The sequence below is a fragment of the Roseibium sp. AWQ4_290 genome, from assembly GCF_056160985.1.
Genome location: NZ_JBSWYG010000018.1, coordinates 1 through 56,334 on the forward strand (window position 1 = coordinate 1; position 56,334 = coordinate 56,334).

51 protein-coding genes (1 of these 51 only partly in view) are annotated in these 56,334 nt (G+C 61.2%); 26 read left to right on the forward strand and 25 right to left on the reverse strand.

The annotated features are described in order from the left end of the window. Positions 1-263 precede the first annotated feature (263 nt). The 7 genes from ACXAH0_RS17810 to ACXAH0_RS17840 form a co-directional block, all read right to left on the reverse strand. Positions 264-1,019 (reverse strand): SDR family oxidoreductase, encoded by a 756-nt coding sequence (locus ACXAH0_RS17810; RefSeq protein WP_475193613.1) that lies wholly within the window; start codon positions 1,017-1,019, stop codon positions 264-266. 40 nt (positions 1,020-1,059) lie between these two features. Further along, positions 1,060-1,944 carry a dihydropteroate synthase gene (locus tag ACXAH0_RS17815; protein WP_475193617.1) on the reverse strand — a complete coding sequence of 295 codons (885 nt, stop codon included), beginning with the start codon at positions 1,942-1,944 and terminating at the stop codon, positions 1,060-1,062. 144 nt (positions 1,945-2,088) lie between these two features. Beyond that, on the reverse strand, positions 2,089-2,487 hold the full coding sequence (locus ACXAH0_RS17820) for a dihydroneopterin aldolase (protein ID WP_475181583.1): 399 nt from the start codon (positions 2,485-2,487) through the stop codon (positions 2,089-2,091). 159 nt (positions 2,488-2,646) lie between these two features. Next, positions 2,647-3,825, reverse strand: a complete 1,179-nt coding sequence (gene uxuA / locus ACXAH0_RS17825; RefSeq protein WP_475181577.1) for a mannonate dehydratase — start codon at positions 3,823-3,825, stop codon at positions 2,647-2,649. A gap of 16 nt (positions 3,826-3,841) precedes the next feature. Next, positions 3,842-4,582, reverse strand: a complete 741-nt coding sequence (locus ACXAH0_RS17830) for an FCD domain-containing protein (protein ID WP_475181573.1) — start codon at positions 4,580-4,582, stop codon at positions 3,842-3,844. After that, positions 4,579-6,396, reverse strand: a complete 1,818-nt coding sequence (locus ACXAH0_RS17835) for a glycoside hydrolase family 2 protein (protein ID WP_475193622.1) — start codon at positions 6,394-6,396, stop codon at positions 4,579-4,581. The genes ACXAH0_RS17830 and ACXAH0_RS17835 overlap by 4 nt, the downstream gene beginning before the upstream one ends. 32 nt (positions 6,397-6,428) lie before the next feature. Then, positions 6,429-7,406 (reverse strand): TRAP transporter substrate-binding protein, encoded by a 978-nt coding sequence (locus tag ACXAH0_RS17840; protein WP_475193628.1) that lies wholly within the window; start codon positions 7,404-7,406, stop codon positions 6,429-6,431. A gap of 345 nt (positions 7,407-7,751) precedes the next feature. Between ACXAH0_RS17840 and ACXAH0_RS17845 the strand changes: the two genes are divergently transcribed. The 14 genes from ACXAH0_RS17845 (at position 7,752) to ACXAH0_RS17910 (ending at position 24,545) form a co-directional block, all read left to right on the forward strand. Continuing rightward, on the forward strand, positions 7,752-8,270 hold the full coding sequence (locus ACXAH0_RS17845; RefSeq protein WP_475181608.1) for a TRAP transporter small permease: 519 nt from the start codon (positions 7,752-7,754) through the stop codon (positions 8,268-8,270). Between the two features lie 24 nt (positions 8,271-8,294). After that, entirely contained in the window at positions 8,295-9,602 is a 1,308-nt protein-coding gene (locus tag ACXAH0_RS17850; RefSeq protein WP_475181556.1) for a TRAP transporter large permease, read from the forward strand. Between the two features lie 3 nt (positions 9,603-9,605). Then, positions 9,606-11,993, forward strand: a complete 2,388-nt coding sequence (locus ACXAH0_RS17855) for a glycoside hydrolase family 31 protein (protein WP_475193634.1) — start codon at positions 9,606-9,608, stop codon at positions 11,991-11,993. Between the two features lie 4 nt (positions 11,994-11,997). Continuing rightward, complete coding sequence (locus tag ACXAH0_RS17860; RefSeq protein ID WP_475193639.1) at positions 11,998-13,443, forward strand: mannitol dehydrogenase family protein; 1,446 nt, start codon at positions 11,998-12,000, stop codon at positions 13,441-13,443. Positions 13,444-13,457: 14 nt separating this feature from the next. Continuing rightward, complete coding sequence (gene uxaC, locus ACXAH0_RS17865; protein WP_475193643.1) at positions 13,458-14,864, forward strand: glucuronate isomerase; 1,407 nt, start codon at positions 13,458-13,460, stop codon at positions 14,862-14,864. Between the two features lie 181 nt (positions 14,865-15,045). Further along, on the forward strand, positions 15,046-16,287 hold the full coding sequence (locus tag ACXAH0_RS17870) for an MHYT domain-containing protein (RefSeq protein WP_475193650.1): 1,242 nt from the start codon (positions 15,046-15,048) through the stop codon (positions 16,285-16,287). 399 nt (positions 16,288-16,686) lie between these two features. After that, entirely contained in the window at positions 16,687-17,553 is an 867-nt protein-coding gene (locus ACXAH0_RS17875; protein WP_475193657.1) for an FAD binding domain-containing protein, read from the forward strand. Positions 17,554-17,572: 19 nt separating this feature from the next. Further along, a complete protein-coding gene (locus tag ACXAH0_RS17880; protein ID WP_475193660.1) occupies positions 17,573-18,082 on the forward strand; it encodes a (2Fe-2S)-binding protein in 510 nt (169 codons plus the stop codon). Then, positions 18,079-20,499 carry an aerobic carbon-monoxide dehydrogenase large subunit gene (locus ACXAH0_RS17885; RefSeq protein WP_475181524.1) on the forward strand — a complete coding sequence of 807 codons (2,421 nt, stop codon included), beginning with the start codon at positions 18,079-18,081 and terminating at the stop codon, positions 20,497-20,499. The genes ACXAH0_RS17880 and ACXAH0_RS17885 overlap by 4 nt, the downstream gene beginning before the upstream one ends. A gap of 195 nt (positions 20,500-20,694) precedes the next feature. Continuing rightward, a complete protein-coding gene (locus tag ACXAH0_RS17890) occupies positions 20,695-21,576 on the forward strand; it encodes an AAA family ATPase (protein WP_475193667.1) in 882 nt (293 codons plus the stop codon). A gap of 1 nt (position 21,577) precedes the next feature. Beyond that, positions 21,578-22,777: a vWA domain-containing protein gene (locus ACXAH0_RS17895; protein WP_475181515.1), complete on the forward strand. Its 1,200-nt coding sequence runs from the start codon at positions 21,578-21,580 to the stop codon at positions 22,775-22,777. Positions 22,778-22,796: 19 nt separating this feature from the next. Continuing rightward, entirely contained in the window at positions 22,797-23,681 is an 885-nt protein-coding gene (locus tag ACXAH0_RS17900) for an XdhC family protein (RefSeq protein WP_475193672.1), read from the forward strand. A gap of 27 nt (positions 23,682-23,708) precedes the next feature. After that, entirely contained in the window at positions 23,709-24,293 is a 585-nt protein-coding gene (locus ACXAH0_RS17905; RefSeq protein WP_475193677.1) for an SRPBCC family protein, read from the forward strand. Positions 24,294-24,350: 57 nt separating this feature from the next. Next, on the forward strand, positions 24,351-24,545 hold the full coding sequence (locus ACXAH0_RS17910; protein WP_475181501.1) for a hypothetical protein: 195 nt from the start codon (positions 24,351-24,353) through the stop codon (positions 24,543-24,545). Between the two features lie 90 nt (positions 24,546-24,635). Here the strand turns inward: ACXAH0_RS17910 and ACXAH0_RS17915 are convergent, their stop codons facing one another. From ACXAH0_RS17915 to ACXAH0_RS17935, 5 genes are all read right to left on the reverse strand, one after another. After that, the gene (locus ACXAH0_RS17915) at positions 24,636-25,286 is read right to left on the reverse strand and encodes a peroxiredoxin (RefSeq protein WP_475181496.1); all 651 of its coding nucleotides are present in this window, start codon (positions 25,284-25,286) and stop codon (positions 24,636-24,638) included. Positions 25,287-25,584: 298 nt separating this feature from the next. Further along, positions 25,585-26,610 carry a trans-3-hydroxy-L-proline dehydratase gene (locus ACXAH0_RS17920; RefSeq protein WP_475193683.1) on the reverse strand — a complete coding sequence of 342 codons (1,026 nt, stop codon included), beginning with the start codon at positions 26,608-26,610 and terminating at the stop codon, positions 25,585-25,587. 32 nt (positions 26,611-26,642) lie between these two features. Continuing rightward, entirely contained in the window at positions 26,643-27,893 is a 1,251-nt protein-coding gene (locus tag ACXAH0_RS17925) for an NAD(P)/FAD-dependent oxidoreductase (protein WP_475193689.1), read from the reverse strand. Further along, entirely contained in the window at positions 27,890-28,822 is a 933-nt protein-coding gene (locus ACXAH0_RS17930) for a 4-hydroxyproline epimerase (protein ID WP_475193693.1), read from the reverse strand. The genes ACXAH0_RS17925 and ACXAH0_RS17930 overlap by 4 nt, the downstream gene beginning before the upstream one ends. 6 nt (positions 28,823-28,828) lie before the next feature. Then, positions 28,829-29,770, reverse strand: coding sequence for a dihydrodipicolinate synthase family protein (locus ACXAH0_RS17935; RefSeq protein WP_475193698.1), 942 nt, complete (start codon positions 29,768-29,770; stop codon positions 28,829-28,831). 217 nt (positions 29,771-29,987) lie between these two features. Here ACXAH0_RS17935 and ACXAH0_RS17940 point away from each other — a divergent pair, with 217 nt between their 5' ends. Together ACXAH0_RS17940 and ACXAH0_RS17945 are read left to right on the forward strand one after the other, a co-directional pair. Next, complete coding sequence (locus ACXAH0_RS17940; protein ID WP_475181474.1) at positions 29,988-30,647, forward strand: GntR family transcriptional regulator; 660 nt, start codon at positions 29,988-29,990, stop codon at positions 30,645-30,647. A 24-nt stretch (positions 30,648-30,671) separates the two neighbouring features. After that, positions 30,672-31,520 (forward strand): beta-keto acid cleavage family enzyme, encoded by an 849-nt coding sequence (locus ACXAH0_RS17945; RefSeq protein ID WP_475193703.1) that lies wholly within the window; start codon positions 30,672-30,674, stop codon positions 31,518-31,520. On the opposite strand, the gene ACXAH0_RS17950 is transcribed toward ACXAH0_RS17945, so the two are convergent. Both ACXAH0_RS17950 and ACXAH0_RS17955 read right to left on the reverse strand, forming a co-directional pair. Then, on the reverse strand, positions 31,481-32,119 hold the full coding sequence (locus tag ACXAH0_RS17950) for a glutathione S-transferase family protein (protein ID WP_475193709.1): 639 nt from the start codon (positions 32,117-32,119) through the stop codon (positions 31,481-31,483). The two genes, ACXAH0_RS17945 and ACXAH0_RS17950, sit on opposite strands and share 40 nt — an antisense overlap. An 82-nt stretch (positions 32,120-32,201) precedes the next feature. Next, a complete protein-coding gene (locus ACXAH0_RS17955; protein ID WP_475193713.1) occupies positions 32,202-32,819 on the reverse strand; it encodes a glutathione S-transferase family protein in 618 nt (205 codons plus the stop codon). 293 nt (positions 32,820-33,112) lie between these two features. Here ACXAH0_RS17955 and ACXAH0_RS17960 point away from each other — a divergent pair, with 293 nt between their 5' ends. From ACXAH0_RS17960 to ACXAH0_RS17985, 6 genes are read left to right on the forward strand one after another with little or no spacing between them, the layout of a single operon-like run. Beyond that, on the forward strand, positions 33,113-34,177 hold the full coding sequence (locus tag ACXAH0_RS17960; RefSeq protein WP_475181458.1) for a LacI family DNA-binding transcriptional regulator: 1,065 nt from the start codon (positions 33,113-33,115) through the stop codon (positions 34,175-34,177). A 38-nt stretch (positions 34,178-34,215) separates the two neighbouring features. Continuing rightward, entirely contained in the window at positions 34,216-35,211 is a 996-nt protein-coding gene (locus tag ACXAH0_RS17965; protein WP_475193718.1) for an ABC transporter substrate-binding protein, read from the forward strand. A 58-nt stretch (positions 35,212-35,269) separates the two neighbouring features. Next, entirely contained in the window at positions 35,270-36,073 is an 804-nt protein-coding gene (locus ACXAH0_RS17970) for an ABC transporter permease (protein WP_475193722.1), read from the forward strand. A 2-nt stretch (positions 36,074-36,075) separates the two neighbouring features. Continuing rightward, a complete protein-coding gene (locus tag ACXAH0_RS17975) occupies positions 36,076-36,867 on the forward strand; it encodes an ABC transporter permease (RefSeq protein WP_475193726.1) in 792 nt (263 codons plus the stop codon). Continuing rightward, the gene (locus ACXAH0_RS17980) at positions 36,864-37,904 is read left to right on the forward strand and encodes an ABC transporter ATP-binding protein (protein ID WP_475193731.1); all 1,041 of its coding nucleotides are present in this window, start codon (positions 36,864-36,866) and stop codon (positions 37,902-37,904) included. The genes ACXAH0_RS17975 and ACXAH0_RS17980 overlap by 4 nt, the downstream gene beginning before the upstream one ends. Further along, a complete protein-coding gene (locus tag ACXAH0_RS17985) occupies positions 37,901-38,713 on the forward strand; it encodes a phosphodiesterase (RefSeq protein ID WP_475193735.1) in 813 nt (270 codons plus the stop codon). Before ACXAH0_RS17980 ends, ACXAH0_RS17985 begins: the two co-directional genes overlap by 4 nt. Positions 38,714-38,732: 19 nt before the next feature. On the opposite strand, the gene ACXAH0_RS17990 is transcribed toward ACXAH0_RS17985, so the two are convergent. The 7 genes from ACXAH0_RS17990 to ACXAH0_RS18020 all read right to left on the reverse strand — a co-directional run bounded on the left by ACXAH0_RS17990 (position 38,733) and on the right by ACXAH0_RS18020 (position 47,282). Next, on the reverse strand, positions 38,733-39,473 hold the full coding sequence (locus tag ACXAH0_RS17990) for an SDR family oxidoreductase (protein ID WP_475181434.1): 741 nt from the start codon (positions 39,471-39,473) through the stop codon (positions 38,733-38,735). Positions 39,474-39,531: 58 nt separating this feature from the next. Next, a complete protein-coding gene (locus ACXAH0_RS17995; protein WP_475193739.1) occupies positions 39,532-40,986 on the reverse strand; it encodes an aldehyde dehydrogenase family protein in 1,455 nt (484 codons plus the stop codon). A 10-nt stretch (positions 40,987-40,996) separates the two neighbouring features. Then, positions 40,997-42,601, reverse strand: coding sequence for an ABC transporter ATP-binding protein (locus ACXAH0_RS18000; RefSeq protein WP_475193743.1), 1,605 nt, complete (start codon positions 42,599-42,601; stop codon positions 40,997-40,999). Further along, positions 42,598-43,428 (reverse strand): ABC transporter permease, encoded by an 831-nt coding sequence (locus tag ACXAH0_RS18005; RefSeq protein WP_475181422.1) that lies wholly within the window; start codon positions 43,426-43,428, stop codon positions 42,598-42,600. Before ACXAH0_RS18005 ends, ACXAH0_RS18000 begins: the two co-directional genes overlap by 4 nt. Beyond that, positions 43,425-44,372, reverse strand: coding sequence for an ABC transporter permease (locus tag ACXAH0_RS18010; RefSeq protein ID WP_475193746.1), 948 nt, complete (start codon positions 44,370-44,372; stop codon positions 43,425-43,427). The genes ACXAH0_RS18005 and ACXAH0_RS18010 overlap by 4 nt, the downstream gene beginning before the upstream one ends. Positions 44,373-44,469: 97 nt before the next feature. Next, a complete protein-coding gene (locus ACXAH0_RS18015; protein WP_475193750.1) occupies positions 44,470-45,966 on the reverse strand; it encodes an ABC transporter substrate-binding protein in 1,497 nt (498 codons plus the stop codon). Positions 45,967-45,998: 32 nt separating this feature from the next. Further along, positions 45,999-47,282, reverse strand: coding sequence for an acetylornithine deacetylase/succinyl-diaminopimelate desuccinylase family protein (locus ACXAH0_RS18020; protein WP_475181410.1), 1,284 nt, complete (start codon positions 47,280-47,282; stop codon positions 45,999-46,001). 85 nt (positions 47,283-47,367) lie between these two features. Here ACXAH0_RS18020 and ACXAH0_RS18025 point away from each other — a divergent pair, with 85 nt between their 5' ends. The 4 genes from ACXAH0_RS18025 to ACXAH0_RS18040 all read left to right on the forward strand — a co-directional run bounded on the left by ACXAH0_RS18025 (position 47,368) and on the right by ACXAH0_RS18040 (position 52,860). Further along, positions 47,368-47,922: a PAS domain-containing protein gene (locus ACXAH0_RS18025; protein ID WP_475181406.1), complete on the forward strand. Its 555-nt coding sequence runs from the start codon at positions 47,368-47,370 to the stop codon at positions 47,920-47,922. 166 nt (positions 47,923-48,088) lie between these two features. Further along, positions 48,089-50,023, forward strand: coding sequence for a PrkA family serine protein kinase (locus ACXAH0_RS18030; RefSeq protein WP_475181403.1), 1,935 nt, complete (start codon positions 48,089-48,091; stop codon positions 50,021-50,023). 22 nt (positions 50,024-50,045) lie between these two features. Continuing rightward, on the forward strand, positions 50,046-51,368 hold the full coding sequence (locus ACXAH0_RS18035) for a YeaH/YhbH family protein (protein WP_475181400.1): 1,323 nt from the start codon (positions 50,046-50,048) through the stop codon (positions 51,366-51,368). Next, complete coding sequence (locus ACXAH0_RS18040; RefSeq protein ID WP_475181395.1) at positions 51,361-52,860, forward strand: SpoVR family protein; 1,500 nt, start codon at positions 51,361-51,363, stop codon at positions 52,858-52,860. The genes ACXAH0_RS18035 and ACXAH0_RS18040 overlap by 8 nt, the downstream gene beginning before the upstream one ends. Before the next feature lie 77 nt (positions 52,861-52,937). Here ACXAH0_RS18040 and ACXAH0_RS18045 read toward each other — a convergent pair whose 3' ends face one another. The 4 genes in view from ACXAH0_RS18045 to ACXAH0_RS18060 are tightly spaced (each overlapping or abutting the next) and all read right to left on the reverse strand, a layout consistent with a single transcriptional unit that may run on beyond the window. After that, entirely contained in the window at positions 52,938-54,194 is a 1,257-nt protein-coding gene (locus tag ACXAH0_RS18045) for an ABC transporter substrate-binding protein (RefSeq protein WP_475193755.1), read from the reverse strand. Beyond that, positions 54,191-55,168, reverse strand: coding sequence for a branched-chain amino acid ABC transporter permease (locus ACXAH0_RS18050; RefSeq protein ID WP_475193760.1), 978 nt, complete (start codon positions 55,166-55,168; stop codon positions 54,191-54,193). Before ACXAH0_RS18050 ends, ACXAH0_RS18045 begins: the two co-directional genes overlap by 4 nt. Continuing rightward, positions 55,165-56,079: a branched-chain amino acid ABC transporter permease gene (locus ACXAH0_RS18055; RefSeq protein ID WP_475193765.1), complete on the reverse strand. Its 915-nt coding sequence runs from the start codon at positions 56,077-56,079 to the stop codon at positions 55,165-55,167. The genes ACXAH0_RS18050 and ACXAH0_RS18055 overlap by 4 nt, the downstream gene beginning before the upstream one ends. Beyond that, positions 56,076-56,334: the end of an ABC transporter ATP-binding protein gene (locus ACXAH0_RS18060; protein ID WP_475193771.1), read on the reverse strand. 470 nt of this gene lie beyond the right edge of the window; 259 of the gene's 729 nt are visible here — the last part of the coding sequence; the start codon falls outside the window, past its right edge; it ends in the stop codon at positions 56,076-56,078. The genes ACXAH0_RS18055 and ACXAH0_RS18060 overlap by 4 nt, the downstream gene beginning before the upstream one ends.

Consider the following 56,334-nt stretch of genomic DNA (forward strand, 5'->3'; position numbering starts at 1 on the left):
CCGGCCCTCATGAGCCAATTTTCCGGAAGTAAGGTCGCAAAACCCTGTCGCCAGCGACGTTGCCGCCGTCGATGAGCGCGGTTATACGCACACCAAGCATGACCGTCAACACGTGTTTTCGATTTTTTTGCGAAAAATTCGAGATAGTGGAAGACGGTGGATATTAACCTCTTTTTAGGATCTGAGGCCGCCCGCCACCGCCCCTGGCAACACTCCAGGGCGGTCCGGGACTGGCACCTGTGTCCGCCGCAAAAGACACGGTGTCAGCCAAGGGCTGCGTTGCCAAAGCCCATCAGACGCTGGCCCCCATCCACCACGAGCGTGTGGCCGGTCACTTGCGGTGCTTCAGTCAGATAGAGAACCGCCTCGACGATGTCCTGCGGCCCGAGCCCCACCCCGAGCGGCGTCACTCTCTGGCGGCTGTCGAAATTCTCCTGCGTCTGGTCACTGGGCAGCACCAGTCCCGGCGCCACCGCATTCACCCGGATCTTCCTGGGCCCAAGATCATAGGCCGCCAGGCGGGTTGCCCCCTCCAGGGCAAACTTGCCGCAGAAATAGCTGAAGCGCTCCGGAGACGCGGACCGCATCTGGGTGTCCAGCAGATTGACGATGGCCCCGCCCTCCGGAGCCGGGTCCTGATTGGCAAAGGCCTGCATCAGGAAAACCGGGGCGGCTGCGTTGACATTCATCAGGAACTGCCAACTCTCCAATGTGAGATCCTGGAGACTGTCCGTGTTGAACGCCGATGCGGAATTGATCAGGACAGAGACCGGCCCGCCCAAAGCCTCCGCCGCCTCGCTCACAAGCTCTCCGGCAAGCTCAGGCCGGCTCAGGTCCTTTTGAAGCAGAACCGCCCGCCCGCCTGCAGCCGTGATCTCCGCCTGAAGCTGCTGTGCGCCCCGTGATGAGGTGTTGTAATGGAGGGCGAGCGCATAGCCTTTGCTGGCGAGCCCCCGCGCAATGGCCAGCCCCAGACGTTTTCCGGCCCCGGTTACCAGGGCAATCCTGTCCTCTGTCATCTTGTCCCTCCTCTTCAGGGCAACCTGTCTCCCGCGCGGTTCAGGCAAAATCCTGCAGGTTCAAGACCGGCTGGACCCGTGGCACTTCATGACTGCGCACCAGATTGGCCTTGGACAGAACCGCCAAAGTGGCCGCACTGGTCTGGGCCACCCGCACCTCGTCGCGAAAGAGATAAACAGCGCCGGTGAGCTGAACGGTGACCGGCCAGCCCAGTTCCCTCAGCCGGAAGGATTGCAGGATACTGTCGGTCTGGTAACGGATGCGGTCTGGCCCGTCGGGCAAATGCAAGGCAAAGCCAAAGCCCGGATCCACCCAGAGCCGCTCAATTCCGGCGCCGGTGGCCAGCGCAATCCGCTCCTTGAAGAAGGCCAACTGGTGATCGAAAATGTCTTCTGCCGGGGGCAGGTAATCTTCTGAGCGGGCATTGTCGCCCGGCGTATAACACAGCACCACACCGGCCTGATGCCGGGCCACCGCTTCATAGAAGCCAGGGTCATCAACCCGGCCGGTCAGGTTGACCACTCCGGCGCCCGCCTCCATCAGGGCAACGGCGACTTCCGGATGATAGGTCTCCACAGAGACCAGAATCTTGTCCTCTGCCAGCGCCGCCACCACCGGACGCATCCGGTCAATCTGCCTTTCAATGGAGACGATATCGGCGGTCTCGCCGGTGGATTCTGCGCCGATATCGACCATGGCCGCCCCTTCCAGGGTCATCCGGCGGCCCCGGTAGAGCGCGGCTTCAAAGGTGTGGCAGACCGTTTCCCGATAGGTGCTGTCCGGCGACAGGTTCAACACCCCCATCTGATAGGTCCGGTCCTCGAAGCGTTTTCCGAATTTGGGAAACCCGAAGCTGCGGACGGGCGCGTTGAGCGCGTCCTGATACTTGAGCCAGAGGGGCAGGATGCGGTCGGCTGAAATCATGAAAAACTCTTAAAATTGGAAAGCAGGTGACAAAACCGGCGGGTTGTCCAAGACATAGGACCGGAAGGCCCGGGAGCAAGTGTCTCTTTTCAGAAGGCCCGGTGACCAAAGGACGGCCGCGTGCCGGGCAGAGCTGCGTACGCCTCAGGCGCGCTTCCGCCTGATCCGGATGCCCACCCCTGACGCCTCCTGAAAAATCTCCGGTTTGGTCACCTTCACGCTCACCGCATCGGCAAGCGGATGGGTCAGGACAAATTCGGCCACCGCCTCGGCCCAGTCCTCCACCAGATCCACATGGCCGCCTTCGGCTGCCTTGGCCTGCACAAAGGCTACCGTATCGGCATAGGAGACATATTGACCGGTGTCGCGCACGATCTGCCGGTAGCCGCTCACCGTCTCAATCTCCACATCGAAGCGGACCGCCTGGGTGCGGCCCTTCTCGCTGTCCAGAACCCCGATTTCAGCGGGCAGCTCCAAGCCTTCAATCAGGATGATATCCCGGCTGTCTTCTTCCAGACGGGGGCGGGTGGGCGTGTCGGTCATGTTTTGCATCCTGTCGGCAGGCAAAAAGGCTTACCGAAACAGGCTTGTCGCCTTGCCCGCCTGCCGTCAAGCCAAGGAGGGGCCAATTGCCGTCCTCAGGCCCCTCTTTACAGAGCTTTACGGTCCGGCCGTCCTCTGAAAGACTTTAAGGCCGTCAGACTAGACGGCAGGCCGCCGGACTGACAGGGCGTCGACCGCCCGGATCACGCCGCGCAGCTCGGCAAGGCCACGCAACCGGCCAATGGCCGGATAGCCCGGCGTCGAGGTGCCGCCGAAATCGCTCAAAATCCGGTGGCCGTGATCCGGGCGCATGGGCACGACCCTGCCCGTGCGCCGTTCCAGCTGCCTGAGAGCCTGGATGATCCCCACCATATCCAGATCCCCTTCCAGATGCGCATCTTCATAAAAACTGCGGGGATCCGCTTCCCGGCGGGTGGCCCTTAGATGGGCAAAATAGATCCGGTCTCCGAGCGCTGCAGCCATGGCCGCAAGGTCATTGTCCGGATGCGCCCCAAGCGAGCCGGTGCAGAAGGTGACCCCGTTTGCCGGGGAGCTGTTCAGGGCCAGAATGTGCTGATAGTCGGCCAATGTGCTGGCAATGCGCGGCAGCCCGAACAGGGACCGGGGCGGGTCGTCCGGGTGAAGGGCTAGAACGGCGCCCGCCGCCTCGATGTCCGGCAGCACCAGATCCAGAAAATTCTTCAGGTTCTGAAACAGGCCGTCCCGGCTGATGGTCCGGTAGACGTCCAGCCGGGCCCGGAAACTTTCCAGCGTATAACTTTCTTCCGATCCCGGCAGGCCCGCAATGATGGTTGCCGTCAGCCGTGCGCTCTGCTCGTCCGTCATGGTGCTGAAGCGGGCTTCGGCGGCGGCCTTGTCCGCGTCCGAATAATCCTCACCGGCGCCGTCCCGCTTCAAAATGAAGAGATCGAAAGCTGCGTAGGCACTGAACTCAAAGCGGAGCGCGGTGGCGCCATCCGGGAGTTCAAAATCCAGATCCGTGCGGGTCCAGTCGAGCACAGGCATGAAATTGTAGCAAATCGTTTTGATGCCCTGCCGGGCAAGCGCCTTTGCGGTTTCGGCCCAGTTCCGGGCCAGCTGCTCCCAGCCCGGCGCACCGGTCTTGATGTCCTCGTGGACCGGAATACTCTCCACGACCTCCCACGTCAGCCCGGCCGCCTCGATCATCCGGCGGCGCGCGGCAATCTCCTCTTCCGGCCAGAAGGTTCCGTTCGGGATCTCGTGCAGGGCGGTGACGATGCCTGTTGCGCCGCTCTGACGCACATCCTTCAGGGAAACCGGATCATTTGGGCCGAACCAGCGCCAGCTCTCAATCATTTCATCTGTTCTTTCGTCAAGGGGCCGAAGCGGAAGGCGTATAGAGATAGCCGTCAAACTCCGGATCACCGACATCGGACAGGTCCAGAAGCGTCAGACGGACATTTTCCAGATGCTGCCACATGGCCAGGCGGGCCTGCTCGGCATTGCGGTGGCGCAGGGCTTCCAGAATCACCGCGTGATCATCCAGCCATTTGGTCCGGTAACTGAGATCGAAAATCCGGTCATGAAGCCGGGCCCACATGGAACTGGTCTCGCGCTTGCGCCACAGATCCTCCACCTGGTCGACCAGAACACTGTTCTGTGTGGCTTCAGCGATCTTGAGATGGAACTGCCGGTCGGCGAGGTAGTCCTCCTTGCCGGTCTCAATCGCCCGGCGCTCCATTTCCAGCGTCTCGCGCAGCTGCACAATGTCGTTCTTGGTGATCGTGGCTGCGGCAAAGCCGGCAATGCTGCTTTCCAGAAGCTGGCGCGCCTGAAGCAGTTCAAACGGACCGAAATCCGTCTTTTGAACCTTCAGCGAGATCTTTTCGCCATCGGCCACATAGCTGCCGGAGCCCTTGCGCACATCGAGATAGCCCTCAATTTCCAGCATGATGAAGGCTTCGCGCACAAGCGAGCGGCTGATCCCCAGTTCTTCGGAGATCTGCCGTTCGGTCGGAAATTTGTCCCCGGGCTTATAGCTTTCATCGGCGATCCGGCGGGCCAGAAGCCCCGCAATTTCCTGATAGCGGCGTTTGGAGGTGTCGCCGCTCATGAGGCTTTCCTTACCGTCGCCGTCCCGCCCGCGATGTCGTGGTAATAGTCCGCCAGAATATGGAACGCCTTTTTGCGCGTTGTCTTGTCCGCTGCGATCAGCCCTTTGTGATTATAGCCGTTCTGAAACATGTTCTGCCGCCGCTCCACGCGGAAATCATACAGAATCCACGGGGACATGCCCTTGATATAGTCCAGCTTGCGCAGCGCTGCGATCTGCCAGCGGTAGACATCGGCCATATAGTCCTCGCTGAACAGACCCGTTTTCGGCCCCTTTGGACCGATGACCCCGTCCGCCCCGGTCTCGGAAATCACGACCGGCCGGTCCGGGTTCGAATTCTCGCCAATGGCCACCAGATCCTCGAAATTCTCTTCATACCAGCCGTAATATTCGTTCAGGCCAATCACGTCGATATGGGCGGCAAGACGATCCTCGATCCGGTTCTGGGTGTGGTTGACGAGGCAGGCGGCCGATGTCAGCCGGGTCGGGTCGAGACGTTTTGCCGTTTCAGCAAGCCCTTGCATGAAGGCCAGGCGGGCATCCGTGTCCGGGTTCTCATTGCCCACCGACCAGATAATGACGCTGGCCCGGTTGCGGTCCCGCTTGATCAGTTCGCTGAGCTGATTTTCCGCATCCCGGTACGTCGCCGGGTTGGCAAAATCAATGGCCCAATAGACCGGAATTTCTTCCCAAAGCAGAAAGCCCAGTTCGTCGGCAATCTCAGCTGCGCGCTCGTGATGCGGATAATGGGCAAGGCGCAGATAATTGCAGCCAAGGTCCCTGGCATCGGCAAAGCGGCGGCGCAGATCGTCTTCACAGGTGACTTTGCCTGCCGCAGCATCATCCTCATGGACGGAAATGCCGCGCAAGAACAGCGGCTTGCCGTTCAGAACAATGTCCGTTCCCCGGCGCTCGATCTGGCGGAAGCCGACCCGGTCGCTGACCCTATCCGCGCCGTAATGCAGCTCGATGTCATAAAGCACCGGCGTTTCCGGGCTCCACAGATCCGGCGCGGCGGGCAGGGTAACCGACCCCTTGCCGTCTGTGACCGGGACGGCGATGTCCACCCCGAGGCCCGGGATTTTCAGGCGGGCCTCGCCCGCCTGCGGGCCGCAGACTTCGATTTCGGCGCGAATATGTGAGTAGGTGCCATCGGGCACCAGATGCACGAAGACATCCTTGATCAGGCTGTGCGGGGTCTCGAAAAACGAAACCTCCCGGTAGATCCCGCCATAATTGAACCAGTCCGTATTGCGCATGGGCACCCTGTCGAGGGTGCGGGTGTTGTTGACGCAGGCCATGATCCAGTTGCAGCCCGGGCGCAGTTTCCCGGTCAGCTCCACGCAAAACGGCGTCGACGCGCCGTAATGATTTCCGAGGAACTCCCCGTTCAGAAAAATCTTGCAGTCGTAACTTGCCGCGCCGAAGCGCAGGAACTGGCGTTTCTGCGGGTCGGGTGTGCCCATGCCGAGCGGGCGCGTATACCAGGCACTGCCCTCAAAGAAATACCATTTTTCCTTGAGCATGGCCCAGTTGGAGGGCACCGGAACGGTTTCGCCCATATAAGGATCATAATCCCAAGGCTCCGTCCGGTTTTCAGGGGCCTCCGGCAGCATGGAGAACCATTTCTGCCGGAGGCCAGTGTCAAGTAGATCAACGCAGAAGGTCCAGTCTCCGTCGAGGCTTTCCAGTGCCCGGCCGCCTGTGAAAATCAGACACTCATGGTTCAACGACTGGGTGTTGAAGGGACGGTCATAGTCTTCATCATGCAATGCCTGCAGGGCATTGTCGGCGAGATGCGAGCGTTCGAGCATTCTGGAGCCTCCGGACGGGACCTGCGTTGACTTTAAGGAGCGATCGCCTTGATCCGCCCGATCAGGTCAGCCACCACCGGTGACTTCTTGGCCGCTTCTTCATGCATCGGCAGAACGGCTTCGATGAACGGGCCCTTTTCCACTTCGATGAATTTCACACCAAGTTCGTTCTTGGCCGTTTCCACGGCGGCCGCGCTCATGGCATCCCACTGCTCGCGATGGAAATCCATGGATTCCTTGGCAGCTTTCTGCAAGGCGGCCTTGTGCTCGTCCGACAGATCGTTCCAGCTTTTGGTCGAGATCATCACGACTGACGGGATCATTGTGTGGCCGTCATCTGAATAGACCTTGGCCACTTCCCCGTGGCGGGCAGAGGTCAGCGCCATCGGATTGTTTTCCGCCCCATCGACAACGCCCTGCTGCAGCGCGCTGTAAAGCTCGCCCCAGGCGATCGGGGTCGGGTTGCCACCCAGCAACTCCACCATGCGGATGGCGGACGGGCTCGGCTGAACGCGGATTTTCATGCCCTCAAGATCGGCCGGGGAGCGGATTTCCTTATTGGCGTAAAAAGACCGTGCGCCTTCAATGTAAAAGGCCAGGCCGATAAAGCCCTTGTCCTCGGATGCTTTCAGGATGTCCGCGCCGATTTCGCCACTCAGCACATCGTAATAGTGATCCGCATTGACGAAGATATACGGCAGGTTCAACGCCCCGTAGGATTCCTCAAACGCTTCCAGCTCCGAGGCATTGGAGCGCGCCATGTCCAACGACCCGTTCTGCATCAACTCCATGGATTCCCGCTGGGTGCCCAGCTGGGCGTTGGCGTAGATGCGGATCTTCAGATCGCCATTTGTGGCTTCCTCCACGCGCTCGGCCATGTATTCCATGGATTTGTGCAGCGGATGATCTTCCGGGTTGTTGTGGTTGAGACGCAGGGTCTTGGCCTGGGCCGCAGCCCCCATGGCAACAACGCCTGCAGCCATAACGGCCGCGAGCTTCACGAATTTCATCTTGTATCCTCCCTAGAGCAGTGTGCGTTCTTTTGAGCGCTCACAGATGCTCGGCTACGTTCAAGGTGGTCAACGTTTCCACACACAGCCGGTGCGGCTGCCCATGGGGTGACCGGGTGCATCCTGGCCAGAAAGGCCGCCCAAAAGGCTGGCTGCCGGGTGCGGATCTCGCAGCACTCCTCGCCGCGGATTTGGAATTGTTCGTCCAATTTCCAAAATCAGTCAACCTTTTTTGGCAAATTGGTTGACCAATTTGATTTCATGGCGCATTTCTATCGCAGCCGCGACCTGCGAGCGTCAGCGCCGCCCGGCGTTGCCTACCGGTTTGGGAGGAAAACCGTGACCATGATCACCCGGGGGGTGGACCTTGTGCTCCGCCTCGTCATCACCCTTGCATTTGCTGTTCTGGTGGCCTGCGTCATCTGGCAGGTCGTCTCGCGCTATGTGCTGGAAAGCCCGAGCACCGTGACCGACGAAATGGCCCGGTTCCTGTTCATCTGGGTTGCCCTGCTGGGCGGGGCCTATACGCTCGGCCAGCGCCGCCATCTGGCCATTGATCTTCTGCCGCAGATCACGCGCGGCGCTCTCCGCAAGGCCATCAACGGCGCCATCATTGCCGCCATCGGCACATTCGCGGCTCTGGTCATGCTCTATGGCGGCCTTGATCTGGTGAACCGGACGCTGGAGACCGGCCAGGTCTCTCCGGCGCTACGCCTGCCCATGGGCCTTGTCTATATCGCGATCCCGTTCTCCGGGATCTGCATTCTCTATTACTGCCTGACTTTTCTGGGCGACCTCTTGCGGGACGGCCGTGGACCGAATGATCAGGATGGCGTGCCACGTCCCGGTGGCCCGCTGGATTAACCGGTCCGCATTTGGGAGATCTTCATGGATATTCAGTCAGTCCTGGTGCTGTTCGGGACCTTTGCCCTGCTCATGATCCTGGGCGTGCCGATTGCCTTTTCCATTGGCCTGTCGGCCTTTGCCACATTTCTCTTGTTCATGTCCTTCGACCAGTCGGTCTATATTGTTGCGCAGCAAGTGGCCTCCGGACTGGACAGCTTCACGCTCCTGGCCATTCCCTTCTTCATTCTGGCCGGCAACATCATGAACCGGGGCGGCATTGCCATGCGGCTGATCGAGTTTGCCAAGGTGCTTGGCGGACGCCTGCCCGGGGCGCTCGCCCATTGCAACGTCATCGCCAACATGATGTTCGGTTCGATCTCCGGCTCTGCGGTCGCGTCCGCAGCCGCTGTCGGCGGCGTGATGGCACCCCTGCAGAAAAAGGAGGGTTATGACCCGTCCTACAGCGCGGCCGTCAACATCGCGTCCTGCCCGACCGGGCTGCTGATCCCGCCAAGCTCCACCTTTATCGTCTATTCCCTGATCACCAACGGCACCTCCGTTGCAGCCCTGTTTGTGGCCGGCTATGTGCCGGGCATTCTCATGGGGCTCAGCCTGATGGTGGTGGCAGGTTTCATCGCCAAGCGGCGCGGATATCCTGTCGCCGAGCGGCCGAGCGGACCGGAGATCGTCAGGAAAGCGGCCGATGCCATGCTGCCTCTCGGGCTGATTGTCATCGTGATGGGCGGGATCATTGGCGGCATCTTCACCGCGACAGAAGCCTCCGCTGTTGCCGTGGTCTACACGCTGTTTCTGGCGGTGATCTGGTACCGGGAAATCGGCTGGCGGGATCTGCCCGGGATCGTTCTGGAAAGCGCGGTCACAACCTCCATCGTGCTGTTGATGATTGGCTGTTCCATTGCCATGTCAAAGGCCATGGCCTTTGCCGATATTCCCTATGCGATTTCGGATGCGCTTCTGGATTTGTCCGAAAATCCGATTGTGCTCTTGCTGATCATCAACATCGCGCTTCTGATCGTGGGCACCTTTATGGACATGACCCCTGCGCTGCTGATCTTCACCCCGATCTTCCTGCCCGTGGTGGAAGATCTGGGCATGGACCCGGTGCATTTTGGTGTGGTCATGACGTTCAATCTGTGCATTGGCATCTGCACGCCGCCCGTGGGCTCGGCGCTGTTTGTTGGCTGTTCGGTCGGCGGGGTGAAAATCGGCGACGTCATCAGACCAATGTTCGGCTTTTACGGAGTTCTTGTCGCCCTTCTGCTGGTGGTCACGTATTTTCCGTCGATCAGCCTGTTCCTGCCGCGTCTGCTGCTTGGTTACCAAGGATAAGAGATGAAGGCCCTTCACAACTGGACGCTTCAGGATAGAACGGCCACCGGCCTCAGCCTGCTAGTCGAGACACGGCACCGGTTTTCCATTGATGTGCTGGAGACAGACCTCATCCGCATCAGTCTGCAGAAGGATGGTGGCCGCAGGATGGACCGGACCTGGGCGATCGCGCCGGACGGCGATGTGCCGTTTGAAGGCCGTCTCCGGGAGGACACCAGCGGGTTTTCCTGTCCCGGCTTCCGCCTTGAAGAGCGGGCGGAGGGCCTTACCCTTGAGACGGGCAAACTGCGCCTGACAGTCCAAAAGCCGCTCGCCCTTATATGGGAAGCCCGGGAAAGCCCGGATCATGACTGGCAGGAAATCGCCCGCGACCGGGCCCAGAACGCCTATATGATCGGCCGCCGGGACCATCGCAATCAACACTATTTGAGCCGGACCAGCGGCGGGCACATCTATGGCCTTGGCGAAAAAGCCGGTCCGCTGGAGCGTTCCGGCCGCCGCTTTGAAATGCGCAATCTGGATGCGCTCGGCTATGACGCTCAAAGCACCGATCCGCTCTACAAGCACATTCCTTTCACGCTCACCGACCTGGGCCCGTTCGGCGCCTATGGCCTGTTTTATGACACGCTGGCCCCGTGCTGGTTTGACCTTGGCAACGAGAAGGACAATTACCACCAGCCCTTCCGCGCCTTCCGGGCAAGTGATGGGGATCTGGACTATTATTTCAGCTGGTGCCCAACGGCTCTTTCCGTTGTCAAACGGCACCACTGGCTGACCGGCGGCACCGCGTTCATGCCCCGCTGGGGGTTTGGCTATTCCGGGTCCACAATGGCCTATACGGATTCCGACAATGCCCAGGAGCGGCTGCAGGGGTTTCTGGCCCGGCTCAAACAGGAAGACATGCCCTGCGACAGCTTTCAGCTTTCGTCCGGCTACACCGCGATTGATGGCAAACGCTATGTCTTTCACTGGAACACCCAGCGGTTTCCGGATGTAGAGGCCTTTACTCAAGCCTACGCAGATGCGGGCATTCATCTGGTAGCCAACATCAAACCTGTCCTGCTTCAGGACCATCCGCTTTATGATGACGTTGCCCAAAAGGGCCTGTTCATCCGCGACAGCGAAACCGGCGCTCCCGAACACTCCCCCTTTTGGGACGGCACCGGTTCCCATCTCGATTTCACCAATCCGGCAACCATTTCCTGGTGGCAGGCCAATCTGAAAGACAAGCTGTTCGACAAGGGCATCCACTGCACCTGGAACGACAACAATGAATATGAAGTCTGGGATGATGAGGCGGTCTGCGACGGGTTCGGTGCACCGCTGCCGGTCAATCTGATCCGGCCGCTGCACAGCCAGCTGATGACACGGGCGTCTTTTGAGGCCCAGAGGAAAGCGCAGCCCGGCAAGCGGCCCTATCTGATTTCCCGCTGTGCAGCGCCCGGCACCCAGCGCTATGCCCAGACCTGGACCGGCGATAATTTCACCAGCTGGGAGACGCTGCGCTGGAACATTCCCATGGGGCTCGGCCTCAGCCTGTCGGGTTTTTACAATATTGGTCATGATGTCGGCGGCTTTGCCGGTCCCCGGCCGGAGCCGGAACTGTTCCTGCGCTGGGTGCAAAACGGGATTTTCCATCCCCGCTTCACGATCCATTCCTGGAACGACGACGGCACGGCCAATGAACCCTGGATGTATCCGGAAATCACGTCTCATGTGCGCGCAGCATTAAAGCTGCGCGCCCGGCTGATCCCGTATCTTTATACCCAGCTCTACCGGGCCGTGACCGAAGGTGAACCGATCCTGCGGCCCCTGTTTCTGGACCATCCGGACGATCCGGCTTGCCGGGAGACTGAATTCGACTTCCTGCTCGGCCGGGACCTGCTGGTGGCTACAGTGGTTGAAAAAGGTGCCACATCGCGCCGGGTCACGCTGCCTGCGACTGCGGAGGGCTGGTGGGCCTTTGACGGCAGCCTGTGGTCCGCAGGCGGAACCACGCTGGATGTTCCGGTTGGCCCTGAGACGATCCCGCTTTTTGTGCGCGGCGGCACCGTTCTGCCTTTTGGCGGCGCCAGCGCCCGCTCCGATGCGGCCTCGGACACTGAACGAACCTGGCGCCTTTATCCGCAGCCGGAAGGGACCGCGCCCCGCCGGTCACTCGGCTATGACGATGACGGCACTTCAACCACGGCCCTGGACGGCAGTCATTGCCTGACCCGGTTTGACCTTGCCCGCACAGATGGCCGGGTATCCCTGTCCTGGCAGCGGTCCGGCACCTGGTCCCCGGCCTATTCCAACATCGCGCTTTGGTGCGCCAGCCCTGACCCGCTTGAGGTCAATGGTGCCGAGCACACTTCAGGTGATACATTTTCCCTCTCTCAACACCCGTGATCCCATGACCCAACCGTCTTCGACCCTCCAAACCGTTTCTTACGACCGGACTGGCCTGCGCCCCCGGCTGCTGCATATCGGCTTCGGTGCCTTCGCCAAGGCCCATTTGCTGGTCTATCATGACGAGATGCTCCGCAAGACCGGAACCGACTGGGGGGTGATCGTCAGCCGGCTGAATTCCGGCGCGGAGGAATTGACACAGCTGGACGCCGCAGACGGGCTGTTCACGGTTGGCGAGATGGCCGGTGATACCCTTTCGGTGCGCAGCATCGGCGCTGTCATCGCAACCCGGCATCCCAAACGTGATGGGGCGGCAGCCCTGCTGGCGGACATTGCCGGGCCGGATCTGAAGCTGATCACACTCACCATTACCGAAAAGGGCTATTGCCTCTCCGGAGGCCAGCTTGACCGGACCAACCCGGCCATTGCCGCCGATCTGGCCTCTGACGGCCCTCCCACAACCGCTATCGGGTTCCTGACGCTCGGGCTGGAACAGCGCATGGCAGCCGGCCTTGGCGGCCTGACTATCCTGTCCTGTGACAACCTGCCCGCCAATGGCACATTGTGCCGTCAGGCCGTTCTGGATTTTGCCCGGGACCGGGATCCGGCGCTGGAAACCTGGATCGCCACCGAATGCCGCTTTCCCTGTTCCATGGTCGACCGGATCACCCCCGCCATGACGGACGCCTCCCGCGCCAAACTGGAAAGCGCGCTTGGGCGGCTCGATCCGGCCGGGATTCTGTGCGAACCCTTCCGCCAATGGGTGATTGAAGACAGTTTTGCCGGTGTGCGCCCGGCCTGGGATCTGGCAGGAGCCCAGTTCGTCGCGGATGTGGCACCGTTTGAGGAGATGAAACTTCGGCTCCTGAATGGCACCCACTCTTTCCTGGCCTATCTCGGCGCACTGGCGGGCAAGGAAACCATCGCTGACTGCATGGCCGATCCGGTGTTTCTGGCCGCCGCACGGAGCTTGATGCTGGCCGAACAGGCCCCGACGCTCGACGTGCCGGAAGGGGTGGATGTCACCGCCTATGCGGATGCCCTGATCAGCCGGTTTTCCAATTCCGCCCTGCGCCACAAGACCACACAGATCGCCTCCGATGGCAGCCAGAAACTGCCGCAAAGGCTGCTCGCCCCGATCCGGCAGAACATGGCCGCCGGGCGCAGCTGGGATTTGTCCTCCTGTGCAGTGGCCGGCTGGATGCTCTATTGCAGAGCCAGGTCGGAGACCGGCGCGCCTCTGCCGGTGAATGACCCGTTGGCGGAGCGAATCGCCGGACTTGCACAGGAGGCGGACGGGTCCGCCTATGTGGAACGGATGCTGGCCCTTCAAGACGTCTTCGGCGCCGATCTGCCCGGATCCAGCGCTTTTGTCAGCGGGGTCCAGTCCGCTTTTGAGCGCCTGTCCTCCGGCGGGGTCTCGCAAACCCTTTCTGATGCGCTTTTCTGACAGGATCTCCCGACATGCCACAGCCCTTTCTCGGACCGGATTTTCTGCTCGACACTCCGGCTGGCCGCCGCCTCTATCACGAAGTTGCCGCGCCTTTGCCGATCATCGATTTTCACAACCATCTGGATCCGGCCGCTATTGCCGAAAACCGGACCTGGTCTTCGCTGGGAGAAATCTGGCTGGAGGGAGATCACTACAAATGGCGCGCCATGCGCTGGAACGGTATTGACGAAGACCGGGTTTCAGGCAGCGCAAGCTACCGGGAAAAGTTCAATGCCTTTGCCGAGACCATCCCCCATTGCGCCGGCAATCCGCTCTATCACTGGACCCATCTTGAGCTGAAGCGCTATTTCGGCTGGCACGGGGTGTTCGGCCCGGAAACGGCTGATGAGGTCTGGTCCACCGCTCAGGAGCAGCTCTCCGCCCCCAGCCACAGCGCCCGAGGCTTGCTCAAGCAGATGAATGTCCACTATGTCGGCACGACCGATGATCCGTGCGACCGTCTGGCGTTTCATGCCAGGGCGCAGGCGGACCCGGATATTCCCTTTCAGGTGGCCCCAAGCTTCCGTCCGGACAAGACCTTCACCCCCTCGGCTGAGGGCTTCTCCGCCTATTGCGGAGCGCTGGAAAGCGCCTCGGGAGTGAAGATTACGCGGTTTGACGATCTCATTGCCGCACTTTTGAACCGGCTTGACCACTTTGCCGCCCATGGCTGCCGGGCATCGGACCATGGCCTCAACGAGCTGGCCCCTTTCGCCCTGCGCAGAGCCCCGGACCTCGATGCGATCCTGCGAAAGGGGCTAGACGGCGGCACGGTCTCCCGGCAGGACGAAGCGGATTTCAAGGCGGCGGTCTTGATCGAACTGGGCGTGGCCTACGCCAGGCGCAAGATCGTGATGCAGCTGCATATCGGCGCTTTCCGCAATCAACGGCACGCCTTGTTCGACCGGCTTGGCCCGGATGCGGGCGGCGATTCCATTTCCGATGAGGCCATCGGCCGGCCGCTGAACGCGCTTCTGGACCAGATCGACCGGCGCAGCGGTCTTCCGCGCACCATCATCTACTGCCTGAACCCCGCCCTGAATGAGGTGCTGGTGACAACGGCGGGCAATTTTCAGGACGGTTCGGAGCCGGGCAAGATCCAGTCCGGTCCGGCCTGGTGGTTCAACGACCAGCTGGACGGGATGGAACGGCATCTCACCCAGGTGGCGCAGATGGGGCTGCTCTCCCGCTTCATTGGCATGCTGACCGATTCCAGATCTTTCCTCTCCTTTCCAAGGCATGACTATTACCGGCGCCTTGTCTGCCGGATCACCGGCCGCTGGATCGAGGAGGGCAGTCTGCCGGATGCCCCGGATCTGACTGACGGCTTGATCCGGCGCATTTGCCACGGCAATGCCCGGGACTGGTTCCTGGGATAACGGCGGGCGGGCCGGTTCTGGATTCGACGCTGGCGGCGGCGCCAAAGAGAACAACGCGGCCGCTTTGGATCTTGCCCCCCTTCAAAGGACCTGATTGCTGCCCTTCCGGCTTTATCCTATCATTACACCTTGACTGCCTCTGCCTGCCCCGGCGGAGGCCGTGAGGGAGGAGTGGTTTGGCATGACAGCAACGCACGAGCCTTGGCTCGTTGCGCTTTCCCTGGTGATGGCCTTTCAGGGAAGCTTTGTTGGTTTGAGCCTGGCGCTTCAGGTCCGCCATGCGGTTGACCCGAGGCGCCGTCTGCTATTGACCGGAGCGGCCCTGACCCTCGCTCTGGCGATCTGGTCGATGCATTTTGTCGGCATACTTGCGATCAAGTTCCCCCTAGGCGTGGGCTTTCTCATCCTACCGACCCTGCTCTCGTTTCTGATCTGTGTTCTGGTTGTTGGCATGGCCGTGTTCACCGCCAGCAACCGCCGCCTCACGCCTTTGCGTCTCGGGCTGTCCGCTTTCGTGATGGGGGCCGGTATCTGCACCATGCACTATCTGGGCATGTACTCCCTGCACATCTCCTTGCATATGACCCATAATCCAGCCTATGTGCTGGCCAGCTTCCTGATCGCATTCAATGCGGCCGGACTGTCGCTGTGGCTTCTGTTCGGCCTTGGCAAGCGCCCACCGCTCGTGGTCTCTGCCGCCGTAATGGCGCTTGCCATCTCCGCAATGCACTATACCGCCATGGCCGGTTTGCGCTATGAGCTGGCGCCCGCAGCGGGAACAGTGTCGGCGCCTTCGCTCGGTCCGGGCACCCTGGCCATCCTCGTGTCCTGCGTTGCCTTTCTTGTCTCGGGCCTGTTTCTGCTGACGCTGGTGCCGCCGGACAAAGAAAACGCCAAGGCTGGCCGGACAACGCCAGACCTCGCTCAGGCGCCTCCGGCAAGCGCAGAAGATCCTCAGTCCGGCGCCAGCCAGGAAGCCGCCCCCAAAAGCGCTGCCGGACTTCAGGCGGCAGGCGCCAAAGCCCGACCCACCTCGCCGATCCTCCGGCGCACCCTGCCGATTGAGCGGGACGGGCACAAAGCCCAGATCGGCATGGCCGAGATTGCCGCAATCCACGCGGATGCCCATTACACGAAACTCTATGACGGCGAACGGGAGTTCTTTTGCCCGCTGTCCATCAGCGAAGCCGAACAGCAACTCGACCCGAAACTGTTCAAACGGGTTCACCGGAGCCATATCGTCAACCTATCCCGGGTGGCCAGTTTCAAACGGTCGGGAGATGGCGGTTTGCTGGTTCTGGAAGGGGCAGACGGGCAGACCGTTCCCGTCAGCCGGTCCAGATGGAGCCGGATCCGGGACCGCTTGACCGCGCTTGCAGATGCGGCAGAGCCCCCCTCCAGCCATCCCGCCGCAGCGCAATAATGCCGCCATGTCTTCCGCTTTAAGGGCGTAGATTGGCCAATAGGCGTCTGCGTCATCAAATACGGCCCAATGGTAACCTGCAGAAGCCGGCCTTCACCGCCAGCACACTTTCTTTATAGAATTGAAGGACATCCGGACAAACAGGCAAACGCATCTCATGAATTGCGTAAGGGTTGCTGACGCAGTTCGTGCAGCCCGCAACGCCACCCGTTTATTCAGCCCCGCATCCGGTGCGCGATCCCTTGCAGGTGCGCCGCAACATTCATCACCCTCTATGCATGCGACGATCTGTCATGCATGGCAGCGTTGCATCGTTGGCCGGTCTCCCTGTTTGCCGGACGCGCCCAGGGAGCCCCGCCGAAAGCCGGGCCGTTCCGGCGTGAGAGGGAGGAGACAAACGTGATCCCCGGTGAATTCACTTACCACCGTCCATCATCTGTGGCCGAGGCCGTTGCCATTCTGGCCAATCATGGTGACGAAGCCCGCCCGCTGTCGGGTGGGCACAGCCTGATCCCCATGATGAAACTGCGCATGGCCGCACCCGAACATCTTGTTGATCTCGGAGGCATTGAAGACCTCAAGGGCATTGAAGACACGGGCGGGACGATCACCATCGGATGCATGACCACACAGCATGAGCTGATCGGTTCGGAACTGCTTGGCGAAAAGCTGCCGATTATCCGGGAAACCTCCCTCCTGATCGCAGATCCTCAAATTCGCTATCTCGGCACGCTGGGCGGCAATGTGGCAAATGGCGATCCGGGCAACGATATGCCTGCGCTGATGCAGTGCCTGAATGCGTCTTATGTGCTGACCGGTCCGGGCGGTGCCCGGGAGGTTCCCGCACGGGAGTTCTATGAAGCCGCGTATTTCACCGCCCTAGAGCCGGAAGAAATCCTGACAGCGGTCAAGATCCCGGTTCCCCCGGCGGGCCACGGCTATGCCTATGAAAAACTGAAGCGCAAAGTTGGCGACTATGCCACCGCCGCTGCCGCGGTTGTGCTGACCATGACCGGCGGAACTGTTTCAAGCTGCGCCATTGCCCTCACCAATGTGGCCGACACACCCCTCTATGCCGAAGACGCCAGCACCATCCTGACCGGGTCGACCCTGGATGAAACGGTGGTTTCACAAGCAGTCGCAGCGGCCGAAGCCATCACAGACCCGGCGTCCGACGGGCGCGGCCCGGCGGAATACCGGACGAAAATGGCTGGAATCATGATGCGTCGCGCCCTGGCCAGGGCCGCAGACCGCGCCAACGGCTGACCACGGGAGCAGAATGAACATGAGTGATATCGAACAGATCCCGGTCACGATGACCGTCAACGGCAAGAAGGTGCAGCGTTTTGCCGAACCGCGCACACTTCTGATCCACTTCCTGCGCGAAGAACTGGACATCACAGGGCCGCATATCGGCTGTGAAACCTCCCATTGCGGCGCCTGCACCGTTGAGATGAACGGCATGTCAGTAAAGTCCTGCACCGTGTTTGCGGTCCAGGCCAATGGCGCGGAGCTGACCACAATTGAGGGCATTGCCAATCCGGACGGAACCCTGTCGGCCCTTCAGGAAGGTTTCCGGCAGATGCACGGCCTGCAATGCGGCTTTTGCACGCCGGGCATGATCACCCGCGCGCATACGCTTTTGAAGGAAAATCCAAACCCGACAGAAGATGAAATCCGCATGGGCATTGCCGGCAATCTGTGCCGCTGCACCGGGTACCAGAACATCGTCAAGGCGATCCAATATGCCGCCGCCAAGCTGAACGGCACCGACATTCAGGAGGCTGCAGAATGAACGACATGACCCCGACACGGGAACAACGTGAAGCCGCCCTGGAAGGCATGGGCTGCAAGCGCAAGCGCGTGGAAGATGTCCGCTTCACCCAGGGCAAGGGCCAATATGTGGACGATTTGAAATTGCCGGACATGGTGTTTGGCGACTTTGTCCGCTCCCCTTATGCCCACGCGAAGATTACCCGGATCGACGCGACAGAAGCCTTGAAACTGCCCGGCGTGATCGCCGTCCTGACCGCCGAGGACCTGAAAGGTGTCAACCTAGCCTGGATGCCGACACTGGCCGGGGACGTGCAGATGGTGCTGGCCGATGGCAAGGTGCTCTATCAGAATCAGGAAGTTGCCTTTGTGGTGGCAGAGAACCGCTACATTGCCGACGATGCCATCCAGCTGGTGGATGTGGATTATGAGGAACTGCCCGTTCTGACCGACCCCTTCCAGTCCATGGCAGCAGATGCACCGGTGCTCCGGCCGGATCTTGAGGGCAAGACGGAAGGCGCCCACGGGCCGCGCAAGCATCACAACCACATCTTCAACTGGGAGGTTGGTGACAAGGACGAGACGGCACAGGCTTTTTCGGAGGCCGACGTCACCATCAAGGAGATGATTTCCTATCACCGGACCCATCCCTCGCCCCTGGAAACCTGCCAGTGCGTTGCGTCCATGGACAAGGTGAAGGGCGAGCTGACGGTCTGGGGCACGTTCCAGGCCCCCCATGTCGTCCGCACCGTCGCCTCGCTGCTCTCCACCATTCCCGAACACAAAATCCATGTGGTCGCGCCGGATATCGGAGGTGGCTTCGGCAACAAGGTGGGTGTCTATCCGGGCTATATCTGTGCCATTGTGGCCTCCATCGTGACCGGGGTTCCGGTGAAATGGGTGGAGGACCGGATGGAGAACCTGTCCACGACGTCCTTTGCCCGCGACTATCATATGACCACGGAAATCGCGGCAAAATCCGATGGCACGGTGACCGGCCTGAAAGTGCATGTGCTGGCCGATCACGGCGGGTTTGACGCCTGCGCCGACCCGTCGAAATGGCCAGCCGGTTTCTTCAATATCGTGACCGGATCCTACGACTTTCCAGCGGCCCATTTGTCTGTCGACGGTGTTTATACAAACAAGGCTCCGGGCGGAGTTGCCTACCGCTGCTCGTTCCGGGTGACGGAAGCGGCCTACTGCATCGAGCGGGCGATGGACATTCTGGCGCAGAAGCTGGACATGGACCCGGCGGACTTGCGCATAAAGAACTTCATCAGGCCGGAGCAGTTTCCCTATCAATCCGCCCTCGGCTGGGAATATGACAGCGGCGACTATCACACCGCCATGCAGAAGGCGATGGACACGATCGGTTACCGGGAGCTGCGCGCCGAACAGAAAGCCAAACAGGACGCTTTCAAACGGGGCGAAACCCGGGACATTATGGGCATCGGCATCAGTTTTTTCACCGAGATTGTCGGCGCCGGACCTTCCAAGAATTGCGATATTCTGGGCGTTGCCATGTTTGACAGCGCGGAGATCCGCGTTCATCCAACCGGGTCCGTGATCTCGCGCATGGGCACCAAGTCCCAGGGCCAGGGGCACGAAACCACCTGGGCGCAAATCATTGCCACGGAGATCGGCATTCCAGCCGCCGATATCATGGTGGAGGAAGGCAATACCGATACGGCACCTTATGGGCTGGGCACCTATGGCTCCCGCTCCACCCCGGTGGCCGGAGCCGCCATTGCCCTTGCAGCCCGCAAGATCCGCAACAAGGCCCAGATGATCGCCGCTCATATGCTGGAAGTGTCGGAATATGATCTGGAATGGGATGTGGACGGCTTTCAGGTGAAGGGCAATCCCCAGGCGCGCAAGTCCATGAAGGAGATCGCCTGGGCCGCCTATCACGCGCCCCCGCCCAATATGGAGCCGGGCCTGGAAGCGGTCAGCTACTATGACCCGCCCAATATGACCTATCCTTTCGGGGCCTATTTCTGCGTGATGGATATCGACGTGGACACAGGGGTCGCCAAGACACGGCGTTTCTACGCTCTGGACGACTGCGGCACTCGGATCAATCCGATGATCATCGAGGGACAGGTGCATGGGGGTCTGACGGAAGCCTTCGCCATCGCCATGGGGCAGGAGATCCGCTATGACGAGACCGGCAATGTGCTCGGGGCCTCCTTCATGGACTTCTTTCTCCCCACAGCGGTTGAAACGCCCCATTGGGAAACCGGCCACACCGTGACACCCAGCCCTCATCACCCGATCGGTGCCAAGGGTGTCGGTGAAAGCCCGAATGTGGGCGGCGTGCCAGCCTTTTCCAACGCGGTCAATGATGCCTTTCAGTTCCTTGGGGCCACCCATATCCAGATGCCCCATGACGCCTGGCGCATCTGGCAGGCAGCCAAAGATCTGGGCGCCCACACCTGAGATCTCAGGCCCTATGTACTGGCGGCGGCCTCGGGCTGCCGCTGACCCGTCCAGCGCGCTTCTATGGCGCGCCATGGAAGCCATGTCGGCCCCTCGCCGATTGCACAGCCTTGAGGGACCGGCATGGTCCACGCGAGAGAAAATGGGACAGTGCAGTCAAATCGCAACCCGCTGACGAAGACGAAAACGAACCGGATGACCAGAACCAGGGAACAATTGGCAGAAGCCCTTGCAGAGACCGGCTATGTCGCAGATGACGGTCTGGCAACCGCCCTGCTTTTGACCGCGATGCTGAACCGGCCTCTGCTGCTGGAAGGAGAGGCCGGTGTCGGCAAGACCGAGGTTGCCAAAGCGCTTGCACGGCTGGAAAACGCGCCGCTGATCCGTCTGCAATGTTACGAAGGCCTCGACCGCTCCGATGCGATCTATGAATGGAACTACCAGCGCCAGCTGCTCGCCATCAAGGCGCGGGAGGGTTCGGGCGAAGAGGCTGATAAGGTCGAAGAAGCCGTCTTTTCCGAAAAATATCTGCTGGAGCGCCCCCTGCTGGCCGCCATCCGGCAGGAAACGCCCCCTGTCCTTCTGATCGATGAAGTGGACCGGGCCGATGAGGAATTTGAAGCATTCCTTCTGGAAATTCTTTCCGACTATCAGGTGTCCATTCCCGAACTGGGCACGGTCAAGGCAATCAGTATCCCCCGTGTGGTGCTGACGTCGAACGGCACGCGGGAATTGTCCGACGCTCTGCGCCGCCGCTGCCTCTATCACTATGTGGATTATCCTTCCGCCGACCGGGAGGCCCGCATCCTGCTATCACGGGTCGAGGGGCTGGACGCCAGTCTTGCTCTGCAGATCGCTGAGCTGATGGGCAACTTGCGCAAGGAAGACCTCACGAAAGTACCCGGCGTTGCCGAAACCATCGACTGGGCAGCCGCGCTGCTTGGCCTTGGGGCCAGGTCCCTGGCGGACAGCCGGGAGCTGGTGTTCGAGACACTGACCTGCGTGCTCAAGACCCGGGAAGACCGGGCCCGGGTCACTCAGGAGGTCACGGACCGGCTGTTGGGCAGGGTCGCCTGATATGGCCGCCGCTGTTGCCTTCGAAACGGACAAGGATGTTGGCAGTGTCCTGCGCCTGCGCTTGGCCGGGTTTGTTGCATCGCTCCGGGAAAACGGCTTTCGGGTCGGCATGCGGGAAACGGAAGACGCGCTTCTTCTCCTGCGCTCCCCGCTGGCCTGCAAGCCCGAAACTCTGAAACGGGCCTTGCGCTGTCTTTTCTGCGGCCGCCGCTCCGACTGGACCCGGTTTGACGCCCTATTTGATGTCTATTGGTTCGCGAAGGGGCTGAAATCCGCTGTCAAAGTCACCGGCACCAGCCCGAAAAAGGGCCTGAAGACCCTCCGCGATCTCATGGAGACCCAGGGGGCACGGCAGGACACCATTGCCGGGGATGTGGAGCGCCAGCCGGGGGAAGAGGAAGATACGGGCGATGCCCCGTCCGGGCGGCGGGAAGGAGCCAGCTTGGCGGAACATCTCAGCCAGATGGATTTCCGAAAGCTGCATGATCCTGAAGCCGTCGCAAAGGCGCATGCGCTCGCCGAACGGTTGGCACAGTCCATGCGTATCCGCCTCACACGCCGTGACCGGCAGACACGCAAGGGCCCCCGGCTTGATTTGCGCCGGACCATCCGCCAGTCGGTGGCGCATGGCGGCACCCCGATTGACCTTGTCCGCAAAGGGCCCCGTCAGCGGCAGTTGAAACTTGTTATCCTTCTGGATGCCTCCGGCTCCATGAACAATTATACGGCTGTCTTCACCCGTTTCATCCATGGCCTGCTGGACAATTTCCGTCAGGCCGAAGCGTTTTTGTTCCACACCCGGCTGGTTCACGTTTCGTCTGCCCTTTCGGAACGGGATGCGGCCCGGGCCCTCGACCGGATGGGCCTGATGGCTCAGGGCATTGGCGGCGGGACAAGGATCGGGGAAGCCCTAACCGACTTCAACCGATGGCATGCCGCGCGGGTGATCCATTCTCGAACCTGTGTTCTCATCCTGTCGGACGGCTATGACACCGGCGCACCGGACGCCCTCGGTGTGGAAATGGCCCGGCTCCGGCGGCGCTGCAAACGCATTGTCTGGCTCAATCCCTTGCTTGGCTGGCAGGGCTACGAGCCCACTGCTGGGGGAATGGCAGCGGCGCTGCCCCATATTGATCTGTTTGCGCCCGCCCACAATCTCGACAGCCTTGCCGCGCTCGAACCGTATCTGGCCAGGTTGTGACGCCATGGGAGAGGATCCGATGAAGCACATATCCGTTGAGGGGGCTCCTTCGGACGCCCCTCCAGCCCTGACCGGCGATCTTCAGCCGCTCATGGCGAGATTGCAGCAAGACAGCCTTCCCTATGCCCTTGCCACTGTGGTGCGCACGATTTCAGTGACAGCCGCCAAGGCGGGAGCCAAAGCCGTGATTGCGGACGATGGAACGATAGCCGGAGGCTGGATAGGCGGCGGCTGCGCGCGCTCCGCCGTAGTCAAGGCGGCCCGGGCCGCCCTTGAAGATGGTGAAGCCCGCCTCATTTCCATTCAGCCTGAAGATCTTCTGGCGGAAAAAGGCCTCACGGCTGGAGACGAGCGCGATGGGGTGCAATTTGCCAGAAACATGTGCCCCAGCCAGGGCACAATGGACATCTTCATCGAACCCGTTCTGCCCCGGCCCAGCCTGATGATTTGCGGCGCAAGCCCGGTGGCCGTTGCCCTGTCACGGCAGGCACCCGCCCTTGGTTTCGACGTGACTGTCCATGCGCCTGCGGAGGATCTTGAGGCCTTTGCCCCGCCCCTGCGGCGCAATGAGGGCTACACACTGCGGCCGGGCAATGGAGAAACCTTCATTCTTGTGTCGACGCAGGGGCGCGGAGATCAGGCCGCGCTTGAAGCTGCGCTGGCGGTATCGGCCCGGCATGTCGGTTTTGTCGGCAGCCGCCGCAAGATCGCGGCCTTGAAGGACAAACTGCGCGGCAAGGGCCTCGCTCAGACGACTCTGGACCGTATCAAGGGACCGGCAGGGCTCGACCTCGGCGCCATCACACCGGAGGAGATCGCCCTGTCCATTCTGGCTGAACTTACCCAGATCCGGCGCCAGAACCAGCGACAGCCCCACCCGCAAACCGCACACTCAAACAATTGACCGCTCATCCCATCTGGAGACAAACACATGCAAATGAATGACAGCCAGCGCATCAACGCCCCCCGGGAAACGGTCTGGGCCGCGTTGAACGATCCGGAGGTCTTGAAGGCCTCAATTCCGGGCTGCGAGGAACTGACCAAACAGTCTGATACGGAGATGGAAGCGAAGGTCAAACTGAAAGTTGGGCCGGTCAAAGCCACGTTCGGCGGCAAGGTCACCTTAAACGATCTGGATCCGCCAAACGGCTATACGATTGAAGGGGAAGGCTCAGGAGGGGTTGCCGGATTTGCCAAAGGCGGCGCCAAGGTCCGGCTAGAGGAAGACGGGCCGGAAGCAACCATTCTGCACTACGAGGTGGATGCGAAAGTCGGTGGCAAACTTGCCCAGCTCGGCGCCCGCCTGATCGATTCCACATCCAAACGACTCGCGGGCGAGTTCTTTGCTGCCTTTGCCGAACAGATTGCCCCCACCGATATGCCCGAGGAGCAATCTAACGCGGAAAAAGAGGGGGCAGGCTCTGAGAAGAAAGGCTGGCTCGGCGGTCTCTTTGGCGGCCGGAAGGCCGAAGAGGAACTTGAAGCAGACAACCGGAACGAAAAACAGGTTTCTTGATCTTTTTCCCGCCCGGAGGGACACTGTCCGGGCGCTTCTTTCCAGAGGGAGGATAGAATGCTGACAGTCCGGATTTCGGATGGAGCCACCGCACTCCTTCGTGAGATTCACGAAGACCCGTCCTTGCTGATCGCCCTTGCAGCGGGCTGCGCCCTGACTGCATTTCTGGTGACCGCCCATGCCTGTTGCATTGGCCTTACGGCCCCCGATCACTTGTCGGCGCTGCTGCAGATCTGTTCAGGGGCGCGCTGACCCCAGCGGCTTGGGCGGGGCTTGCATCACGTTCCGGCAGCCGCAGACGCGGCCGCCGGTCGTACAGTCACAGGTTCTGGGACCGGAGACTTACTCTGGCGCTTTCACCTTGCGCAGATAGGGCAGAACCGCGTCGAATTCGCCAAATTTAGCCTTGGCGTCTTCATCGCTGACGCTCGGCGGTACGATCACGTCCTGACCCACAACCCAGTTGGCCGGAGTTGCCACGCCCTTGGCGGAGGTCTGCAACGCATCAAGCGCACGCAAGACTTCCTCGAAATTCCGGCCGACGGTCATCGGGTAAGTCATGGACAGCTTCAGCTGCTTGTCCGGTCCAATAATGAAGACGGAGCGCACCGTTGCGCTGTCCGCCGGGGTCCGCCCGTCCGGCAGATAGGCTTCTGCGGGCAGCATGTCGAACGCCTTGGAAACCTCAAGGCTCTCATCGGCAATAATCGGGAAGGCCGCCGTGGCTCCGCCGACCTTCTCGATATCGCCTTTCCATTTACGGTGGTCTTCAGCACTATCGACCGACACGCCAATCACCTTCGTGCCGCGTTTGGCCCATTCATCGGCCAGCTGGGCAACCGACCCGAATTCGGTGGTGCAGACCGGCGTAAAATCTTTCGGATGGCTGAACAGGATCGCCCAGCTCTCGCCGATCCAGTCGTGGAAGGTGATCTGGCCCTGATCCGTTTCGGCAGTGAAATTGGGGACCGTATCGTTGATGCGAAGGGACATGAAACTCATTCCTTTTGATGAACAGGCGGAGACGGACAGCCAAGTCCCTCTCGTTTCAGCCTAGCCACCCTGATCTGAAGTTCGTTTCATTTTCCAGCGAGTTCAGAACGAACTTCAGATTCATGGGGGGTGACTAGCAAGTCTATGTTTCAAGTGTGGTTTTCGGAATTGAAATACGCTTCGGCGCGCGCTGCACAAATGAGGCCCATTTCAATTCCACCACACTAGAGGTAAGCTTTCTTTATAAGCGCCACAATGAAATTTTCTGCTTAGGACCCGAGATATCTCAGGGACGTTTCTAAGCACCCCAAGTGTCGCTCAACCGGTAGCCTGCAGGCCAGGGATCGTCCGGGTCCAGCATGTGCTGATGGGTGCCGGTGATCCAGCCCCGTCCGCTGACCTGGGGCACGATGGCCGGCTGGCCGCCCACCCTGGTTTCGCCCAGAAGTGTCCCGATAAAGGTGGAGCCGATGATGGAGGTGGCTTCGAAGGTCTGCCCGGCGCGCATCTGGCCCCGCGCGGCCAGGAGCGCCATGCGGGCGCAGACCGCCGTGCCGCAGGGCGAGCGGTCAACCTTGCCCGGCTGAATGGCAATGGCAGAGCGGCCGGCAAAGCCCGTTGCCGTTTCCTCAAGTGGTCCGCAAAAGGCGCAGAATGAAATGTGGCCCCAGTCCGGATTGTCCGGATGGGAAAAGCCAAGCTGTTCATTGGCCGCCCGGGTGATCTGTGCCCCCAGCCGGGCTATGTCGGCCGCTTCGCTTTCCTCAAGCTCAAAGGACAGGGCCTTGGCGTCGACCATAACGAAACTGTCGCCGCCAAAGGCGGTGTCCACCCGCAAGGTTCCAAGCCCCTCGACTTCCAGACTGGCATCCAGCCTACTCGCAAAGCTGGCGACATTCTGCACATGGATGCGCTTCGCCTTGCCATTGCAGCAGTCGGCCCTGACCCGCACCAGGCCGCCGGGCGCTTCCAGCAACAGCTCGGTCACCGGCTCTTGCATAGGCAAAATGCCGCTGTCCAGAAGAACCGTCGACACGCAAATGGAGTTGGAGCCGGACATGGGCGGCGTGTCTTCCGGTTCCATGATGATGAAGGCCGCATCCGCGTCCGGGTGTTTGGGCGGCACCAGCAGATTGACATGGCGGAAGACACCACCGCGCGGCTCGTTCAGCACAAAATTGCGTAAGGTCCCGTCCTCGGCAATGAAGCGGCGCTGCTCCCAAAGGGTGTCGCCGGGTGGAGGCGCGACTCCGCCGACAATGACATCGCCAACTTCGCCTTCCGCATGGCAGGAAATCACGTGAAGGGTCTTTGTGCTGCGCATCGTCTTTCCTTTCCCTAAAGGCCCCGCCCGCCTTAAAACCTGTCCGCTGCGAACGCACCTATTGGGATCTCCGGAGGTGTTCCGCCAACCAAAGAAGCGACCAGCCGGGCCGTGCCCGCTGACTGGGTCAGGCCCAGATGGCCATGGCCAAATGCATATACAACTCTTGGCTCGTTCGGAGACCTGGAGATCACCGGCAGGCTGTCGGGCAGCGACGGGCGGAAGCCCATCCATTGCTCTCCGTCTTGTGTTTTCAAGCCGGGCAGGAAGGTCTTGGCCTTGCGCACCAGGATTTCCGCCCGTTTGAAATTGGGCGGCAGATTCAGCCCGCCCAGCTCAACCGCCCCGCCAACCTTGACGCCCTGGTTAAGGCGGCTGACAACAAAGCCGTGCCTGGAGAAAGTGAGGTGGGTCTTCAAATCGAAACCCGCTTCGGCAAAAGACGTGTTGTAGCCCCGCTCGGTCTCCAGCGGAATCCGGTCGCCGAGAGTTGCGGCCAGACGGTGGGACCATGCCCCTGCGCAAAGCACCACCTGCTTTGCCAGATGGCTTTCCGAGGAGGTCTGCACAAGAACGGCGCTCTCCTGCGGCCGTAGCGCGCTCACCTCTGCCGGCTCGATCCGCCCACCCCGGGCCAGAAAAATCCCGCGCAGATGGGTGAGCCAGCGGGCCGGGTCGCTGGTATTCATCCATTCCGGCGTGAAACCCGCATGGGTGAAGCGCCGGTCCAGACCGGGCTGGATCTCAGCAATCGCTTCCGGAGTTTCCAGCAGCTCAAAGGCAATGCCGTGGTCCCTGCGCAGATCCCAGCTTGCCAGACTGGCCCGATAGTCCCGCACGCCCTCATAGAGCTGCAACTGGCCCTCCCGGTGGATCAGCGGGCTGGCATCGGTCTCCCGGATCAGGGTTTCCAGCGCGTCTTTGGACAGGGTCATCAGCGCCACCTGGGCGCTGACCGCCTGATGATAGCGGTCCGGACGGCTGGCCCGCCAGAAGCGCAGCAGCCAGGGGGTGATTTTTAACGCATAGGCCGGTGGCACGGACAAGGGTCCGAGCGGATCGAGCAGCCATTTTGGCGCCTTTGCCATGATGCCCGGGGTTGCCAGAGGCTCAACTTCGGGAAAGGCAAAGGCACCCGCATTGCGCTCTGACGCCTTCACTGCGCCATCGGCCCTGTCGATCACCAGAACTTTCCGGCCCTGGCTTTGAAGCGCCAAAGCCGCGGTTATTCCGGTAATTCCAGCCCCAATGAGGATGATATCCTCCGCTGGCTGGCCGCTCACAGTCGGAGACCTTGCCGGTACGGGTCGGACGGATTGAAGATCAGCCGTGTTTCCCCGGTGACAAAAGCCTGACCGGTGATTGCGGGGATCACGCCTGCGTCCACCCCCGGCTCGTAACTGGCCCGGTAGAGGCTGCCGACAATGCTTTCCTGCACCCAGTCCTGACCGGGCTCAAGCAGTCCGTCGGCCGCAAGACAGGCCAGCTTCGCCGAACATCCGGTGCCGCAGGGCGAGCGGTCATAGGCACCGCCAGGGCACAGGACAAAATTCCGGCTATGAGCTTCTGCACTTTGTGGCGGGCCGAAAAGCTCAATGTGATCAATCCAGGCCCCGTCTGCTCCGGTGATCCCGCTCTCTTCCAGCGCGTTGCGGATCTTCAGCGCCAGATCGGTGAGCGGCCTGATATTGGCCGGATCCAGCCCCACCGGGCTGTCCTTGACCAGAAAGAACCAGTTGCCACCCCAGGCGACATCGCCGGTCACCAGCCCATGGCCGGGCACCTCCACGGTGACATCCTTGTTCAGCCTGTAGCTTTCCACATTGCGCACGGTCACCGTATTGGCGTCATGGAGCACGATCTCCACGACACCGACCGGGGTTTCCAGCTTGTGGCGCCCGGGTCTGATGCGTCCCTGATAGGCAAGCGTCACGCCAAGGCCAATGGACGCATGGCCACACATGCCGAGATTCTGCAACGTGTTGAAAAAGATCACCCCGGCCACACAGTCCGTCCGCTCCGGCGGCACCAGCAGTGCTCCGACCATAGCCTCATGCCCGCGCGGCTCCATCACGATCGATGCGCAAACATCCAGATAATCTGCTTCCAGCCGGGCTGCGCGCTCTGCAAGCGGTCCCCTGCCGAGATCCGGGCCACCATCCACCACCACGCGGGTCGGCTCTCCGGCCGTATGGCTGTCAATCACGCGCATTGAGCGTCATCCCTGCTTCGTGGACCAGTCCGCATACCAGCTCTTGAACAAGCGGAATTGCGCTTCGGCATAGGTGCGCTGCGCATCGGTCAGACGGTCGGACTCGTTGAAGTGCAAACGATAGGCGTCTTCGCCGTTCAGCACCATCAAATGTTTGTAGAACAGCACAAGGTCCGGGCCTTCATCAAAGCTGGAAAGAACCGCCAGCGCCTCTTCCAGCTCCTTGGCCCGGTGGCGCGCGGTCACATCCCCGGTGGCAGCCTGTTCGCACAGGCTGACCAAATGTAGAATTTCCTTTGGCAAGGCATTGCCGATGCCGGTGATCGCACCGCCCGCACCGCAATTGACATAGCCATGGAACACGGCCGTGTCGACGCCGACCATCAGCGTGATCTGGTCATCCTGGGACGTGATATATTCCGCTGCGTAGCGCAGATCGTCCGGACCGCCAAACTCCTTGAACCCCACAAGGTTCGGGAAAGTGAGGCGCAATTCGCAGAAAAGATCCGCCCGGGTGGCGAAACCATAGTAGGGGCTGTTGTAGATCACCGCCGGAAGCCCTTCCGCCGCCGTCAGAATGGCGCTGAAATGATCTCTCTGGGCGGCCACGGAACTGCCCCGGGACAAGACTCGCGGGATTACCATCAGCCCCTTGGCCCCAACCCGGGCCGCATGGGCGGCATGGGCGGCGGCGAGGGTTGTATTGACGGCCCCGGTGCCCACAACAACCGGCACGCCGGCATTTACCAGATGCTCCACGCCGGTCATGCGCTGTTCATCGGTCAGCAGCGGCCAGTCCCCCATGGAGCCGCAATAGACAACTGCCGACATGCCCGCCGCAATCAGCTCCTGTCCCTTGCGCACAAGCGCCTCATAATCCGGTGTGCGGTCAGCCTTGCAGGGCGTCATCAAGGCGGGCATGCAGCCGGAAAAAATCGAAGCAGTCATGGATTTCTCCTTTAGGGAAAACGGCCGCCCTACCCGGTCTCAGTATAAGAAAAACATTGGGTCGGCCTGCTGATAATATTGATAATCTGGATTGGATCCAATATTCAATATAAAATAATCAAAATGAGAAAGCCCACCCCTCAGGGTCCGGACTCTGCCCGCCCTGAGGGGCACGGGACGCAGCAAGCGAGAGGCCCGGCGTCCGGGAGACGACAAGATGAAACTGGCAGCAGTGGATATTTCAGCGACCGCATCGTCCGCCACGTTGATTTTCAATGCCTTGCGGGACGCCATTATTCAGGGGCAACTGGAGGAAGGAGCCCCCTTGCGGCAGGACGAGATCGCCCGTCAGTTCAACACCAGCCGCATCCCGGTCCGCGAGGCCCTGTCTCGCCTTGAGGAACAGGGGCTGGTGAAGACCCAGCGCTACAAGGGCGCGGTGGTGGCTGGGCTGTCGCCTGAGGAAACCGCTCAGGTTTTCGATCTCAGAGCCCTGATCGAACCAGAAATCATCCGCAATGCGGTGCCGCGCATGCCCAAAGACGTGCTGGCCCGGGCCCGGGAAAAATGCGCGGCCTTTTCCGCCTCCAGCGCGCCGATGGACTGGGGCAATCTCAACCGCGCCTTTCATGAAACGCTCTACAGCGCCAGCAACCTGACCTATTTTAAGGAAGTGGCCCGCAATGCTATCGACCGGGTGGAGCGCCAGATCAGGGCCCAGCTGATCCTGTCCGACGGCATGGACCGGGCGGACCGGGAACACATCGCCATCCTGAAGGCCTGTGAGGCCGGGGATGCCGATCTGGCCGCCCGGCTCACCCTTGACCATATCAAGGGCGCAAAGACTTCGCTGCTTGACCAGCTCAAAACGCTTTAACACCTGCACCAGACGACCCTGACCATGACCACTCTGCTCCCGCTGCCCAAAATCCTGCTTGCGCCCAACGGGGCCCGGCGGGGCAAATCCGCGCATCCAATGCTGCCGGTGACAGAGGACGAGTTGATCGCCGCGTGTGTCACCAGCGCCAGGGAAGGTGCGGGCGGCGTGCATGCGCATATCCGCGACGCAGACGGTCTGCACAGCCTTGACCACGACCGCTACCGCTTTCTGATGGCCCGGCTTGCAGACGTTTTGCCCGGCTGGTTCGTACAGATTACCAGCGAGAGCGCCGGGCGCTACACCGCTGAAGACCAGCGGGTCCTGATCCGCAGCCTCCGGCCCAAATACGTCTCGGTTGCCCTGCGTGAATTCCTTCCCGAACCTACGGCCCTCCCAGCGGCCCGGGACTGCTATCACTGGGCCCACGACCATGGTGTGCAGATCCAGCACATCTGCTACGGACCGGAAGACCTTCACCGCCTGATCGATCTGATCGGGTCAAAGGCCGTGCCTGGACAGGAGCATCAGGTTCAGCTGGTTCTGGGCGCTTATGACGGCAGCAAGGTCAGCCGGTCCAAAGATATTGCGCCCCTGATCGCCCCGATGACGGCTCTGGCGGGGGAACTCCGCTTCGACTGGATGCTGTGCGCATTTGGCAAGGAAGAGACCGGCTGCCTTCTCACGGCCCTGGAACTCGGGGGCAAGGTGCGTATCGGCTTTGAAAACAGTCTCTGGAGCCCGGATGGCAGCCTTGCACCGGACAATGCCGCAAGGGTTCGCGAACTGGTGAGCCTGGCCCGTGAACGCGGCCTTCTGAACCCGCCCGCGCATCAGGGCAGCGGAATATCCGAGACGAATTTGGGCACATGATAGCCGCGCTGGACGGCTGGCCGCTCTGCAATCCGCAGGTACCAGTCGCGCACAAAAGGAAAATCGTTCAGGCTGATCTCTTGCCACTCGAACCGGGAGATCCAGGGCCAGCAGGCCACATCGGCGATCGAATAGCTGCCGCGGCCGTCTCCGGCCAGATACTCACGGCCATCAAGCCGAGTGTTCAGGACCTTGTAGAGCCGCTGCGCCTCTGCAGAATAGCGTTTTTCGGCATAGTCCGAGACGCCCTTGTTGTATTTCACGAAATGATGCACCTGGCCCAGCATCGGCCCCAGCCCGCCCATCTGCCACATCAGCCATTCCAGCGTCTCCCAGCGCGCCGCGCCTTCGGGCAGGAAGCGTGCGTGCTTTTCCGCCAGATAGAGCAGGATCGCCCCGCTTTCCATCAGCGAAACCCCGGTCTCCCGATCATAAATCGCCGGGATCCGGTTGTTGGGTGAAAGTTTCAAAAAGGCCGGGTCATGCTGTTCCCCGGCCGTGATGTCAACCGCATGAACCTCATAGGCCAGGCCCAGTTCTTCCAGCATGATGGACACCTTGCGGCCATTCGGCGTGGTCCAGGTGTAGAGATCGATCACGTTTGCGCCTCCATGGCTGTCTTTCGGGCACCGGGCCGGTTGTGGCAGCGCCTGGCGCAGCGCCAGACGCGCCTATTTGGCACTATGATACTTTGAAATCCACCATCACACAGGACCGGTAGGCAGGACGCTCGCACAGGCGGTCATAATAGGCGCGCAGATCCGGCAGATCCGTCTTGTCAAACGCCATTTCGAAATAGCGATAGAGCAGGCTGCCGATCTGGAAATCCAGCAGGTTGAGCGCATCTCCGCCGAAATAGGGTCCCTTGATCCGGCTGGCAACAATCGGCATGGACTGTTTGAGCGCTGCCACCGCCGCCTCAATGGCCGGACCGTTCTGCTGGTCAACCGGTGTGCGGGTGAGTTGCCAGAAGAGGGTCGGGACCAGGGGCATATAGACATGCTGGCGGGCCATGTCGGCCCAGCGCTCGATCTGGGCTGCAGCCATTGGATCGGAAGGGTGGCCGCCATGGCGCCGCATGAGATAACGCAGGATCGTGGTCACTTCTGACAGAACCTGGCCGTCCTCTTCCAGAACCGGGATCAGACCCAGAGGATTGAGGGCCAGAAAGTCAGGCGTATCGGTTCCACCGAACGGGCCGCCCACATCCAGCCGCTCATAGGCAAAGCCGAGCTCCTCCAGACACCACAGGACAGGCTGCACATTTCCGGACGTCACCCGCCCGTGAACCTTGATCATCTTTTTCATTTCCTTGGCTGATGGCCCGTTCCGGGCCCTTGAATGCGCCGTGCAAACCCTGCTGCACCGAAGCCCGGACAGTGTGCCCGGTTCAGCCGCGCCCTCAAAGTGCCTTATCCAGCAAAAACATAACCCTGCGCCCTGAACTATTTGCCCATCGTCCGCATGGCCAGCATTCCTTGAGAAACACGCTGCGCTTCAGAAACTGCGGCTTTCACTCAGGCTTTCATCAAAGTGACATGCCTGCCGGGCTAGAGTATTGGAAACGTTTCCAAGGATGGATTGATCTGACTTTGTCTTCACGTGCGCCTACCATCAAGGATGTTGCCGAAAGGGCCGGTTGCGGCATTGCCACGGTCAGCCGCGTTCTGAACGGCAGCGGGGCCGCAAGCGCGGATACGAAGGCAAGGGTGCTGACTGCCGCCGAAGCCCTCGGCTTTGAATTCAATGCTCTTGGCCGGTCCTTGCAAAGCCAGTCCACCAAAACCATCGGCTGCGTCGTGCCCTCGCTTGCCAATCCGATTTTCGCTGATGTGGTGCAGGCCGCCCAGCGGGAAGTCCTTCGTGCGGGCTACCAGCTCATTCTGGCCTGTTCGGAATATGATGAAGACCAGGAATTGAGCGCGGTGCGCACCCTCTTGGCCAAGCAGGTCGACGGTCTGATCCTGACCGTCAACAATGCAGCCAGGAGTGACGCGCTGGAATTGGTCAACCGGCGCGGATTGCCCGCCTCGCTGGTCTATAACCGCCCCGTTCTGGGCTTGCCTTCCTGGGCGGTCGACAACCGCCGGGCCGCAGGCGAGGTGGCCGCAGCCTTTCACCAATTCGGCCATGTCCAGACCGGGTTCCTGGCGCTGCGCTTCAAGCGCTCCGACCGCTCCCGGGAGCGCTATGAAGGCTTTACCGCCACCTGCCGCAAACTTGGCATGGCGGAGCCAATCTTGCTGGAAATCGAGGAGCAGGACGGCACGATGCTGGACCGGCTCGAAGAACTTCTGACCACCCACGAGGATTTGACGGGCATTTTTGCTTCAAACGACTATCTGGCGCTGGCGGCGATGAAGGCCGCCACGAGTTTGGGGCGCAGTCTGCCACAGGACCTGTCGATCATCGGTTTTGACGGCATTGCCACCGGCCTCATGGTCGAGCCCAATCTGGCGACCGTGGTCACAAATCCCAAGGCCATGGGCGAAGGTGCAGCCTGCACCGTGCTGGCCCGGCTGAACGCTTCGTCTGCGCCCCGCCCTCCGGCGGCGGACCAGACCTTCCACTTCCGGAGCGGCGGCTCACTTGGACCGCCGCCTCCCGGAAAGACCGATGGCAGAGAAGCTGCAACTTCTCCGCCATCTAAGACGTAACCCCCAGAACCGGCTGAGTTCCATCAGGAGTCACTGACATGAAACGTACACTTATTGCATTGGCCGTGACAATGGCCGCCGTGCTGCCGGCCAAGGCCGACGACGCTGTTTGCTACAATTGCCCGCCGCAATGGGCGGATTGGGCGTCCATGCTGAAGGCCATCGACACAAAGCTCGGCATCAAGATGCCCCATGACAACAAGAATTCCGGTCAGACCCTCAGCCAGCTTCTGGCAGAGAAGGACGCGCCGGTCGCCGATGTGGCTTACTACGGCGTGACCACGGGCATCAAGGCCGCCAAGGACGGGGTTGCCGCTGCCTATAAGCCGACAGGTTTCGATGAGATCCCGGACGGTCTGAAAGATCCGGAAGGCAAATGGTTTGCCGTGCATTACGGCACGCTTGGCTTTTTCGTGAATGTCGATGCTCTGGGCGGCGCCCCGGTGCCGCAGTGCTTTGCGGACCTGACCAAACCGGCCTATCGCGGTATGGTTGGCTATCTTGACCCGTCCTCCGCCTTTGTCGGCTATGCAGGCGCCGTTGCCGCCAACTTTGCCTTTGGCGGCGATCTTGAGAATTTCGATCCTGCCGTCAAATACTTCAAGGATCTGGCCAAGAACGACCCGATTGTTCCCAAACAGACCTCCTTTGCCCGGGTTGTCTCCGGTGAAGTCCCGATTCTGTTCGACTACGACTTCAACGCGTATCGCGGCAAATATGAAGAAGACGGCAATTTCGAATTTGTGCTGCCCTGCGAAGGCTCCATCCGCGTTCCTTATGTGATGAGCCTTGTAACCGGGGCCCCGCATGAGGCCGCAGGCAAGAAGGTTCTGGATTTCATCCTGTCCGATGAAGGCCAGGCGATCTGGACCAACGCCTATCTTCAGCCCGCCCGCCCGGTGAAACTGCCGCAGGACGTTGCTGCCAAATTCCTGCCCGCCAGCGACTATGCGCGCGCCCGCGCAGTGGATTACGCCCAGATGGAACGCGCTCAGGCCGGTTTCGGTGAGCGCTACCTGAACGAAGTCAAATAACCAAAGACCGGCGGCCCGGGGTCATCAGGCCCCGGACTGCCCTTTTTCAGGAACACCCATGTCCCCCCGCACCTTCACGGCTGCCTGCCTGGTGCCGCTGGCGGTCTTCACACTGGCCTTTCTGGCCCTGCCGCTTGTCCGGCTTGTCCAGGGGTCCGTCGAAACGCAAGCCGGCTGGCAGATATACCTGCAGATCCTGCAGACGCCGCGCTATCTGGAAACCCTTCTGAACACAGTGCTTGTGTCTCTTGCCGTCAGCCTCGCCGCACTGGCCATTGCCACAACCGCAGGGCTGTTTCTGGCCCGTAACCGCTTTTTCGGCCGGGGCCTGCTGCTCTCAGTCCTGACGCTGCCGCTGGCCTTTCCCGGAGTGGTGATCGGCTTTCTGATCATTCTCCTGGGCGGCCGCCAGGGTCTTGTGAATCATCTGCTGCCGGGCCATGTGGTCTTTGCCTATTCCCTGACCGGTCTGTTTCTAGGGTATCTTTATTTCTCCATTCCCCGCGTGCTTCTGACGGTGATGGCGGCTGTCGAGAAGCTGGACCCGGCGCTGGAAGAGGCTGCCCGCACCCTGGGCGCGCCGTCCTGGCGGATTGTCCTTGATGTCATTCTGCCCGGACTTGCCCCGTCTCTGGCCGCCGCCGGGGCCATCGCCTTTGCCACCGCCATGGGCGCTTTTGGCACCGCCTTCACGCTGGCCACCAACATCGATGTGCTGCCCATGGTCATCTATACGGAATTCACCCTGTCTGCGAACATCGCCATGGCCTCCGCCCTCTCCGTTCTGCTGGGTCTGGTGACCTGGCTGATCCTGCTGACGGCGCGCAGTTTTGCGGGCAGCACCGTTGCGGCGGGGGGCTGACGATGCCGCGTTCCCTCTCCTGGAGCTTGCAGCTTCTCGTCACCCTCCTGACGGCCCTTTTCCTGATTGTGCCTGCCATCCAGTCGGTGCTGGCCGGACTTACCGTGAATTATTTCCGCGGCCTGTCTTCCGGCCTCACCCTGAAATGGCTGGGCCGGGTCTGGGAGCTTTATGCGGACAGTATTTTCCTGTCCCTCTGGCTGGCCTTCATGTGCCTCATTGTCACCCTGATCATCGGCGTCCCAGCGGCCTATGGCCTGGCCCGCACCCCTGGACGGCTGTCACGCATTCTCGAAGAGTTCATCTCCCTGCCTCTTGCGGTTCCCGGCCTTGCCCTGGCTCTTGCCCTGCTTCAGCTCTATGGCACCTTGAAAGGGTTCCGCACCTCCTGGGCCTTCATTCTGGTCGGCCATGTCCTTTATACGCTCCCCTTCATGGTCCGCTCCGTATTGGCGGTGCTGATGGCCATGGATTTCAAGACCCTTGAGGAGAGCGCGGCCACCCTTGGAGCCTCCCCCTGGACCCGCTTTTGCACCATCATCGTGCCCAATGCCATGCCCGGCATCCTGGCCGGAGCTCTCACCGTCGTCACACTCTCCATCGGCGAGTTCAACCTTACCTGGATGCTGCACACACCTTACCTGAAAACCCTGCCTGTCGGCCTTGCAGACAGCTACGCCTCCATGCGCCTGGAGGTTGCCTCGGCCTATACGCTCGTTTTCTTTGTCATGATCGTGCCTTTGCTGATGGCCATGCAGTGGGCCTCCGTCAGGGCCCAGAGGATTGCCCAATGACGCTTACCATCAAGAACGCCAGCAAGACCTTTGGCGACGGCACCCGCGCGCTCAAGTCCACCAGCCTCAGCGTTGCGCCCGGCGAGATCCTGTCTCTTCTAGGCCCGTCCGGCTGTGGCAAGACCACGCTGCTGAGGATCATTGCCGGGCTGGAGAGCCCGGACAGCGGCACGGAACTCTGGTTCGAGGACACGGACGCGACGCACACACCGGTGGAACAGCGCAATGTGGGCATGGTGTTCCAGTCCTATGCCCTGTTTCCAAACATGTCAGTGCGCGCCAATATCGGCTATGGCCTGAAGGTCCGCAAGATCGAGAAAGCCGAGCGAGACCGGCGTGTTGAGGAATTGCTCGCACTCTGCCGTCTGGAAAACTATGCCCACCGGCCCGTGACCGCCCTCTCCGGAGGCCAGCGGCAACGGGTGGCCCTGGCCCGCGCTGTCGCCCCAAGACCGCGCATCCTGCTTCTCGATGAACCCCTGTCGGCCCTGGATGCGGCACTGCGCGACAGCTTACGGGACGAACTGGCCGCCATGTTGCGCCAGTTCAACATCTCGGCGGTTTTCGTCACCCATGACCAGTCCGAGGCCATGGCCATTGCCGACCGGATTGCGGTCTTGCGCGACGGCCGGCTGGAACAGGCCGGCAGCCCGGAAGAGCTGTACCACGCGCCGGCCTCTGCCTTTGTCGCCCGCTTCATCGGCAATGCAATTGCGCTGGAAGGCCGGATCGAAGCCGGAAAACTGATCCTGCCCGGCGGCACTCTGGCACTTCCGGCAGGCGCGGCAGGCAAGAGCATTTTCGTGCGGGCGGAAAGGATCCGGCCGGACCCGGACGGCCCCCTGGAAGGCACCGTCGAGAATGCCGTCTTTTCTGGAGGCCACTACCGGCTCACCCTGAGCGGCATCTGCCCGGAGCCAGGTCTCCTCCCCCTTCACCTGACCAGCAAAACCGCCCCGGGAAAGGGCACGCGTATGCGCGTTGCCATCGATCCGGACGATCTCCTTCTTCTCTCTGACACCCAGCCGGCTCCATGACCAAGATAATCCAGATAACCGACACCCATATCGTTCCGGACGGCGGGCTTTGCTATGGCAAAGTCGATACCGCTGCGGCTCTGGCCGAAACCGCCGCAACCTTGACCCAGCGCCTACCCGAGATCGATCCTGTCGATCTGGTGCTCGTGACCGGGGACCTGACCGAACATGGCCAGCACGCCGAATATACCCGTTTCAAGCACATTCTGGCCGGGCTGGAGCTGCCGCTGCTGGCCGTGCCGGGCAACCACGACAACCGGGACGCTTTCCGCAAGGCATTTGCTCAGAACGACTGGATACCGGCGGAGGGGCCCATCAATTGGATCAGGGATCTGGAGGCCTTTGCCGTAATTGGCCTCGATACGCTTGTGAGCGGGAGCGCCCATGGCGAGATTGCTCCGGCCACCGCCGAATTTTTAAAACGGCAGCTCGCCGCCCTTGGCGGAAAGCCCGTGCTGATCGGCTTCCACCATCCCCCCTTCACAGTTGGCATTGAGGCGATGGACCGTCAGAACCTGACCAACGCCAATGTGCTTGCCGAGGCAATCTGTGACTATGAAGGCGAGGTTCAGCTTGTCTGCGGCCACCTTCACCGGACGATCTCCGGGCTCTTTGGCGGCAGGCTGTGTCAGGTCGCGCCGGGTCCCTCCCACGCCGTCACGCTGGACCAGCGGCACGCTGCCGAAAACAGCCTGACGGTGGAGCCGGGCGGCCTGATGCTGCATGAATGGCGCCGCGGCCGGTTCTTAAGCCACCTCCTGCCTGTTGGCGCCTTTGACGGCCCCTATCCTTTTGCCGGGGTATTCTGAGCCCCGGTTTGGCGGACGCTCAGATACAACGTCCGCCATCGACCTCCATGGCGGCCCCGGTGATCATGGCCGCCTCGTCGGAACACAGGAAGGCGGCCGCATTGCCCATATCTTCGGGTGTTGAAAACCGGCCAAGCGGGATGGTGGAAAGGAATTTCTGCCGGATTTCCGGCGTGTCCTCGCCCATGAAACTCTTCAGCAAGGGGGTTTCCCCCGCCACCGGGCAGATCGCATTGACGCGCACACCAGACGGGGCCAGTTCCACGGCCATGGCCTTGGTGGCCGTCACCATCCAGCCCTTGGATGCATTGTACCAGTTGAGCCGGGGCCGGGGACTGAGCCCGGCAGTGGAGGCCACATTCAGGATGGCCCCCCGCCCCGCTTCGCTCATGGCAGGCACAAAATGGCGGGCGGTCAGATAGACGGACTTGCAATTGACCGCAAACACCCGGTCAAACTCCTCTTCGCTCACCTCCTGCAGCGGCATGGGCAAATGGGTGATCCCGGCATTGTTGACCAGAATGTCGACCGGGCCGAGCAAAGCGGCCGCCGTTTCTGCCAAAGCCGCAACGCTTGCGTTGCTGGCCACATCGACCTCGGCCGCCTTCGCGCCGGTTTCTGCTGCGGTTTTCTCGGCGAGCCCGCCATTCAAATCGGCAATCAGTACCTTTGCGCCTTCCGCACAGAATTTTCGTACAATCCCGGCGCCAAACCCGGAGGCACCGCCGGTCACGATGGCGGTTTTTCCCTGAAGTCTCATCCGTTCCTCCCGTTTTCCATTTCCTGTCGCATGTGCCTGCGCCCGCAACGCCACGGCCTCAGCCGTGATAGGCGGCCACTGTCTTCAGCACCGTGAAGCCGTAAAGCGCTTCAAATCCCTTTTCCCGGCCATGGCCGGACTTGCCGATGCCGCCAAAGGGCAGTTCAACACCGCCGCCCGCACCATAATTGTTGAGAAAGACCTGGCCGGAGCGGAGCTTGCGGGCCAAGCGCATCTGCCGTGCGCCGTCCCGGGACCAGACGCTGGCCACCAGCCCGTAATCCGTGCCATTGGCAACCGCCACGGCCTCGTCCTCATCGTCAAAGGGAATGATGACCTGCACCGGCCCGAAAATCTCGTCCCGGGCCAGGCTGTGCGCAGCAGGAACATCGGCAAACAGGGTCGGCTGAACATAATGCCCCCCGTCCGGCGTGTCGCAAAGCTCGCCTTCCGCAGCTTTCTCAAGGCCGGTTCCCCGTTCCAGAAACCCGGTGACGATGTCTTTCTGTTTTGCCGAAATGAGCGGTCCCACATCAAGGTCCGCCAGGGCTGGCCCCACTTTCAGCGCGCGGTAGCGCGCCGCCATTTGCTCCACCAGTTGATCCTTTACGGACCGGTGCACCAATATGCGCGAGGACGCGGAACAGGTCTGGCCCGCATTCTGGATACCCGCATTCACCAGAAAGGGCAGGGCGGCCTCCAGATCCGCATCCCCGAAAACCAGCTGGGGCGACTTGCCGCCAAGTTCCAGGGTCACCGGCACCACGTTTTCAGCCGCCAGCCGTTGAACCTCGGCGCCGGTCGTCACCGATCCGGTGAAACTGATATGATGAATGCCCGCATGCCCGGCAAGCGCGGCACCAGCCTCCGCACCAAGCCCCGGCACCACGTTGAGCGCCCCGTCCGGCAGGCCCGCCTGACAGGCGAGATCCGCAAAGGCCAGCGCGGTGAGACAGGCATCTTCAGCCGGTTTCAAAACACAGGCATTGCCGGTGGCAAGCGCCGCGCCCACCGACCGGCCGATGATCTGCATCGGATAGTTCCACGGCACGATATGCCCGGTGACCCCATGCGGCTCGCGCAAGGTATAGACGGTGTACCCTTCCAGATAGGGAATGGTGTCCCCGTGGAGCTTGTCCGCCGCGCCGCCGTAAAATTCCAGATAGCGGGCCAGCGCCAGCGCATCGGCCCGGGCCTGTTTCAAAGGCTTGCCCACATCCAGCGCCTCGATCCGGGCAAGCGCGTCCACCTTCTCCCCCACCAGTCTGCCGAGCCGGGTCAGAACGCGGCCACGCTCAACCGCGCTCGTGGCGCCCCATGCGCCCTGCCAGGCCGACCGGGCCGCTGTCACAGCCGCATCGATATCCTGCCGCATGCCACGGGCAATCGATCCGATTCCGGCACCCGTCGACGGGTTTTGCAATGGCAGGGTCTGGCCCTCCACCGGGGGCACCCACCGGCCGCCGATCAGGCATTTTGCCGGATCAAACCAAAGATCAGGCCTGTCAGTCATGGGAGCTCCTTTAAGCGGTGGCAGATTGAGGGGCGACAGCCGGGAGAACCGGCGCGGCGGCGACAAGCTGGCGTGTATAGGCATCGCGCGGACTGTCGAAAACGGTGCCGGTCGGCCCTTCTTCCACGATCCGGCCAGCCTTCATGACCAGCACCCGCTCCGTGATGGACCGCACGACGCCAAGGTCGTGGGAAATGAAGAGATAGCTGAGCGCATAGCGGCTGCCGAGATCCGCCAGAAGATCCAGCACCTGGGCCCGGACGGAGACGTCCAGAGCCGAGACCGCCTCGTCCAGAATGATCAGGTCCGGGCGGATGATCAGCGCCCTGGCAATGGCGATCCGCTGGCGCTGGCCGCCGCTGAATTCATGGCTGTATTTGAGACGGTCTTCCGCCGTCAGCCCGACGCTTTCCAAAGCCTCGACAACCGCCTCCTGCCGGGCCTTACCCCTGGGCGGGGCGTCCAGCAGGTGAAAAGGTTCGGCCACGAGCCTGTCCACCCGCCAGCGCGGATTGAAGCTGCCATAAGGGTCCTGAAACACCACCTGCATGCGCCGGCGCACGGCCCGGTTCGCCTTGTGCCCGGTAAAGACAGGCTCCCCGTCAAACAGGATTGTGCCACCCTGCACCTCTTCCAGCCCCAGGATCGCGCGGGTCAGGGTGGATTTGCCACATCCGGATTCGCCCACCAGACCAAGGCTCTCCCCCTTGCGCAGTTCAAAGCTGACAGCATCCACCGCACGGACCTTGTTGGCTGAGCCCCAGAAGCCGGAAGTCCGGTCTGCATAGTCCCGCACCACCGCGCGCACTGACAGAAGAGACGCCTCTCCCGCCCCGGCCGTCCGCTCGGGCACATGGGCAGACGCTGCCAGCAGCGCGCGGGAATATGGATGTTGCATGGTTCTGAACAGGGTGTCCGCCGAACCGCTTTCCACCACCTCTCCCTGGCGCATGATCACCAGATCATCCGCCAGATCGGCGACAACGGCCAGATCGTGGCTGATCAGCATCAGCCCCATGCCATCTTCGGCCACCAACCGTTTCAACAGCGTCAGGATCTGCGCCTGGGTGGTGACATCAAGGGCGGTGGTCGGCTCATCCGCGATTAAAAGCTTCGGCTTCAGGGCGATCGCCATGGCGATCACCACCCGCTGGCGCTGGCCACCGGACAGCTCATGTGGGTAGCGGGTCAGCGGAAACCGGTCCTGGGGCAGCTCCACCCGGCGCAAGGTATCTGCGGCCCGCGCCATTGCCTCGCCCTTTGACACGTTTTCGTGCACCCGGATCGTTTCGGCCACCTGGGCGCCGATGGTCATCAGGGGATTGAGCGCCGTCATTGGCTCCTGAAACACCATTCCGGCCACCCGGCCGCGCAGGCTGCACAGGTCTTTTTCCGGGGCTAAGAGAATGTTCTGGCCATCCAGGGTGATGGTCCCGGAAGATGCCGCGCCATGGGGCAAAAGCTGCAAAACGCTGAGCGCGGTCATGGATTTCCCCGACCCGCTTTCGCCGATCACCCCCAGAATGCGGCCCGGCACGATCCGCATGGACACCTTGTTCAGGACCTGCGCGCCGTGGATGGACAGGCTGAGATCCTCAATCTGCAACAGGCTCATCCGCGCGCCCTCCGCAGTTTCGGATCCAGAAGATCGCGCAGGCCGTCGCCCAGCAGGTTCAGGCCCAGCACCGTCAAGAGGATGGCAAGCCCCGGAAACAGAGCCAGATTCGGAGCCAGGGAAATCATCGTCTGACTGTCGGCCAGCATCCGGCCCCAGCTGGCCGTCGGCGGCTGCGCGCCCAGCCCCACATAGCTGAGGCCGGCTTCGGCCAGAATGCCGAGTGAAAACTGGATCGTACCCTGAACGATCAGGAGGTTGGTGACATTGGGCAGCACATGTTCCACGGAAATCCGCGCTGCGCCCTTGCCTGCGACCCGGGCCGCCAGAATATAGTCCCGGCTCCACAGGCTGAGCGCAGCGCCCCGGGTCAGCCGCGCAAAGACCGGAATGTTGAAGATGCCGATGGCGATGATGGCATTGAGCGCGGAGGCGCCGAAGACCGCCGTGATCATCACCGCGATCAGCAGGCTCGGAAAAGCAAAGACCAGATCGTTCAGCCGCATGATCCCCTCATCCAGCAGGCTGCCCTTGCGCGCGGCAGCGGCCAGCCCGAGCGGCACCCCGGCCAGCATACCAATGCCGACCGCCACCAGCGCAACGGCAATGGAGGTGCGCGCGCCCACCATGATCATGCTCAGGATATCCCGGCCGAACTGGTCCGTGCCAAAGGGGTGGGCCAGACCCGGCGGCTTCAGCCGGTCAGAAATCGCCAGAACCGTGGTGTCGTAGGGCACCCAGACAAGACTGACCAGCGCGGCCCCGGTAAAGAGCAATGTCAGGACAAGCCCGGGCAGCAGGGCCCTGTTCTGCACCAGCGCCCTCATCGCGGCCGCCTCAGGCGCGGGTCAACCAGGGCATAGGCCATGTCGACGGCGAAATTTACCATAATCACCGCGCAGACCAGCAGCATCACCACGCTCTCAACCACGATCAGATCCCGGGCGCTGATCGCCTGAAACACCAGGCGGCCAAGGCCGGGCAGATAAAACACATTTTCGATGATGATCGCTCCAGCCAGCAGAAAGGAAAACTGCAACCCGAGGATCGTCAGAACCGGAATCAAGGCATTGCGCAGCGCATGGCGCCACAGAGCCTGGCCCCGGGTCAGCCCCTTGGCGCGCGCAGACCGGATGAAATCTTCCCCCAGCGTGTCCAGAAGGCTGGAGCGCATCACCCGCGTGAGAATGCTGGCCTGTGGCAGCGCCAGGGCGATCGCAGGCAGGGTCAGCGCTTTCAGGCCCGCCCACAGCCCCGCTTCCCAGCCGGGAAACCCGCCGGCAGAAAACCAGCGCAGATTGATGGCAAACACCAGCACCATGAGCATGGCGAACCAGAAATTCGGAATGGCAAGGCCGAGCTGGGTCACACCCATCACGCCTGCGTCCCCATAGGACCCGCGCCGTGACGCGGCCCAGATCCCGGCGGGAAAGGCGATCAGCGTGCTGAGGACAAGAGCATAAAGGGCCAGAGGCAAAGACACTTGAAGCCGGTCGGAAATCAGCTCCGCCACCGGCGTGCGGTAGGTGTAGGAGATGCCGAAATCCCCGGTGAGGAGCCCCCCGGCCCAGGCGAGATAGCGCTGCAGCACCGTCCCGTTGAGACCCAGCTGCTCCCTCAGGGCGTTGAGCGTGTCTTCCTGGGCATTGATCCCGAGCATGTAGCTGGCCGGGTCTCCAGGAACGACTTCCAGCGCCAGGAAAATCACCCCCGACGCCACCGCGAGGCTGAGGACAAGTGAGACAAGGCGTTTGAGAAAATACGTCAGCATGGTCCTGCCAGCCGTTTGGTCCCGGCTGTATTTTGAGTGTCTGGCCGTACCGGAAAGGGCGGGCGCCTGTCACGCAGGTTCCCCCGCCCGAAGGGCGTCATTTGTCCCAATAGACGGCCGTCAGATCCGTGGCCTGGGTCGGCTGGTTCTTCCAGAGCCCGCTAACGCCCGCATCCGCCACCGTTGGGAACGCCAGCTGGAACAGATAGGCATTCACATAGTCCTTGGCGATCATTGTTTCGGCGTCTTTCAGCAGCGCAGAACGCTTTTCCGGATCGGTTTGTGCCGTGATTTGCGCATAGAGTTTCTGGAAGGCCGGGCTGTCATACTGGAAATAATAGTCCGGCCGCGCATAGATGCCGATATCCATCGGCTCCGTGTGGCTGACAATGGTCAGGCCGAAATCCTTGCCCCGAAACACCTGTTCCAGCCACTGGGCCCATTCCAGATTGGTGATCTCGGTCTGAATGCCGACGGCCCGCAGTTGGGAAGCGATGATTTCGCCGCCCCGGCGCGCATAGGAGGGCGGCGGCAGCTTCAGGCTGGTGGTGAACCCGTCCGGATATCCGGCTTCCGCCAGAAGCTTTTTCGACAGCGCCGGATCATAGGCGCTGAGACCGGTCAGATCGACATAGTCGGGATTGTGGGGCGCGAAATGGGTACCGATTGGCGTGCCATAGCCGAACATGGCGCCGTCAATGACCGCCTGCCGGTCAATGGCATGGGCCACCGCTTCACGCACCTTGAGATTGTCGAACGGCGGCTGCTTGTTGTTCATGGCGAGGATGGTTTCGCCTTCCGTCGTGCCGACAATCACCTGGAACCGCGGATCGGCCTCGAATTGGGGCAGGTTTTCCGGGGCAGGATAGTTGACGAAGACATTGACATCCTCGGCCATCATCGCGGCAAAAGCAGCAGTCGGATCGGAAATGAACTTGAAGGTGACCTTTTCGAGCTTGGCCGGGGGGCCCCAATAGTCCGGGTTCTTGACCAGATCAATCTTGTCACCCTGGACCCAGTCAGAGAACTTGAAGGCGCCGGTGCCAATGGGGCTGGTCTTGATGCTGCCAATGCTTTCCGGCGCAACGATCACCGCATCGCCCCAGGCCATGTTGAACAGAAAATTGCTGTTGGCCGCTTTCAGCGTGACCTTCACCGTCAGCGGATCCACCACCTCAACCGTATCGATTCCGGAAAACAGCGCCTTTTGGGCATTCGCGCTGTCATCAGCCCGGGCCCGGTCCAGGCTGAATTTCACATCCTCGGCCGTCATCTTCGTGCCGTCGTGGAACGTCACCCCGTCATGGAGCTTGAACACATAGGTCTTGCCGTCGCCAGACACCGTCCAGCTTTCGGCAAGGCCCGGATTGACGGACCCGTCCGGCCCGAAGCGGGTCAGCCCTTCAAACACATTGGCGTAAAGCACAGAATCGATGGCCCCGGCCGCCGCGCTGGTCGGGTCAAGATGAGGCGGTTCAAGCTGCATTGCCACCACAATATCGCTCTTGGCCTCGGCCATGCCGATGCTGGCCATCAGTGCCAATGCGCCGATCAGACCCGTTCTTATCCTGTTCACACACCAGTTCAATGCCATGTCTGTCCCCTTATGTTTCTTGTCCCGCGTCTTCACCGCCCCGCAAGCAGATCGATCAGCGCCCGGCCCATCACCTTTGCTGAATCCAGCATATCCTCCACACCCACATATTCATCCGGTTTATGTGCAAGATCCAGAATGCCGGGACCGTAGGCGATGCAGTTTTTCAGTTTTCCGATCCGGTCGATATGTTTCTGGTCATAGGTTCCCGGGCTGACGACATATTCGGCCTGTTTGCCCATGGTTTCCTGAATGGCTTTTGCCACCGTTTGCACCACCGGCGCCTCCTTGTCCGTCATGGTCGGCAGGACCCGGTGCAATTCCCGCATCTCGTATTTGAAAGTGTTCCTCTTGTCCGCAACCGTTTCCAGGATCCCGGTGATTTCAGCCTGCACATCCTCAATGGTCTCTTCAAGCAGAAAGCGGCGGTCGATGATCATGCGGCAACTGTCGGGAACACAGGGGCTCGGCAGACCGGTAAAGTCAGCATCGCCTTCCGACTGGCCGCCATGGATCGAGTTGATGTTGAGGGTCGACTGACGCGCCCCTTCCGGCACCACGGGCATTTCGGTCCGTTTTTCCGCAAGGGCGGGAAAGAGGCTGTCTTCCATCTCTTCCAGAACCGCGCCCATATGCCGGACCGCACAATCGCCAAGGAACGGCATGGAGCCGTGGGCGATTTCCCCGAAAGTTTCCACCTCCGCCCACCAAACCCCCCGATGGCCAAGGCAGATCCGGTCCTTGTTGAGAGGTTCGGGAATAATGACATGCTGCACGCGCTCCGGTGCGAAATAGCCTTTGCCAGCCAGATAGGCGACCCCACCGAAACCGCCGGATTCCTCATCCGCCGTGCCGCTGATCTCCACCGCCCCGGAGAAGCCGGGGCACACCGCCAGAAACGCCTCGGCCGCAACGATGCTGGCCGCAAGACCGCCCTTCATGTCACAGGCCCCGCGCCCGTAGATCTTGCCGTCGTGAAGCTCCCCGCCAAATGGGTCCCGCGTCCAGCCGAGCCCGACATCGACCACATCGATATGGCTGTTGAAATGAACACACTCTCCCGGCCGGGGGCCTTCGCGCCGTGCAACCACATTCCAGCGCGGATATTTTTCGCTGTCCCCAGGCGCGCCATGGGCGCGCACCAGCTCGATGTCAAAGCCGGAGGCCTTGAGGCGCCCGGCGAGATAGTCGCAGATCTCCCGGTAGTTTTCGCCCGGCGGATTGAGGGTCGGGATTTGCAACAGATCCTGGGTCAGCGCGATCAGATCCTCGCGTCTTGCCTCGATTTCTCGAATCAGTTGATCGGTCAAATCCATGCGGCCCAGTCCTGATCTGGCAAAATTTACAGGAACTATGCTACCATCCACCTACGGTGCCAATACCGTAGGATCACGGTGAGCCATGCAGGATATCAACAGCCTTGCATTCGACTATGCGCCCATGGGCCTGGCGCTGACCGAGCATCGTGTCATCAGAACCTGCAACCAGACTTTTGCCGATATGTTCGGATATGAAAAAGACCAGCTTCTGGGGCGCAGTTTCCGGTTGCTCTACGGCTCGGACGAGGAATTTCATCAAGTTCGGGACATCGGCCTGAAGCCGCTCAGCCAGTCGCTGCCCTATACGGATGAGCGGCTGATGCGCAGGGCCGACGGCTCGCGGATCTGGTGCCGTTTCCGGGCCAGAACCTTGACACCGGATCAGCCGCTCGCCCGCACGGTTCTGAGCTTTGCGCTGATTGACGACACCCGCAGCGGGCCGAAACTCACCCCACGTGAACGGGACGTTTTGCTGCTGCTTTCAAAAGGGCTGACCAGCAAGGAAATGGCCCGTCTGCTGGGTCTTTCGCCGCGCACGGTGGAAGATGTGCGGGCCCGGCTCTTGAGGAAATTCAAGGTCAAGTCGGTGGCCGTTCTGTTGACCCGGCTGTCGGGTCTGCGGACTGGCAATTCATAACGTAGCGTTATCAATGAGGATAGAAAGTTGACGCTGCTGGATTGAATAATTTTCGCAATCAAATTTTATGACAAACCCCAAAGATTAAGTTGCCAGAACATGCGTTTGTCCCATCTAATTTATATGGGGGCAGGCTGTTTGGGATCGCCTAGCTGGAAGTTGGAACATGGAGATTTACACGCGTTTCGCGGAAGATTACCGAAATAGGAACCTGGAGGAACTTTCCATCCAGGATTACCTGCTGGGATGCAGGGACGACCCTTTGATGCGCGCGACGGCGGCCGAGCGCATGATGGCCGCCATTGGCGAGCCGGAGATTATCGACACCAGCCAGGATCAGCGGCTGGGCCGGATTTTCATGAACCGGACGATCAAGCGCTACGCCCCTTTCAAAAACCTGTTCGGCATGGAGGCCACGATCGAGCGGATCGTCGGTTTCTTCCGCCATGCCAGCCAGGGTCTGGAAGAGCGCAAGCAGATCCTTTACCTGCTCGGACCGGTCGGCGGCGGCAAATCCAGTATGGCCGAAATCCTGAAAAAGCTCATGGAGCAGGAGCCAATCTATGTGCTTAAGGCGGGCGATCAGATCAGCCCGGTCTATGAATCCCCCCTTGGCCTTTTCAGCGCCAACCGGGTCGGCGACCTCCTGGAAGACAAATACAATATTCCCCGGCGCCTGCTGACCGGGCTGATCTCCCCCTGGGCCACCAAGCGTCTCGACGAGTTCGAAGGCGACATTTCCAAATTTTCCATCGTCAAGCTTTATCCCTCGCGCTTGCGTCAGATTGGCGTTACCAAGACCGAACCGGGAGATGAGAACAATCAGGATGTCTCTGCCCTGGTCGGCAAGCTGGACATCCGCAAGCTGGAGGAATTCAGCCAGGATGACCCGGACGCCTACAGCTATTCCGGCGCCTTGAACCGGACCACTCAAGGCCTGATGGAATTCGTGGAGATGTTCAAGGCCCCGATCAAGGTGCTGCACCCCTTGCTGACAGCGACCCAGGAAGGGTCCTATGTGGGCACCGAAAATATCGGCGCCTTGCCGTTCCAGGGGCTGATCCTGGCCCATTCCAACGAATCCGAATGGAGCCAGTTCAAGAACAACAAGAACAATGAAGCGTTTCTGGATCGGATCAGCGTGGTCAAGGTGCCCTACTGCCTCAGGGCCTCTGCCGAGGCGGATATCTATGAAAAGCTGCTGAGCCAGAGCGCTCTGGTAGATGCCCCCTGCGCTCCTGAGACCCTGCCGCTTCTGGCCCGGTTCAGCGTGCTCACCCGCCTGCATGAACATGAAAATTCGACGCTCTATTCCAAGCTCCGGGTCTATGACGGCGACATGCTGAAGGATTCCGATCCCAAGGCGAAATCCTTGCAGGAATACCGGGACGCAGCCGGCGTCGACGAGGGCATGAACGGCATTTCCACCCGGTTTGCCTTCAAGGTTCTGTCGGAAACCTTCAATCATGACACGGAGGAAATCTCCGCCGATCCGGTGCACCTAATGTATGTACTGGAACAGGCCGTGCGGCGGGAACAGTTCGATGCGGAAACCGAAAGCCGCTATCTGGACTTCCTGAAGACGGAACTGGCCCCGCACTACGCGGAATTCATCGGCAACGAAATCCAGAAAGCCTATCTGGAATCCTACACCGACTACGGTCAGAACCTGTTCGACCGCTACATCGCCTATGCGGATGCCTGGATCGAGGAACAGGACTACAAGGACCCGGACACGGGCCAGATCTTCGACCGGGAGGTTCTGGAAAAGGAACTGGAGAAGATCGAGCAGCCCGCAGGTGTCGCCAACCCGAAGGACTTCCGCAACGAGGTCGTGAAATTCGTGCTGCGTGCCCGCGCGGAAAACCAGGGCCAGAACCCGGATTGGCGCCGCTATGAAAAACTGCGCCAGGTCATTGAAAAGCGCATGTTCGGCAAGGTCGAGGAGCTGCTGCCCGTCATCAGCTTCGGGGCCAAGCGGGACAAGAAAACCGACGAAAAGCACCATGAATTCGTCGAGCGCATGACCGGGCACGGCTACACGAAACGGCAGGTTCGCCGCTTGGTGGAGTGGTATATGCGCGTGAACAAGGCCGGGTAGGCGGATGGGGGCGCATTGAACAATGGCGCATTTCATCGACCGGCGGCTGAACCCGAAAGACAAGAGCCTGAGCAACCGGCGCAGGTTCTTGAAACGGGTGCGCACGCAGATCAAGAAAGCCGTGGAAGAAGCCGTGCGCGAGCGCAGCATTGCCGATGTAGGCCGGGCGAAAAACGTGTCGGTCCCCACAGAGGGCGTCGCCGAGCCGACCTTCCGCAAGGCCGCAGATGGCGGCCGCCGCGAGCGTGTCTTTACCGGCAACAAGACCTTTCAGGCCGGCGACCGGATTGAAAAACCACCCCGCACCGGCGGCGGCGGCGCCGGTAAGCAGGGAGCCCCTGATGGCGAGGGGCAGGATGATTTCCTGTTCGCCCTGTCGCGGGAAGAATTCCTCGATTTCTTCTTTGACGATCTGGAGCTGCCGGATCTGGTGAAGGAGAGCCTGAAGGAAATCACAAAGACCCATCCGCACAGGGCGGGCTATTCCACCTCGGGCGCCCCGGCCAATATCAATGTCGCCCGCACCATGCGCAATGCGCTAGGACGGCGCATCGGGCTGAAGCGCCCCCGGGACAAAGACGCCCAGGAGCTTTTGAAGCGCATCTTGACGCTGGAGGCCGTTTCCAAGCCGACGGCGAAACAGCGCGCGGATCTGAAGGCCCTGCGCACCGAATATGAAAAGCTGCAGAAGCGGCGCAAGGTGATCGCCTATATCGACCCGCTGGATGTGCGCTACAATTATTTTGTCCAGCAGCCGGAACCGAACTCCAATGCGGTGATGTTCTGCCTCATGGATGTCTCGGCCTCCATGGGCGAGCGGGAAAAGGACCTTGCCAAGCGCTTTTTCATGCTGCTGCACCTGTTTTTGAACCGGCGCTACGAGAAAACCGAAATCGTCTTCATCCGCCATACCCATGACGCTTCGGAAGTTGATGAGGACACGTTTTTCTATTCCCCGCAAACCGGCGGCACCATGGTCAGCTCCGCCCTGGTGGTGATGAATGAGGTGATCCGGGAGCGCTATCCGCCCTCCGAATGGAACATCTATGCGGCCCAGGCCTCGGACGGCGAGAATTTCAGCGGCGACTCGGAGCGCTGTGTGGCGCTGCTCACCCAGGAACTGATGCCGGTCTGCCAGTATTTCGCCTATGTGGAGATTGTGGGCGAGGACGAAGCGCAGCTGATCAACAGCGAAGCAACGGGCATGGAGCTTTGGGAATCCTATGGCTCGGTGGCCGAGCGCTGGCCCAATTTCGCCCGCAAGCGGGTCTCCAGGATCGCGGATATCTATCCTGTCTTCCGCGAGCTGTTTGCCCGTGAGCCCGCAGGAAAAAGCCATGGCTAGACGAACCGCCCGCTCCAAACCGGAGCTCCTGTTCGATCAGACCGACTGGGACTTCGACACGCTCCGGCGCACCCTTGATGCCATTGAAGAGGTGGCGAGGGACGATCTGGAGCTGGATTTTTATCCCAACCAGATCGAGATCATCTCCTCAGAACAGATGCTGGATGCCTACTCGTCCGTGGGGATGCCGCTGATGTATCACCACTGGTCCTTCGGCAAGCATTTTCTCGGGCATGAGCGGCTCTACCGGAAGGGCGCCCGGGGCCTTGCCTATGAGATCGTGATCAACTCCAATCCCTGCATCAGCTACTGCCTGGAAGAAAACACCATGCCGCTGCAGGCGCTGGTGATGGCCCATGCGGCCTTCGGGCACAACCACTTCTTCAAATCCAACCACCTGTTTGAACAATGGACCGATGCGGACGGGATTCTGGACTATCTGGAATACGCCCGCCGCTTTCTGGCCGAGTGCGAGGAAAAACACGGGGGCAGCGAGGTGGAGGCCACCCTGGACGCAGCTCACGCCCTGATGCCCCACGGGGTATTCCGCCACCGGCGCCCGCGCCAGTTGTCCCTGCGCGAAGCGGAAGAGCAGCGTCAGCAGCGCATCGCCGCCGCCCAGCAGAATGTCTATTATCTCTGGAACACACTGCCCAACCAGAGCGACGCCAAGCGCCTGAAGGACACCGGCCTCTTGGGCCGCAAGCGGGATATGCAGCTGCCGGAAGAAAACCTCTTGTATTTCCTGGAGCTTTACAGCCCCATACTGGCCCCCTGGCAGCGCGAAGCCTTAAGGATCGTGCGCAATATCAGCCAGTATTTTTACCCGCAGAAACAGACGAAGGTGATGAACGAGGGCTGCGCCTGTTTTGTTCATTACTACATCTTGAACAAGTTGCATGCCGATGGACGCCTCTCCGATGGAGCCATGCTTGAAATCCTGCACAGCCACACCAATGTTCTGACCCAGCCCGGCTTCGATGATCCCCGGTTTTCCGGTATCAACCCATATGCGCTCGGCTTTGCCATGATGGAGGACATCAAACGGGTCTGCACGGACCCGACAGAAGAGGACCGGGAGTGGTTCCCCGAAATTGCCGGATCAGGAGACTGGCGCACGGTGCTGAAACATGCCTGGGCCAATTACCGGGATGAGAGCTTCATCCAGCAATTCCTGTCGCCCACGGTCATGCGCCGGTTCCGCATGTTTGCGATTTCCGATGAGTCCCATTCGCGCTTCTGCACGGTCACCGGCATTCACAACACCCATGGCTACCGGCATTTGCGCGATGTGCTGGCCCAGGATCATGACCTTGCGGCGATGGAGCCGGACATTCAGGTGGCCGACGCCGACCTTCTCGGTGACCGGTGTCTGCATCTTCAATCCGTCCAGCGCAACGCCGTGCCTCTGGAAGCCTCCAGCCGGGCGGCAACGCTGAAATATGTGGAACGGCTGTGGGGCTACAAGGTCGAGCTGGTGGAAGTGGACTAGAAGCCGGTCAAACCCTATGAACAACCGCCCGGCGCTCAGCGCCGGGCAGCTCTGAAGGTTTTTCAAGGGCGGCGGTCTTACTTCTTCAGCGTGGCGATATAGGCATCCACCTCGGCCAGGGAGAGATATTCCACCTCCTCCGTGCCGCTTTCGGAGAACTTCCAGACAACGGCCGGAGCCGAGACATCGCCATTGGCGTCAAACCGCACATCGCCTGTCGCGCCCTGATATTTGACCGTGCCACCTTCCGCGAGGGCCGCCTTGGCTGCCTTGAACCCGGCTACATCCGCCGTCACCGGTGTTCCGTCCGGGTCCGTGACCTTGGCAACGGCGGCAGCGATCTCGGCGCCGGACGCCTCTTTGCCGGCCGCTTCCATGGCCAGAAGCGAGATCATGGCCGCATCAAAGCTGTTGGCAAGGCCCGGTCCGTTCGGCTCGGAGCCGAATTTCTTTTCATAGGCAGCCTTGAACGCATCGGCGCTGGCAACCCGCGGCGAGGCCGTGTCCGTTCCCAGGGCCTTGCCCAGATATTGCAGGCCGACATTGTCCCGGAACTCGTCGGATTTCAGCGAGTTGGCAAGGATCATGTTCTGCGTGCCGCCAAGGGACAGCCATTCGCGCACGGCCGACGTGCCCTCATTGGGATAAAGCGCCAGATAGAGCGCATCCGGCTGGCCGGTGAGGGCCTTGGTCACCTCGGCCCGGTAAGAGGGCTGAGCGTCGTTGATGGCCACGGACGCGGTCACCTCAATGCCGTCGGCGGCGAAATCGGCGGCAATCAGCCGGGCCATATCCTGGCCCCAGTCGTCATTCTTGTACAAAATGGCGATCTTCTTATAGCCGTTATCCGCCGCCACCTTGGCCCCCATGGCCGCCTGTACGGCGGTGGTGGCAAAGGTTCGGAACCAAAGACCCTTGGTCTTGCCGTCCTCGGCCAGCTTGGTGAAGGCGGTGGAAGAGGAGCAGCAGGACATCTGCATGACGCCTGACGGACCGGTGACCGAGGTCAGGATCGGCATGGACACGCCGGAGGAAACGGCCCCAAGCAGCAGCTTGACCCCTTCCAGATCGACCAGTGCCTTGGCAGCATCCACGCCGACCTTGGGATCAACCTGGGTATCGCGCAGGACCATCTCGATCTTGCAGCCGGCCGCGCCACCGGCCTCGTTGACCTGATCGATCGCAAACTGGGCGACTTCGGCAATCGGGCGGCCCCAATCGACGGAGGTCGGCAGGGTGGCGCCTATTTTGGTGGTGCAGTCCTGGGCCTGGGCACCGGTGCTCAACGCGGAGACCCCTGCCGCAAAAGCGGCAAAGATAAGTGACTTCTTCATGTGAACCCCTCTACTTTTGACTTCTCCCGGTTCTGGCCGGGTTGGGAAACGACCAGCTGCTCGGGAAAAAGGCCCTGCGGCCTCCAAAGCAGCATGCCGACAATCACCAGGCCGATCAGGATGAACTGGATCGATCCGGTGTAGAGCTGGGCTTCGACAGGCGCGAAGCGTGACAGCCCCCATCCCGAAAAGGTCCAGGCGCCCCATATGAGGCAGGCCCCGGCCAGGGCGCCCTTCGTGTTTCCGGCCTCGCCGACAATCAGCATGGCCCAGATCTGGAAGGTCAGGATGGGAAGAACGTCCTGTGGACTGACAAAAGCATAGAAGGTGCCGTACAGCCCGCCAGCAAGGCCAATGATGACCGAGCCTGTGACGAAAGACAGGAGGCGAATGCGGTCCGGCGCCTTGCCCAGAGACTGTGCTGCGGTCTCGTCCTCGCGGATGGCGCGCAGTAGCCGGCCGAACGGAGACACGGTCAAGCGCTCCAGAAACTGGAAAACCAGTGCCAGAATTCCCAGAACGCAGATCAGAAAGGCCAGATTGTAGCTAAACCCATCCCCGAGCAGCGCCTGGAAAGGGCGCTCGAACCCCCGAATGCCCTGAGCCCCGCCGGTGAGCGCAGTGGCGTTGCGCACTACATTTTCAAAGGCGACCGCCACACCGAAAGTGGCAATGGCCAAGTAATCGTGGCGCAGGCGCAAGGTCAGCTTGCCCACAATCCAGGCCAGCCCCCCGGCAAAGGCCATGCCGCCCAAAAGCGCGAGCGGATAAAAGAGGCCGAACCCGCCCAGCTGGCCGGCCTGCGGGGCCCCGCCCAGGATCAGCGTGCCATAGGCCCCGGCCCCGAAGGAGGCGACGACGCCGCCATTGAACAGGCCGGTATTGCCCCATTGGAGGTTCAGACCCAGAACGGCGATCCCCAAAATGGCGGCAACGGTGAGAAAGAAAATCAGATAGGAAGCAATGCCGATCATGCCCGGGCCTCCCCGAAGAGCCCGTTGGGGCGGATCAACAGCACAGCGAGGATCATCAGGAACGGCACCGACGGGCTGTAGCCGGAGGGCAAAAGGAGCAAGGCCAGGTTTGAGGCAATGCCCACAATAAAACCGCCCAGAACTGCCCCGTAGATGCTGCCGATGCCGCCGACAATGGTGGCGGCAAAGATCGGCAGGACCAGATCCCGGCCCATAACCGGCGTGATCTGATAGCTGAGGCCGTAAAACACCCCGGCAACCGCGCCGAGCCCGCCGCCAATGAGCCAGACCACCATCACCATGCGTTTCAGACTGACCCCGTGCACCTGGGCCAGCCCCGGATTTTCCGCAACCGCGCGCAGGGCAAAGCCGAATGTGGTGCGCGACAGCACAAGATAAAGCAGCAGCATCAGAACAAGCGCTGCCGCTAGCACAAACAGCTGGTCGGGCTTGACCAGCAGCAACGGATCACGGGACAGGACCATGGCAAAGGCAATGTCGCGGGAATAAAGCTCCCCTGACAGGCCAAAGATCAGGCCGATGACATTGCGGATGACAAGAGAAATGCCGAACGACGCAAACACCATGGAGAGTTCCCCGCCCTTCTCCCGAACCCTTTTGAATATGAACTTGTCAATCAACACCGCCGTCAGCCCGGTCAGGACCATGGAGGCCAGCATGGCCAGTAGCAGCGCACCGGTGAGCGAGAGGCCGCCGAGTTTTTCAGACAGGACCGGAGTGAGCGCGGCGAACAACCTGTCAAAGACAAGCGCGCAATAGGCCCCAACGGACAGCAGTTCGGCATGGGAGAAATTGGCGAAACGCAAGATATGCATCACAAGTGTGAGGCCGATGGCGCCAAGGGACAGGTAGGAGCCGACCAGGACCCCGTCAACAAGATGCTGTATCATGCCACGCCCCGCCTTTCACCGCCGAGATAAATGCGGCCCAGAGCCGGGTCTTCCAACAGGCTCCTGGACGGTCCGTCAAGCTGGTTGCGGCCTTCAGCCAGCACATAACAATGATCGGCGCGGCGCAGGGCCTGTTTCACATTCTGTTCGACCAGCAGGATCGTTACCCCCTGATCCGTGAGCGCCTTGGCGTGATCCAGCACCTCTTCGGCCGCCTTGGGCGACAGGCCTGCGGAAGGCTCGTCCATCAGGATC

Excerpts from the sequence above, each read along its gene's own strand:
- ACXAH0_RS17810 (WP_475193613.1), bottom strand. The coding sequence starts at position 1,019 with ATGACAGAGGACAGGATTGCCCTGGTAACCGGGGCCGGAAAACGTCTG.
- ACXAH0_RS17815 (WP_475193617.1), bottom strand. The coding sequence starts at position 1,944 with ATGATTTCAGCCGACCGCATCCTGCCCCTCTGGCTCAAGTATCAGGAC.
- ACXAH0_RS17820 (WP_475181583.1), bottom strand. The coding sequence starts at position 2,487 with ATGACCGACACGCCCACCCGCCCCCGTCTGGAAGAAGACAGCCGGGAT.
- uxuA (WP_475181577.1), bottom strand. The coding sequence starts at position 3,825 with ATGATTGAGAGCTGGCGCTGGTTCGGCCCAAATGATCCGGTTTCCCTG.
- ACXAH0_RS17830 (WP_475181573.1), bottom strand. The coding sequence starts at position 4,582 with ATGAGCGGCGACACCTCCAAACGCCGCTATCAGGAAATTGCGGGGCTT.
- ACXAH0_RS17835 (WP_475193622.1), bottom strand. The coding sequence starts at position 6,396 with ATGCTCGAACGCTCGCATCTCGCCGACAATGCCCTGCAGGCATTGCAT.
- ACXAH0_RS17840 (WP_475193628.1), bottom strand. The coding sequence starts at position 7,406 with ATGAAATTCGTGAAGCTCGCGGCCGTTATGGCTGCAGGCGTTGTTGCC.
- ACXAH0_RS17845 (WP_475181608.1), top strand. The coding sequence starts at position 7,752 with ATGATCACCCGGGGGGTGGACCTTGTGCTCCGCCTCGTCATCACCCTT.
- ACXAH0_RS17850 (WP_475181556.1), top strand. The coding sequence starts at position 8,295 with ATGGATATTCAGTCAGTCCTGGTGCTGTTCGGGACCTTTGCCCTGCTC.
- ACXAH0_RS17855 (WP_475193634.1), top strand. The coding sequence starts at position 9,606 with ATGAAGGCCCTTCACAACTGGACGCTTCAGGATAGAACGGCCACCGGC.
- ACXAH0_RS17860 (WP_475193639.1), top strand. The coding sequence starts at position 11,998 with ATGACCCAACCGTCTTCGACCCTCCAAACCGTTTCTTACGACCGGACT.
- uxaC (WP_475193643.1), top strand. The coding sequence starts at position 13,458 with ATGCCACAGCCCTTTCTCGGACCGGATTTTCTGCTCGACACTCCGGCT.
- ACXAH0_RS17870 (WP_475193650.1), top strand. The coding sequence starts at position 15,046 with ATGACAGCAACGCACGAGCCTTGGCTCGTTGCGCTTTCCCTGGTGATG.
- ACXAH0_RS17880 (WP_475193660.1), top strand. The coding sequence starts at position 17,573 with ATGAGTGATATCGAACAGATCCCGGTCACGATGACCGTCAACGGCAAG.
- ACXAH0_RS17885 (WP_475181524.1), top strand. The coding sequence starts at position 18,079 with ATGAACGACATGACCCCGACACGGGAACAACGTGAAGCCGCCCTGGAA.
- ACXAH0_RS17890 (WP_475193667.1), top strand. The coding sequence starts at position 20,695 with ATGACCAGAACCAGGGAACAATTGGCAGAAGCCCTTGCAGAGACCGGC.
- ACXAH0_RS17895 (WP_475181515.1), top strand. The coding sequence starts at position 21,578 with ATGGCCGCCGCTGTTGCCTTCGAAACGGACAAGGATGTTGGCAGTGTC.
- ACXAH0_RS17900 (WP_475193672.1), top strand. The coding sequence starts at position 22,797 with ATGAAGCACATATCCGTTGAGGGGGCTCCTTCGGACGCCCCTCCAGCC.
- ACXAH0_RS17905 (WP_475193677.1), top strand. The coding sequence starts at position 23,709 with ATGCAAATGAATGACAGCCAGCGCATCAACGCCCCCCGGGAAACGGTC.
- ACXAH0_RS17910 (WP_475181501.1), top strand. The coding sequence starts at position 24,351 with ATGCTGACAGTCCGGATTTCGGATGGAGCCACCGCACTCCTTCGTGAG.
- ACXAH0_RS17915 (WP_475181496.1), bottom strand. The coding sequence starts at position 25,286 with ATGTCCCTTCGCATCAACGATACGGTCCCCAATTTCACTGCCGAAACG.
- ACXAH0_RS17920 (WP_475193683.1), bottom strand. The coding sequence starts at position 26,610 with ATGCGCAGCACAAAGACCCTTCACGTGATTTCCTGCCATGCGGAAGGC.
- ACXAH0_RS17930 (WP_475193693.1), bottom strand. The coding sequence starts at position 28,822 with ATGCGCGTGATTGACAGCCATACGGCCGGAGAGCCGACCCGCGTGGTG.
- ACXAH0_RS17935 (WP_475193698.1), bottom strand. The coding sequence starts at position 29,770 with ATGACTGCTTCGATTTTTTCCGGCTGCATGCCCGCCTTGATGACGCCC.
- ACXAH0_RS17940 (WP_475181474.1), top strand. The coding sequence starts at position 29,988 with ATGAAACTGGCAGCAGTGGATATTTCAGCGACCGCATCGTCCGCCACG.
- ACXAH0_RS17945 (WP_475193703.1), top strand. The coding sequence starts at position 30,672 with ATGACCACTCTGCTCCCGCTGCCCAAAATCCTGCTTGCGCCCAACGGG.
- ACXAH0_RS17955 (WP_475193713.1), bottom strand. The coding sequence starts at position 32,819 with ATGATCAAGGTTCACGGGCGGGTGACGTCCGGAAATGTGCAGCCTGTC.
- ACXAH0_RS17965 (WP_475193718.1), top strand. The coding sequence starts at position 34,216 with ATGAAACGTACACTTATTGCATTGGCCGTGACAATGGCCGCCGTGCTG.
- ACXAH0_RS17970 (WP_475193722.1), top strand. The coding sequence starts at position 35,270 with ATGTCCCCCCGCACCTTCACGGCTGCCTGCCTGGTGCCGCTGGCGGTC.
- ACXAH0_RS17975 (WP_475193726.1), top strand. The coding sequence starts at position 36,076 with ATGCCGCGTTCCCTCTCCTGGAGCTTGCAGCTTCTCGTCACCCTCCTG.
- ACXAH0_RS17980 (WP_475193731.1), top strand. The coding sequence starts at position 36,864 with ATGACGCTTACCATCAAGAACGCCAGCAAGACCTTTGGCGACGGCACC.
- ACXAH0_RS17985 (WP_475193735.1), top strand. The coding sequence starts at position 37,901 with ATGACCAAGATAATCCAGATAACCGACACCCATATCGTTCCGGACGGC.
- ACXAH0_RS17990 (WP_475181434.1), bottom strand. The coding sequence starts at position 39,473 with ATGAGACTTCAGGGAAAAACCGCCATCGTGACCGGCGGTGCCTCCGGG.
- ACXAH0_RS17995 (WP_475193739.1), bottom strand. The coding sequence starts at position 40,986 with ATGACTGACAGGCCTGATCTTTGGTTTGATCCGGCAAAATGCCTGATC.
- ACXAH0_RS18000 (WP_475193743.1), bottom strand. The coding sequence starts at position 42,601 with ATGAGCCTGTTGCAGATTGAGGATCTCAGCCTGTCCATCCACGGCGCG.
- ACXAH0_RS18005 (WP_475181422.1), bottom strand. The coding sequence starts at position 43,428 with ATGAGGGCGCTGGTGCAGAACAGGGCCCTGCTGCCCGGGCTTGTCCTG.
- ACXAH0_RS18010 (WP_475193746.1), bottom strand. The coding sequence starts at position 44,372 with ATGCTGACGTATTTTCTCAAACGCCTTGTCTCACTTGTCCTCAGCCTC.
- ACXAH0_RS18015 (WP_475193750.1), bottom strand. The coding sequence starts at position 45,966 with ATGGCATTGAACTGGTGTGTGAACAGGATAAGAACGGGTCTGATCGGC.
- ACXAH0_RS18020 (WP_475181410.1), bottom strand. The coding sequence starts at position 47,282 with ATGGATTTGACCGATCAACTGATTCGAGAAATCGAGGCAAGACGCGAG.
- ACXAH0_RS18025 (WP_475181406.1), top strand. The coding sequence starts at position 47,368 with ATGCAGGATATCAACAGCCTTGCATTCGACTATGCGCCCATGGGCCTG.
- ACXAH0_RS18030 (WP_475181403.1), top strand. The coding sequence starts at position 48,089 with ATGGAGATTTACACGCGTTTCGCGGAAGATTACCGAAATAGGAACCTG.
- ACXAH0_RS18035 (WP_475181400.1), top strand. The coding sequence starts at position 50,046 with ATGGCGCATTTCATCGACCGGCGGCTGAACCCGAAAGACAAGAGCCTG.
- ACXAH0_RS18040 (WP_475181395.1), top strand. The coding sequence starts at position 51,361 with ATGGCTAGACGAACCGCCCGCTCCAAACCGGAGCTCCTGTTCGATCAG.
- ACXAH0_RS18045 (WP_475193755.1), bottom strand. The coding sequence starts at position 54,194 with ATGAAGAAGTCACTTATCTTTGCCGCTTTTGCGGCAGGGGTCTCCGCG.
- ACXAH0_RS18050 (WP_475193760.1), bottom strand. The coding sequence starts at position 55,168 with ATGATCGGCATTGCTTCCTATCTGATTTTCTTTCTCACCGTTGCCGCC.
- ACXAH0_RS18055 (WP_475193765.1), bottom strand. The coding sequence starts at position 56,079 with ATGATACAGCATCTTGTTGACGGGGTCCTGGTCGGCTCCTACCTGTCC.